This is a genomic window from Bartonella sp. AA9NXGY (genome assembly GCF_042196845.1).
In the GTDB taxonomy this organism is placed as follows: Bacteria; Pseudomonadota; Alphaproteobacteria; order Rhizobiales; family Rhizobiaceae; genus Bartonella.
In genome coordinates, this window is record NZ_JBHIRB010000001.1 from 115,343 (window position 1) to 173,013 (window position 57,671).

The window sequence follows — 57,671 nt, forward strand, 5'->3', positions numbered from 1 at the left end:
GCCAAAATAATCCTTTTCTTCAAGATTTTAATATATGAGAAAACAAAAAAACGCTTTGAAGCGTTTTTTTTGCCATTTAAAACTTTTTTAGTAGGACGCAACAGAAGTTAATTTATTGGGGCATAACAAATGTGTTCCAAACCATTACGGTCTCGAAAGGTCCCTGTTTTAGGGTTAAAGGAACGGTATTTTTTCTTGCAATAGTTAAGCCAATCAGATTCTAATGATTGCTGGAATGGCTCATATGCCACCGTTTGCTGCACTTGATAAACCCCTTGATTTTGCGGAACTTTTTGATAAATTACCTGACTTTGTGGTACTATTTGATAAACCACTTGTGGCTGTTCTGGTTTTTTTAAAATTGTACCAAGAATTGTACCTGTTGCAAGACCAAGAATGCCCACCGCTAAAGCATCTCCTGAGTTGTCTATATGAATATTACTGTGTTTTGTCTTTTTGCGCTCGACGTAATGATATGTTTTGTTTTCAACATGATGATAATGGTGGTGGTGGTGATGATGGTGTTGTTGTTGTTGTTGTTCCGTCTTACTATGTTTGGCTACAGACCTTTCATGTTTGGCTTTAAATCTTCTCTTGTTGTCATCAGAACTCTTGTGGAAATCATCAACAAACTTTTGGAAATCATCAGAAAAAAAACCACGTTTTTTATCAGAACAATGGGAGTGAGAAAAACCGCAAGGCAGAATATCAGCTCTCTTCCTTATTTCCCTTATCGCATCATCTCTTTCTTTACGCATCTTCCTCATCATATCATCTATTTCTCTCGAGATAGAGTCACTACGATTCCATGCCATATCCGCAAGCGTTGCATTTAGCGGCATCAAAATGGTCACAGTTGACATTGCTGATAATACCGCTAACCTGATCACTTTTTTCATAATGATGCTCCTTGTGTTAATTCGTATTTTTCACATCCTACACGTTTCAAACTGAATAGAGCCTGAACAATTTGGGACTTTATTGTGACAAAACAAATAAATAAGCCATTTAGTAAAAGCTATCATAGATACTGACAAAATTTTGATTTCAATTTAATGTATTTAATTGATAAGATTGTATTGGTAGTAGATGATTTTTACTATGTTGTATAAAGTATTTATTTGGGAATAATTTGTTCCTATCAATTAATTTAATGTAATTTAATAACTATTTTATAAATAAAGCCTATAGTTTTATCACTATATAATTATGATTAATATTAAATTATATATTGTAGTATAATTGTATAAATATAATATATTTGTAGTAATATTTTGTTTCATGGGAGATATTTTTTAAAATTTGTCTGCATTTATTTATATTTTAGAAGTTTTTACAGTTTTAAAGATTTTTATAATAAAGTTGAACAAGAAAGATTTTTTAAAAAGTCAATAAGTTTAGGCATTTTTTGTAAAATATCCTCTCTTATGTTGTCTTAGAAAAATTGGAATATTTTTAATATTTGCTGTTATCTATTTTTAGGGCAATACTGTTTGCTCTTCATCGATAGTCAGTTTTTTAGAAGAGCTAAAGATTAGTTTTGGCGGTGTGAAATTTCTTGCTCCTTCATTGATTGCGTTTTTTTCGTTTTATCGTTGCTTGATTAGGGGTGTTTTTACGAGATTTTTCTTTTTGATTTTCCAAAATACCAGTGTCCATGGTTGGTCCCATGTGTGCAAGGTCTGGTTTGGAGAAAAGACTTGGTTGTAACACGGGCTTTTGGGGGGATTGTTCTCTATGATGTGTTAAGGGATTCTCCGCGAGTTCTAGTTCTATCTTTTGTAATTGTTTGATTTCATCGCGAAGGCGTGCTGCTTCTTCAAAATTAAGATCAGCAGCTGCTTCATGCATTAATTTTTCGAGGTGTTTAATATGAGATGCTAAATTGTTGCCAACCATATTTTTTTTCTCGATGACATCAGGGATATTTGTACGAATATGGTTGTTTTCATAACCTGAATTGAGAATATCTCCGATATTTTTTTTGATACTTTTCGGTGTGATATGGTGTTCTTCATTATAGGCTATTTGTTTTTGTCGACGTCTTTGTGTCTCCTGTAAGGCTCGTTTTATGGAACCAGTGATCGTATCTGCATAGAGGATAACACGGCCATCTACGTTACGTGCAGCACGTCCGATTGTTTGTATGAGGGAAGTTTCAGAGCGCAAAAAGCCCTCTTTATCGGCATCTAGAATGGCAACAAAACCACATTCTGGAATATCTAAGCCTTCTCGGAGCAAGTTGATACCGATGAGGACATCAAAGGTGCCAAGCCGAAGATCGCGTAGAATCTCAATGCGTTCTAATGTATCAATGTCGGAATGCATATAGCGTACACGAATACCTTGTTCGTGCAGATATTCCGTTAAATCTTCGGCCATACGCTTTGTGAGAACTGTCACCAATGTACGGTAGCCCTTTTGAATTGTTTTCCGAATTTCATTCACAACATCATCGACTTGAGTGCGTGCTGGACGAATTTCTGTTTCTGGATCGACAAGCCCTGTTGGGCGAATGATTTGTTCAGCAAAAATACCATGGGATTGTTCTATTTCCCAGCGTCCAGGTGTTGCGGAGACAGCAATTGTTTGTGGGCGCATGGCATCCCATTCTTCAAAGCGCAAAGGACGGTTGTCCATACAGGAAGGGAGGCGAAAACCATATTCTGCTAAAGTTGCTTTTCTGCGAAAATCACCTCGGTACATACCACCAATTTGGGGAATGGTTACATGGCTTTCATCGATAAAAACAAGAGAATTGAGTGGAATATATTCGAATAAAGTTGGGGGTGGTTCACCGGGATTTCGTCCTGTTAAATAACGTGAATAATTTTCAATTCCCGGACATGAACCGGTGGTTTCCAACATTTCCAAATCAAAAACTGTACGTTGTTCTAAACGTTGTGCTTCTAAAAGACGTCCAGCTTCGTTCAACTCATCGAGGCGTTGAACGAGTTCCATTTTGATAGATTTCATCGCTTGGTTAAGTGTTGGGCGTGGTATTACGTAGTGTGAGTTGGCATAAATTTTAATTGATTGAAGATCGCCTGTTTTTTGTCCGGTGAGAGGATCAAATTCCGTAATTGTTTCCACTTCATCGCCAAAGAGCGAAATACGCCAAGCACGATCTTCGAGGTGGGCAGGGAAAATTTCGATTGTATCCCCTCGTACACGAAAGGAACCACGAACGAAGTTGATATCTTGTCGATAATACTGTTGAGAGACTAAATCAGCCAAGAGTTTTCGTTGATTGAGTTTGTCCCCTTTTTCTATTTCGAAGGTCATGGCCGTATAGGTTTCTACGGAACCAATTCCGTAGATGCAGGAGACAGATGCGACGATAATAACATCATCACGCTCTAAGACAGCGCGTGTTGCAGCATGACGCATCCGGTCGATTTGTTCATTAATTGAGGATTCCTTTTCAATATAAGTGTCTGAGCGTGCAACATAGGCTTCTGGTTGATAATAGTCATAATAGGAAACAAAATATTCGACGGCATTATGGGGAAAAAAACTTTTAAATTCCCCATAAAGCTGCGCTGCTAGAGTTTTATTGGGAGCTAATATTAAAGCTGGACGCTGTGTTTTTTCAATGATATTGGCCATTGTATAGGTTTTCCCTGAGCCGGTAACACCCAAAAGCACTTGTGTACGTTCATTTTTTTGAATTCCCTCGACCAGAGTTTTAATGGCTTGAGGTTGATCTCCCGCTGGTTTAAAAGATGTTTCGAGTTGAAATGGAATACCACCTTCAGATTTTTCAGGACGAATGGGGCGGTGAGGTGTCCATAATGCACCATTCTTAAAAAGAGGATTACCTGAAGCAATAAGAGCAGAAAGAGCTTCTACTGTTGCAGTAACACCATTTTTCATTGTTGTATCCTTTGATAGAAAAGTGCTGGTGATTTTAAAGAAAATACTAATTTTTACAAATTTATTACGACAACAGCAAAACGTTATTGAACAGATTTATTTTGGTTTATTAGAGCTTTCATTAGGATATTGATCAAGTTTTTTATGAGACAAATTCTTCGAAGTATTTCTTTGGAAGGAGCATATTTGTGGTTGTTCGTGAACACTATTGCATTTTTGCCATGATGATATTCAAGAGGGCATAAGTTATTATAGCTGTTATGGAGAATAATCGGTACGTTTGGGCATTAAAGACATTGTATATGTGTGATAAAGATCATTTCCATCTTTAAATGAAAGATAACGAGATGACACCCAACCTATTTGAGTGTTATATCGGATATGGCACCAATTTCCTTCACAGTTTTTAACAAAAACTAATTTTCCAGCAGAGATTAAGCCGCAAAGTGCATATTGAGTGCTGGGACCTGTTCTAAAATTAAGATTTCTCGTAACAAAAGCATCTGCTGCCTCTGATATTGTTGTGGCTAAAAAGAAAGAGCCAAACATAAAAAAAATGACGATTTTTTTCATTTTTCTGTAAAGAATTTCTTTAGAGATTTTCTATCCTTCTCTCTTCATATTCTATATAATTTCTTTTACTAGATTATGATAAAACAGAAAAAAATACAATTCTTTCTTCTTTAGGACACTTTAAAGAGAAGAGTGAAGTTTAACGTTTTAAACACCAAAATGAGATGTTTTAATCACTATTTGTGCATGTTTTGTTTCCTTTATTTATTTTTATATGGAAAACAGCGATACTGTACTATATAATAAAAAAGATCGTAGTTTTCGGATTCCAAAAGTAATTTTGGAAGCCGTTTTTTGTATTTTTATTAAACCTTCCGTGTAATAGAAAGGGACGGATTATGGAAAAAGTTCCGATGACTACAGCTGGTTTTGAGAGTCTTAAAGAAGAGTTGCGTTGGCGTCAACAACAGGAGCGTCCGCGAATTATTGAAGCAATTTCTGAGGCGCGTGCGCATGGTGATTTATCTGAAAATGCTGAGTATCATGCAGCTAAAGAAGCACAAAGTCATAATGAGGGGCGTATAAATGAGCTTGAAGATTATATCGCACGAGCAGAAGTGATAGATGTCTCGCGTCTTTCAGGTGACAAAATAAAATTTGGCGCAACCATTAAACTCTTGGATGAGGATACTGAAGAAAAAAAAGTGTATCAGATCGTAGGAGATCAAGAAGCTGATGTAAAGGTTGGTAAAATCTCTATTTCTTCGCCTATCGCACGTGCACTTATTGGCAAGCAAGAAGGTGATGTGATTGAGGTGAATGCACCAGGTGGTGCGCATAATTACGAGATCATTAAGGTTCAGTACATCTAAATAACATATGGATTATTATGCGTGTATCTTTGGACGAAACTGAAATTATTGCGCCTCACTTTAAAAGGCGTTTGTCGGGAGTAACATCTACGATTATTCAGCTTATTCCACTGCAACGCGAACAGGGTGTGCGTATATCCACTTTGGGGTTTGGTTTACCACGAACTTTGCCAACTCTTGCCTTTAGGGACCTTTTCGGACTTTGGAAAAGTCCGAAAGGGAAGCCGTTTCGTATTTGGCATGCGCGACGCAATATTGAGATGCTTTGCGGGGTGTTTTTACGCGATGTTTTGCGAATGAAGCTTAAACTCATCTTTACTTCGGCATCTCGACGCGAACACAAGCCTTTTACCAAATGGTTGCTTCGTCGTATGGATAAAGTTATCGCTACTAGTGTATGTACGGGAACCTATCTAGAAGTGCCTCATAAGGTTATTATGCATGGAGTGGATATTAGGCGTTTTTCACCCCCAAAAATTCCTGATGATTACTTTCCAGCAACTGGGGTACCAGGAAAATATGCGGTAGGATGTTTTGGGCGCGTGCGCTATTTAAAGGGTACTGATTTGTTTGTGGACGCGATGATAGCATTATTGCCTGACTATCCCGAATGGACAGCACTTATCGCTGGTCGGACTACAGAACAGCATTATGGTTTTGAAAAGAAATTACGACAGAAGATTGCTGAAGCTGGTTTAAACGACCGCATTATTTTTCTTGGTGAAAGGCTTGATATACCTGTGTGGTATCGCCGTTTATCACTTTATGTAACTCCTTCTCGTTTGGAAGGTTTTGGTCTGACACCATTGGAGGCAATGGCATCACAGACGGCTGTAGTGGCGAGTGATGTAGGAATTTTTAAAGAATTGGTGGTCGAGGGAACAGGAACGGTTGTTCAAGCAGGAGATGGAGCGGCTTTAACAGCAGCAATTGAACCTTATTTTGCTGATGTAGAAAAAACATTGGCAGCCGGAAAGAAAGCTTTAACCCATGTTCGTACGCACTTTCCTTTGGAAAAAGAGGCAAGCAAGATTGAAAGTGTTTACAAAGAACTGTTTGCAGAAAAAACACTTTGATTATTATATCAAAAATCTTTTTGAGGAATGATAAAAGTATTTTTCTTAAAGGTTTTTCATAGTCATTAAGAAAACAGCTCAATGATATAAATGTTATTTTACAAAATTTATATTGTCTTTAGTAGCACGCTATAAAAAGTTCTCAAAATTTTGGATAAAATATTAAAAATGTATACGCTTGAGAGCGATATGTAGTTTATGATAAAGCATACTAGGAGAGAAGAAAGCTACTTTTATTCATTGATATTTTAGAATAAGAAAATAATGCTTTAACTCAAGTCTGGGGATTTATGCACTATCTTATACGGGGTCGTGCTGATATTGTTCGTTTTGTAAGACTTAAATAGATAGCAAAAAAAAAAACGTTTTCTTGTCTTAAAAAGATAATGATGGTATCTCCATGGATAAAATAGTCGTACATATTTTCAATAAATTCATAATAAGATGGATTTAAGATCAATATATATATATATATATATATATGATTTTTATAGATAATTTACCTTTTCAATTTGAATAAGAGCTTTGAGTACCGTAAGATTTTCTCATGTAAAATCTGTTGATATTAACAATGAGAGCTATCTTCTTGCACGTCACAATTGGAAGAGAGCATGTGGCGGATAAAAACTATTTAAGAAAGGTGTAAAGAGATTTCTTATAAATTGTCTGAAATGCAGTCTGTTGCAACATTAACAGCAGAAAAATAATATGATGGTGCTAATTGTATCTTATGTTGTGGTTTCGGTATGCACTTTATTATTTAAGTAAAAATGATGGGACCAATTATATCTTATACCTTTCATAAGAATTGTTGTGAAATGAATAAGATGAGTATTGTGAGATGTTTTTTAACAAGCTTGTAAATTTGTAATAGAATGCATTCTATTTTCCATAAAGATGTTGTTCTATTAAAGAGAAAAAACATTTTTATTAGCAAATATTCATATTTTTTGCATTAGAAATTATTCATAAAAAAAAGAATGTTTTATGTGTCCATTTTTAACGATAAAAGGGCTTAATAGAGTAAAGAGTTATATGTTATGAATGTGAAAGCTCTTGGTACTTGATTGTTCTTGCCGAATTATTTTTATGTTAACTTGTATAATCATCTATATGATAATTTGATTGAAATTTCAGAAAATTTTCGGTCGATTGAGTGAAGGTTGAATATTATTACGCATATTGTTCATACCTTTTATTTTGGTAAAATAAAGTGTTATGCATTAAAATTGTTCACGCCAGAAAGCGGGAATAAAAAGGACGAATATTGTTATGATTTCAAGGCGTCCAGCTAACATTAGAAAACTTAAAATCCATAAAGCATTATCATTGATTGTAGAGAAATTACCTGCAGGGCCAATGATATCTCCAAAGCCTGGACCAACATTTGAAAGTGCGGTTAAGACACCTGTAAAGGCAGAGGTAAAGTCAAGACCGGTTGTAAGCAAAAGTGCAGTGCCGATAACAAGGCAGAACATATAAAGACATACAAAAAATAAAACGGCTTGAGCAACATCGTTTGATATATTTGAGTGATCATAGCGAGCTTTTACGACAACATTAGGAGAAAGAAGTTTTTGTATATTTGTTTGTGTAATACGCCAAAGAATAATAAGGCGATTGATTTTCATGCCACCAGAAGTAGAACCAGCACATCCGCCTGTAAAAGAAACAATAAAGAAAATTCCAAGCGCAAACGGTCCCCAAAGTTGATAATCTTCAGCGCTGTAACCGGTGGTGCTAATAATGGATGAAAGGTGAAAAATGACATCAAGGAAAATCAAGTGGAACGCGCGATGATCATAAAACCGTAGCCATGCCGCTAAAGCAAAGCTGAAAAGGAGAACGATATGGAGAAAAACAATCACTTGTGGGTCAAGGAAGCGTTTGGAGTGTCCAGGAAGGACTAATTTAACATAAAGTACGAAAGGTAAAGCAGAAAGCAACATGAAGATTGTTGAAATAATTAAGATGGCTGGTGTATCAGAAAAATAGCCAAAAGAAGCATCATGCGTTGAAAAACCAGCTGTTGCTACTGTACTCATTGCATGGTTAATGGCATCAAATAAATTCATGCCTGCAGCAAAATAAGAAAGCATACAAGCCAATGTTAACCCAACATAAGCGATGATAATTCCGTTAGCAATTTGGTTGATGCGAGGCAATATTTTTTCAGATTTATCAGATGATTCCATATGAAAAAGTCGCACGCCACCCACACGCAGTGAAGGCAAAATTAAGAGGGCTAAACCGATAAAACCAATGCCCCCAATCCAGCATATAAGAGAACGCCATAATAAAATACTTCGCGATAAATTATCAAGATCAGAAAGGACTGTGGAGCCTGTTGTTGTAATTCCAGAAACAGATTCAAAAATGGCTCCTGCTAGAGAAATGGGAAGAGGAGAAAGATAAAGAGGTAAGGCACCTACGATGCTTCCTGTAAGCCAAAGACAAACAGTGAGCATAAAGCCAAGCCGTGCTGAAAAGCGACAAGTAGCTCCCTTAGTTGCTAAAAGAATCAGCGTTGCTAACATGGTGGTTATGGCACAAGAATAGAGAAAGCTTATCCAATTACGATTGTTGTCGTGCAAATCCACAAAAATTGGCAAAAGCATTGCTCCTCCCATGATTAAGGCAAAACGTGCACAGACATTGATAATAAATTGAAAAATGATCGTTCCCTATCTTTGTATCTCTTTTTATTATGGTTTTGTGCTCATAAGAAGTTACATTTTTCTCTTTATAGGATAAGGATTAATTCTTAACATTAGCGTGCCTTGATGAATTAGTAATCAGACCTTTTCATAAAACTTGAAAAGAAGTATACATAACATAATTAGGGCTCTTGAAAAATATTTTTTTAAAAGGCTGCATTCCGTTATCATTTATAGAATAATTAATTTATAATAAAGTGAAGGGGATTTAATGGTACAATCGCATATTCGTCTGCTAATTATTGGCTCAGGTCCGGCTGGTTATACAGCGGCGGTCTATGCAGCAAGAGCAATGCTTAAGCCGGTTTTGGTGACGGGCTTGCAGCAGGGTGGACAATTAACAATTACAACTGATGTTGAGAATTATCCAGGTTTTGCAGATCCCATTCAAGGACCATGGTTGATGGAACAAATGGCAAAACAAGCTGAGAATATGGGGACAAAAATTGTCTATGATACAATTATAAAGGCTGATTTGTTGAAGTATCCTTTTGTCTTATATGGGGATTCAGGAACACAATATTCTTGTGATGCACTGATTATTGCAACAGGAGCTCAAGCGCGCTGGCTTGGTTTAGAAAGTGAACAGACCTTTATGGGCGGAGGTGTTTCCGCTTGTGCTACATGTGATGGCTTTTTTTATCGTGATAAGGACGTTATTGTCGTGGGAGGAGGAAATACGGCTGTTGAAGAAGCACTTTATTTATCGCATTTGGCTAAAAGTGTAAGCGTGGTTCACAGGCGGGGGCAGTTTCGGGCAGAAAAAATTTTACAAGATAGGTTGCTGGCTTGTAATAATGTGCGTGTTCTTTGGGATCATGTGGTTGAAGAAATTGTGGGGCTGCCAGCTCAAGATTCAATGGGCGCTGTTGTAACAGGGGCACGTCTGAAAAATGTTAAGACAGGTCACGAGATGAAAGTGAATGCAGAGGGCATATTTATTGCCATTGGGCATGATCCTGCTGTTTCTCTGTTTGAAGGACAGCTGAAACAAAAACGAGGCGGCTATTTATGGACAGCACCCGACTCAACAGCAACAAGCATTGCTGGTGTTTTTGCTGCTGGGGATGTGACAGATGAAACATTCCGCCAAGCTGTAACAGCTGCGGGAAGAGGATGTATGGCAGCGTTGGAAGCAGAACGGTTTTTGGATATACCCAAGCGTTAGTCACTCATTGAGAACATAGAGAATATAGAGGTAGAATTAATTGTGGCGCCACCGTTGGATTGGGATAAGTTAAGGGTTTTTCACGCTGCAGCAGAAGCGGGATCTTTTACGCATGCTGCTCAAAAACTTCATTTATCTCAATCAGCCGTTTCACGACAGGTTTCGGCTTTAGAACAAGAGGTTGGGGTATCCTTATTTCAACGTCATGCGCGTGGTTTGATTCTTACAGAACAGGGAGAAACTCTTTATCGTACAGCTCATGATGTTTTGATGAAGCTTGAAAGTGTGCGTTTGCAATTAAGTGAAAGCTATGCAAAACCAACGGGGCACTTGCGTGTGACCTCGACCTTTGGAATGGGGGCAGGGTGGATTGCAGAGCGTATGCCAGAATTTCTTAGTCTTTATCCTGATATGCAGGTTCAGCTTTTGCTTTCCGATGAAGAGCTTGATTTGACAATGTGTCATGCGGATTGTGCTGTTCGCTTACATCAACCCAAACAACCTGATCTTATACAAAGAAAACTCTTTACAATTCATATGCATGTCTATGCTTCGGAAAAGTATATTGCAAATTATGGAAAGCCGGAAAAATTGTCTGATCTCGATGAGCATCGTATTATTTCGTTCGGTGAACCTGTTCCACCTTATTTGTCTGGTTTAAATTGGTTGGAAAAGGCTGGTAGAAGTGATGGATCATTGCGCGTTTCAGTTTTACAAATCAACAATATCATCTCAATAAAGAATGCGCTTATGCGTGATCTTGGGATTGCTGTGCTTCCTGATTATATCGTCAATAATGATGAGCATTTAGTGCGTCTTTTTCCTGATATGGTTGATATTCCTTCTTTTGATACTTTTTTTTGTTATCCTTATAATTTAAAGAATTTGGCAAGGTTAAATGCTTTTCGAGATTATATTTTTTTAAAAGCTCGCCAGTGGTCTTTTTAATATTAATATCTTAATTTATAAGGAATAATTAGCTATTTTGCAACTTGAGACTCCCGTAATATTCTTTCGTTTCAAATTTGCCTATATTGAATCAATTAAAATTATTTGTTGCACATTAAAAGTGGAGGGAGTCCGTACGGGTAAATATTTTTGAAAAGAGGGATAAATGTTTTTTTACAAATGCTAGCAAACGTGAGAGCTATTATATATTGAAAAATGGACAATCGTGTGATGGTGTAGTTAACATTTTTACTATTTAATTAAAGAGAGTGGTACATGATGGAGACAAATTTAAAGCTATGTGTTTATTGCATAGCAGATACGCTTAAGTCTTTATTGTGCTTTTCCTTATAAAATGACATAGAATACTATCTCTTGATTATGTTGCCTCCCAGTTTCGTTTTCTTGAGTGTTCCCTTACGAAGATCTATCAGATTGATTTTATCTCTGAGGATCTTCCAAATTTGCCGGACATATGTCCGGCTTTTTTTTAATTTTTGAAAGAGTCCCTAGAAATTGCAATATATGGGAAGATGATAAAGAAAAAATTTCGAAACTGGTGGATATCCAACAATTTTTTTAAGAATACTAAAATTCAATGAGGAGTTTGAGAGGGGATATTCTATTGTACTGTAAAAGTCTGTCTTTTAGGGGTGTGATATAAAATATTTAAAACCTTATACATGAAGTGCTTTTTATTAGAATGTGAGGTGAATATTTAAGGCAGGTCTTGTTCATAAAGCCTATGAAGTAAATCAAGTAGTTATTAAATAGAACTTAAAGGAAACTGGATTGCTTACACAACGATGGGAGGTGGCTTCTTCTTCGTTTTAGGACGAAGAAGAAGCTGAGAAATAGAAGAGATTTTATTGTAAGGGCCTTTGATTATAAGGGCAATTGTGTTTAAAAGTGCTCGGTCTTTTTTAGAGTTATAAATTGAATGGAGAAAGTAGAATAGGCTTGTCATCTCTTATGATAATAGACCGATTCATTTATTTGATAGCTAAATTTTTTTGATCTTTATCTACAGCATCTATTTTTGTGTTTATTCATAGATATTTTTGCTGAATCGATAGATTTAGTGACACAGTTTCAGATATTTTCTCGGATATACTAACATTCGGCAAAAAACAATCACAAGAGATGATATTAAAAATTTTAAATTAAACTGTTGCAAAAACGCTGTATACGTATACAAGCTTTTTCAAGTAATTCTTCTGATGTTGCATAAGAAATACGAAAAGTTGATCCAAGTCCAAAAGCAGATCCTTGGACGACAGCAACAGCTTCTGTTTCTAGAAGCGCTATGGCAAAGTCTTCATCATTCGTAATACGTTGACCATTGGGTATTTTCTTTCCAATAAGTCCGGTGCAAGAAGGATAAACATAAAAAGCACCCTCAGGCGTTGGACAGTAAATGCCAGGAGCTTGATTTAGCATGGAGACAACGAGATCACGGCGTGCTTGAAAAATACTTTTATTTTTAGCAATAAAGTCTTGTGGTCCGTTAAGTGCTTCAACCGCAGCCCATTGTGAAATGACACTTGTTCCAGATGTTTGCTGTCCTTGAATGGTATCCATGGCTTTAATTAATTCTTGTGGTCCGCCTGCATATCCGATTCTCCATCCCGTCATTGCATAGGCTTTAGAAACACCATTCATTGTGAGTGTACGCTCATAAAGCGCTGGTTCTACTTGAGCTGGAGTCACAAAGGTAAAACCCTCATATGTGAGATGTTCATATATATCATCGGAAAGGATATAAACATGAGGATATTTTACTAAAACATCTGTAAGTTTTTTCAATTCATTATGTGTATAAGCGGCACCTGATGGATTTGAAGGAGAGTTAAAGATGAACCATTTGGTTTTGGGGGTAATGGCAGCTTCTAGCTCTTGTGGTTGGAGTTTATAAGAAAATTCGGCTTTTGTTTCTAAAAAGACAGGCGTACCATCGTTGAGTGCGACCATTTCTGGATAACTAACCCAATAAGGGGATGGAATGATAACCTCATCTCCTTTATTCAAAGTTGCCATGAATGCATTAAAGAGAATTTGTTTTCCACCAGTACCAACAATAATTTGTTCTGGTTGGTAAAGAAGGTTATTTTCTCTTTTAAACTTTGCAGAAATTGCTTGGCGCAATTCTGGAATTCCAGATATGGGAGGGTATTTTGTTTCTCCCCTTCGAATAGCTTCAATAGCCGCGTTTTTGATGTTGTCTGGGGTATCAAAGTCTGGCTCTCCAGCACTTAAAGCAATAACATTTCGCCCTAATGCTTTTAAATGACGGGCCTTTTGAGAAGCAGCAATTGTTGCAGAAGGTTTGATACGAGACAGTTTGTCGGCAATAAAAGCCATAATTTTAAATCCTTATATTATATCAACAAATGGTTATTGCTTTAAGGATATTCTATAAGAGATTATATTGTATGCAATAAAAAACTTCCAAAATACTCTTACACGGGCTTTATATTCTTCTTTTTTGAGATCTTTTACAAGATAATCTCTTCGTAGATTTTATGAAAGTTTTTGAGGAAGTATAAGAGAGGTTTGATAAATTGTGCAAAGGAGATAAGCAGTCTTTTATTTTAACAAGGTAAAATAATGCTTTATACAAAATAAAAAAATCTTCGTCTTTACAGACGAAGATTTCTAAATAAAATATTGCAGCATTTAAACTTTAAAGTGCTGCAAGGTTACCAGCGGCAAATTTTCCTGAACGACGATCTTGAAGAACATCATAAGAGATTTTTTGCCCTTCATTAAGACTGTTTAGACCTGAACGCTCGACGGCAGAAATGTGTACAAATACATCTGCACTACCATCGCTAGGCTGAATGAATCCGAAACCTTTTGTTGTATTAAACCACTTAACTGTTCCTGTAGACATAGGAAACTCCTTAGAATATATAATTATATTGAGCATTGAAGCTTTCATTTCTTCAATACGGTTGTAGATCGAAATTAGGTGGGAGAAGTTTCGCCGAAAGTGCAGATTGCACAGGAAAGAAAGTCACGTAACCGAAAATTCGATGAAACCTCTATAAAAGTTTTTAGAACAAAAAGCAAGTCTTAATCAATTTTTATATAAAGAAAAAATAAGAAAACAGTGTACATTTTGCTAAGTAGAAAAAAATTCAACTAAAATAACTTTGTAGTGAACGTACCTCAAGGTGCCTTTTTTTGAGTGCTTTGATCGCTTCTACGACGGCTTCGGCTCCAGCTATTGTTGTATAATAGGGAACATTTTGCATGAGTGCTGCATAACGTAATGATTTTGAGTCTGAGATGGCACTGGCAGTGCTAGTTGTATTAAAAATTAATTGAATTTGGCGATTACGAATAGCGTCTTCAATATGGGGATGTCCCTCTAGAACTTTGTTGATTTTTTTTGCTTCAACGTGGTGTTCGGTGAGAAATTTTTGTGTTCCACTTGTGGCGACAACAGAAAAGCCAAGCTCAGTTAAACGTTTTACAGGATTTAAGATGCGTTTTTTATCTTCATCCCTTACAGAAACGAACAAAGTTCCCTCTTTAGGGAGTTTTACACCAGCTCCAAGTTGGGCTTTAGCAAAAGCAAGCGAAAATTCATAGTCAAGACCCATAACTTCACCGGTTGAGCGCATTTCTGGACCAAGAAGTGTATCAACACCTGAAAAACGAGCAAAAGGAAATACTGCTTCCTTGACGGCAATATGTTGTTTTTTTTGCAAAGAAGGTAATCCACCATAAGCTTGAAGAGCATCATGAAGCGTTTCTCCTGCCATAATACGTGCAGCCATTTTAGCAATAGGGCGACCAATCGTTTTTGCAACAAATGGGACAGTACGTGAAGCACGGGGATTGACTTCTAAGACATAAATGGTGTCATCTTTTATAGCATATTGTACATTCATTAAGCCGCGAACATGAAGTGCTTGTGCTAATGCTTTGGTTTGGCGCTCTAATTCAGTAACTATTTTATTTGAGAGCGTATGGACTGGTAGAGAACATGCTGAATCACCAGAGTGGATACCAGCTTCTTCAATATGTTCCATAATACCAACGATTAGTGTTTCTTTGCCATCACATAGACAATCAACATCTACTTCAATTGCTTCTGTTAAATAGGTATCAAAGAGAAGCGGATTTTTACCAAGCAATATATTGATTTGTCCTGTTGTGTCGTTAGGATAACGGACTTTGATATCTTCTGAAATTAATTCGGGGACACTCTCAAGTAAATAATTTTGTAAGCTACGTTCATCACGGATAATTTGCATAGCACGTCCTCCTAAAACATAAGAGGGACGTACAACCAAGGGGAAGCCTAGTTCGTGAGCAATGAGGCGTGCTTGTTCAATGGAGTGGGCAATACCATTTTGAGGTTGTGTTAAATTAAGTTTAAATAACAGTTTTTGAAAGCGGTCTCTATCTTCTGCTAAGTCGATAGCGTCAGGTGAAGTACCTAGGATGGGGATATTGTGTTTTTCTAGAGCGCTTGCCAATTTCAAGGGTGTTTGTCCGCCAAATTGGACGATGACTCCAACCAAATCTCCTTTTTCCTGTTCTGCTTCTAAAATAGCGATAACGTCTTCTGTTGTTAAAGATTCAAAGTAAAGGCGATCAGAGGTATCATAGTCGGTTGAAACTGTTTCAGGATTACAGTTAATCATAATCGCTTCAAATCCTGCATCACGCAGTGCAAAAGCAGCGTGGCAGCAACAGTAATCAAATTCAATACCTTGCCCAATGCGGTTTGGTCCACCGCCTAAAATAGCAATTTTTTTGCGTTCAGAAACGTGTGCTTCCGAGTGCTCTACACCTGCAAAGGGAACTTCATATGTTGAATACATATAGGCTGTAGGAGAAGAAAATTCAGCGGCACAAGTATCAATCCGTTTGAAGACGTGTTTAACATTCAGTGATTTACGTAAAGCTGCGATATAATCGGGTTCTTTCCCTGTAAGGGAGGCTAATCGCGCATCTGAAAAGCCCATAGCTTTTAACATACGTAAATTATCTGCGTCTTGGGGTAATCCATGAATGCGGATACGCTGCTCCATTTCAATGATGGAGGCTATTTGTTCTAAAAACCACGGATCAATTTTGCTAATTTGGTGAATCTCATTTAAGGGTAAGCCTGTGCGCATGGCTTGAGCAATATAGCGTAGACGATCAGGGCTTGGTATGGCAATGGCTGAGCGTATAGAACTTTTTTCATCACCTTCAGCATGCTCTGGAATCACAATTTCATCAAGACCCGTAAGCCCTGTTTCAAGTCCACGGAGTGCTTTTTGTAACGATTCTTGAAAAGTGCGTCCAATTGCCATGACTTCTCCTACAGATTTCATCGCAGTTGTGAGGACAGGTGATGAACCGGGAAATTTTTCGAACGCAAAACGAGGAATTTTTGTCACAATATAGTCAATAGAAGGTTCAAATGATGCTGGTGTTGCACCACCCGTGATATCATTTTTTAATTCATCAAGTGTATAACCAACAGCCAGTTTAGCCGCTACTTTGGCAATGGGAAACCCCGTTGCTTTTGAGGCAAGCGCTGAAGAGCGAGAAACACGCGGATTCATTTCAATAACAATGAGGCGCCCATTTTCAGGATTGACAGCAAACTGTACATTGGATCCCCCCGTTTCAACACCAATTTCTCGCAAAACAGCAATCGAAGCATTACGCATACATTGATATTCTTTATCGGTTAAGGTGAGAGCAGGTGCTACAGTGATCGAATCACCGGTATGAATCCCCATTGGATCAATGTTTTCAATAGAACAAACGATGATACAGTTGTCGTTCTTATCACGAACAACTTCCATCTCATATTCTTTCCACCCTAAAACACTTTCTTCAATTAATACTTCTGTTGTTGGTGAAGCTTCAAGCCCACGTTCAATAATTTCATAGAATTCAGAGCGGTTATAAGCGATTCCACCACCAGTTCCACCAAGGGTGAATGAAGGACGAATAATAGCTGGAAGCCCAACAACATCAAGAGCTTGAACTGCTTTTGCTGTTGCATGAGCGATATAATGTTGTTTGCGATCAGCTTCGGTATGTCGCCAGTTGCGCTCAAGTTCTTCGAGTGCTTTGTCAAGCGCAGCACCAGAAAGTTTTGCTTTAAGTTCAGCACACGTTTTTGCGTGTTGTTGGCGATTTTCTTCTTTCAGTTCTGTTGCATTGGCTAACATAGAGCGTGGCGTTTCCAAACCGATTTTTGCCATCGCTTGGCGGAATAAAGCACGATCTTCAGCTTTATCAATAGCATCAGCATTGGCTCCTATCATTTCAACATGATAGCGGTCTAGAATACCCATACGCTTTAATGATAAAGCAGTATTGAGGGCTGTTTGTCCTCCCATAGTGGGCAAAAGGGCATCGGGACGCTCGTGAGCAATAATTTTGGCAACTATTTCAGGAGTAATGGGCTCTATATAAGTTGCATCAGCTAGATCTGGATCTGTCATAATCGTGGCAGGATTAGAATTTACCAAAATAATTCGGTAACCTTCTTCTTTTAATGCTTTACAGGCTTGAGTGCCTGAATAATCAAATTCACATGCCTGACCAATGATAATAGGTCCTGCTCCGATGATAAGAATAGATTTTATATCTGTGCGTTTGGGCATGACTTTTTCCTATGACAAATATCTGTGTGTGATTGTTGCGGGCAAAATATTTTAGTTCTGAGGCTACCGTCATTTTATAAGTTAAGTGAAAAAGAAAGTAAGCATTAAAATACCTTTTCCATGCTTTTTTTCATAAAATTGAAGATAAATTTCTTTTTTGAGTTGAGTCATCTCGTCAGTTTATCAAAAGTATGACCTTTGATAAAAAATAATAACAGTGCTCCAACAAATTAGAATATTCAAGCATACTGTGGAGCATAAAAAGCCGGAACATCTTTCCAATCCATTGCCGGCATACTTTCTTTGTGTTTTATGACGTTTTTTGCTTAAGAGAGCACGCGCTTTTTCTGTTGCTTGTAAAACATAAGCTATTATTTATGGTTCGATGGGATTTCGTAAAATAAAATGGGAAGCTTATCGTGTTGTTCCGTAAAATACTGCCGTTTAGAGTTGTGATATAAGGTATGAAAATTTACCACATTAAGGTGTTTTTGTTAGAGTGTATGATAGAATTCAGAGCAGGATTTGTCTGTAGAGAGCTTATGAAATAAACCATATCAAATGGGTTCAGTTGGAATCTGTTATATAAAAAGCAAGATTGTTGATAGATCAGCTCTGGTCGAAGTTTCCGTCTTAGGGTAGGAAGAAAGTCAATCTATGTATCTTTCCATTTCATAAAAAGGTGAGAGTGTATTTAATACAATGGCTAAGGAGATAATTTCAGAATGATTTTGTTTGTTTTTAAAAGATAGTGAATACTCTCCCTTTACTTTATGGATGATGTTCAAAACTTTTTAAAATATAAAGAAGGCTAAAATGCTGAATATTTCCCAAACGAGAGTATTCTGTCTGAAAGATGTATCAATAGGAAAGCTTTTGGTGGCTAGGTCTCAAAAAGGGATTTGTCATATAGCGTTAGGAGACACTATAGAGCAATTATTACAGGAGTTTACGATACGCTTTGGTGATGTACAACAAGTTGTAGGTGACAATACATTTAAGAGAGAAGTTGCCCATATTATAGCCATGATAGAAACACCTAAGCTGGTAAAAAAATATAATTTTCCCTTAGATATAAATGGTACAGTTTTTCAACGACAAGTATGGGCAGTATTATGTGATATACCATGTGGTGAAACAATTTCATATGAGATCTTAGCATGCCGTATTGGTATGCCGAAAGCTTTTCGTGCCGTTGCTCATGCCTGTGCACGTAACGAATTGGCTATTATCATTCCGTGTCATCGTGTTGTGCGTAAAAATGGTTTTATTTCAGGGTATCGTTGGGGGGAAAAACGGAAACAGATTTTACTACAACGGGAACAAAATGGAAAAATTTAACTTTGTGTGATGGGCATTATAATCGTTACAGTTGTTCCTTTCATTTCTTTTGAAGTAATTTCAAGTTTTCCTTTGTGGAGTTCTAGCAAGGAGCGTGAAATGGCTAATCCAAGACCTGAGCCCGTATGAGATTTAGTGAGCTGATTTTCGACTTGTTCAAAAGGTTGCCCAAGTTTTTTAATTGCTGATTGGGGAATACCAACGCCTGTATCTGTAATTTTAAAAATAAGGTTATTTTTTTTCTTGAAAGCGCAGACATCAATATTTCCGCCAGAAGGCGTAAATTTAACGGCATTAGAGATGAGATTAAGGAAAATCTGTTTCATTGCACGACCATCAACTTCAGCATGAAGTTCTGGGGTAATGTTTGTTGTAACAACAATATTTTTTTCTTGAGCTTGAGGTGTTAGTGTTCGTACTGCTTCACTAATGATGGGCTCAAGATCGGTATTTTTACAATCAAGCGTAAATCTTCCTGCTTCGATTTTTGACATATCAAGGATGTCATTGATAAGGGTTAGAAGATGGGTTCCTGAATTGTAAATATCATGCATATATTCCTTATAGCGTTGTGAACCAAGAGGACCAAAAGTCGATTGCAACATGATATCTGAAAAACCAAGAATAGCATTCAGAGGCGTGCGCAATTCATGAGACATATTGGCTAAAAATTCTGATTTAGCCTTATTAGCACTTTCGGCGCGTTCTTTTTCTGCTTTCAGACTTTTATTAAGTTTTTCAACTTCTGTTGCGCGTTGTTGAGCACTCCCTCGCGCGCGCTTGAGTTCTTGAATGAAAGAAAAAAGACGCCTTTCACTGTCTTCAAATTTTTCCTGTTGTTGTTTAAGCTCAGAAATGTCAGTACCAATACAAACCAATCCTCCATCTTGGGTTCGTCGTTCGTTAATTTTGAGCCAACAACCATCTGCCGTTTGGCGAATACTGGTTAAGTTACCAGTACCATCATCTTTAAGGGGATATTCACTGAGTGCAGGGCGTGCCATGGCTTCGACGGTTGCACGTTGGATACCTGATTGGAGAATTTGTTTAGGAATAGCGGCATATTCGCAAAATTTGCTGTTGGACATGACTAAACGTCCTTCAGCATCCCACAAGACGAAAGATTCTGAAATGTTTTCAATCGCATCACGGATACGAAGGTCGGCTTGCGCTGTTTGTTCAGCCAATTGTTGCTGTTCACTAATATCGAAGGAAATACCAACCAAATGGGGTTCTTCTTCTTCAGTAACTTCGGCACGAATGCGCATCCATACATAATGACCATCAGCATGACGCATAGGAACGTTAATATCGATATGCTTTTTTTTACCGCTCATTAATTCCTGAGCAAGGTCAAAAAAATTCGCATCATTTGGATTGATAATGGCGCTAATTTGGGAAATTGAGAGCAATGCATCTTGAGGGACATAGCCGAGCATTTCGTACATTGCTCGTGACCAGTAGACGCGTCCACTTGCCATATTCCAATCCCATAGTCCACAGCGTCCACGCATCATTGCCATATCAATACGGTTTTGAATTTTTTCTGAAACAAGATCTGTTTTGCGTGCTCGTACAATTTGGTTGTAATAAGCATAAAGAAGAGCAAGGATAACGCCACTAGTTCCAATGAATATGGTTATATTTAACGAGAGAGCTTTCCGCCATTCCATGTAAATATGTTGCATTTTTTCACTGATGAATACCCCATATTGTCCATTTTCTGTTTGCTGAAAGGAAGCGAGAGCAGGAATATCTTTTCCTATTGTAATTTTCATGATTCCAGCATGTTTTCCTAGAGCTTGTAAAGTAATGCTTTCAGAGGTAAAATTCTGTAAGGGTTTTCCTAAGACAATCTCGGAACTTGATGAAGCTAGGACATTGCCTTTTTGATCGACAATAGCAATAACAGCGCTGGTTTTTATAAAACCTTTGTTACGAAAATTAGTCAGGATATTTTGTAAATGATTATGAGAAAGAGCAGCAGCTTTTCCTTGTCGAGTGGCGGCAAGTAAGTCACGGTCGATTGTATTGGTAATATGAGAAGCTAAGAGAGCGATGGTAGAATGCGTGTTTTTATCAATTGTGTTGCGCCAATCATAGATTGATAGGAAACGGATTGCTGCTAGTATAACAAGAAATGCAAGAATTACAAATGGGAGTGAACGTCGCAGCCAAGGTTCAATAAAAAGAAGTTTTTTATAGGCAGAACCAGAATACAGATTGGTACGCTCTGTCCGCTCCTTGCGACTTTGAGCGCTTGATTTTGAATCAGCATACACCTCCCTTGGCGCATTATATGCGTCCAATTTAGCCATTTCGCGTTCCTTTAATTCTGGAATAATGTGATTTAAAAACTGCTTCGATATTCATAGTAACCCCATCGAGTGCAATGAATCAAAACAGGAGTCTTCTGTCCAGTCTTTTTTTTAAAAAAATAATTTTACTTTTATGATTTTGGAATATGAAAAGAAAAAAGTACTTTAAACGTGATCTATAAACAGGCTTAGATTGCCTGTTTATAGGTTTAATGATGATCGAATAGTTTATAGAATTTATTTTAAAAAATATTATAGCATATTGATTTAAAATAATTTTTTGTTTCAAGTAAGCAGACGGTTGATGATATCAGCAACATCGCTTGATAATTTTGGCGCAGCAGCAATCATTTTTAATTCAGTTTCAAGTTTTTGTTGTCGAATAGGTTCTAATTGTCGCCAAGAGCGCAAAGTTGTTAATAATCGTGAAGCAAGCTGTGGATTTTTTTTGTCAATTTCTAAAATGATTTGGCAAAGAAAATCATAGGAGGCACCATCAACTCTGTTAAAGCCTGTTAGGTTGTTAGAGGCAAAGACACCGATCAGAGATCGTACACGATTAGGATTATCCTTTGAAAATAGCGGGTGTTGCATGAGCTTTTGAACATTTTCGAGTGTTGATGTGCCAGCAACCATTGCTTGAATAGAAAACCATTTATCCATAACCAAAGGGTCATGTCGATAGCGGTTTTCAAAATCATTTAAGGCATTTTGTGCCTGCTCATTTTCATTAAAACGCTTCACGAGAACAGCGATACTGGCCATACGGTCAGTCATATTATCAGCTGTTGCATATTGTATAGCAGCACGATTTGGATTGGCTTCAGCAATGGAAAGATAATCCAGTATGATATTCTTTAATGCTCGCTTTCCAGCTTGTGCAGTGTTTGGTGAATAGGGCTCTTGGGTTTGCATTTGTTCATAGAATTTTGTTAAGAGCTCTTGATGGGTTTGTGCAAGTGAAACTAAAAACTGATTGCGGACACAATGAATACGATCTGGGTCAATATTTTTACCGATTGTATGAGCAAGCTCAACTTCACTAGGTAAATTTAAACAGAAGGCACGAAATTCAGGCTCTAAGGTTTCATCTATTATGATCGTTTCAATCAGCTTTAGCAAAGCAGAAGGGAATGTTGCTTTTTCTTGTGTTTTATCTTGAATGCTTTGAATCAAAGCTTGCGTCATTAAATGATTAAGAGATTGCCAGCGATTGATGTGATTGTCATCATGTTGTGCAAGAAAAATAAGTTCTCTTTCATTGAATGGCGTGTGTAGAATGATTGGAGCTGAAAAGTCTCGCAGCAGTGATAAAACGGGTTTTTCACGCAGTCCCTTTAATGTAAAGGTTTGGCTTTCCTTGGATAAAAGCATAACATCTGATTGAATATCTGTATCTGCTTCATAGGTGAGGTTTTCTCCGTTAGGTCCTAACAAGCCAAATACGATAGGGATAAGCATGGGCTTTTTTGTATTTTGTTGTGGGGTTGCGGGAATATGTTGCTTTGCATGAATTGTTAAAACACCATCGCTATAATGACTATCGATTTCTACATTGGGTGTTCCTGCCTGTTCATACCATAGCATGAATTGGGAGAAGTCTTGACCAGACACTTCAGCAAAACAGGTAATAAAATCTTCAATTGTACAAGCTTGTCCATCATGACGTTGAAAATAAAGATCAGTGCCTTTACGAAAAAGAGTAGGACCTAAAATAGTCCGTATCATGCGAACAACTTCAGCACCTTTTTCATAAACAGTTGTTGTGTAAAAATTATTAATTTGGCTATATTGACGAGGACGCACAGGATGCGCAAGAGGTCCTGCATCTTCTGCAAATTGCGTCGCTTTTAATGCTTTTACATTTTCAATTCGCTGTAGGCTGCGTACATTTTGATCTGATGAAAATTCCTGATCACGATAAACAGTGAATCCTTCTTTTAAACAGAGTTGAAACCAATCGCGACAGGTAACACGATTACCGCTCCAATTATGAAAATATTCATGTGCAATGACACGTTCAACATTTCTATAATCCTGATCGGTTGCTGTTTCAGGATCGACAAGAACATATTTATCATTAAAAACGTTAAGGCCTTTGTTTTCCATTGCTCCCATATTAAAGTCGGAAACAGCAACAATATTGAAAACATCAAGATCATATTCGCGTCCGAAACATTGTTCATCCCAACGCATGGAACGTTTAAGAGCATCCATTGCATAGGTTGCGCGTTCGGTTTTTCCTTTTTCTACATAGATACCAAGCTCGATACGTCGTCCAGATACAGTTGTAAAATGGTCTTCTAACTTATCAAGATCTCCACCTACTAAAGCAAAGAGATAAGATGGTTTGGGATAAGGATCTTCCCAAATGGCAAAATGGCGATTATTCTCTAAAATTCCTGTTTCCACCAGATTACCATTGGAAAGCAAGATTGGGATTGTTTGAGAATCTGCTTCAATTTTCACTCTATAGGTAGAAAGAACATCTGGGCGGTCGTAAAAATAAGTAATACGACGAAAACCTTCCGATTCGCATTGTGAGCAATAAACACCATTTGAAAGATAAAGCCCCATAAGTTGGCGGTTGCTTTCAGGATTCAGTTCCGTAACCAATTTCAATGTAAAAGGAACCGTTGGTGGCGTTGTAATTTCTAAACGTGAAGGCGTCACTTTATAAGTGTTTGGGGCTAATATCTCATCATTAATAGAAACGGAAATTAAAGTAAGATCATCACCAGAAAGAACAAGAGGTGTTAATTCTTTTGTATCGTGACGGGATTCAATAGACAATATGGCTGTAACATAGGTTTTTGTCGGTGCTAATTGGAAAGAAAGTTGTGTTTTAGGGATAACGTAAGGGGTTGGTTGGTAGTCTTCCAAACGATAAATAGATGTTATTGGCTGTTTCATAGTTTTTTCCCATTTGTATTTTAAGAGTTAAAGAAGGGTGTGTTAATTTTAGAAGCAATATAGGATTAAAGAATTACAAAAGGCTGTCGAGGCGATTTTTTACTTCTAAGAAGTCTATCCATGTAAGCTTCTTTTGACTAGGGGTTCTAAGAAGGTAAGCTGGGTGGAAAGTTGGCATAACAGGTATTTTTATATTATCCTCGCTTTCATAAATATGCCATTTACCTCTTGTTCGGATAATCCCATTTTGAGATCCGGTAAGAAACTGTGCAGCAACGCCTCCCAGTGCTATAAGAACACGAGGACGCGCTAAATAAATGTGCCGTTCAATAAAAGGGCGGCACAAGGCAACTTCTCTTGGTGTTGGTGTACGATTTCCTGGCGGACGCCAAGGAATAGTGTTGGCAATGTAAACATTATTTCTTGTTAAGCCAATTGATGCGAGGATTTTATTAAGCAACATCCCAGCTTTTCCCACAAAAGGAATTCCTTGTATATCCTCGTCTCGTCCTGGTGCTTCGCCTATAAGCATCAGGGGGCTTCCTGCTGTTCCATCTGAAAAACAGGTATTTTTTGCTGTCAATTTTAATGAACAGCCATTAAATGCAAGGAGAGCAGATTTTAATTCATCAAGTGTCTTGGCACTTTTTGCACTCTCTATAGCTGTGGATTCATTTTGTATAGTCCTAGAGTTATGCAGCTGATGATGATCTAATTTTACGGTTGGAGATGTTTTGGGAGATGCTTGTTGATTATGAGAAATGTTCACGACAGATATTAATTTTCTCTCTGAACAAGCAGACTGCTTAAAACGATCAATAGGAAAATCTGTCAGAACGGCATCCGCACCACTTTCTTTATAAAAGTTTAAGAGTTCTTCATAGGAAATTGAGCATGGTGTTTGATTTAACATTTTATTTTTTCTAATGATCTAGCGATTATAGATCAAACAAAATTATCCTTCAAGTTTTATTAAATGTATTCGCTAGCCATTAATGTATAAGAACGCTGATAGGATTCTCTCTTTTCACAAAAAAGGCAAATCGTAAAATGCGAATGTTCGCGATTATATGCATCTTTAAATGTATAATTTGTTTAAATTGCGTTATTTCAACTTTTTAAACAGACTAAACTCACTCATACTAAAAGAATTTTTTACTGAATGCAAGTGGTGTGATAATATTTTTTATCATTATATTCTATATTTAATACTTAATGAAAGTGAATTTTGTATTATTTTATTTATAAGATTAATTATAAATTTTATATTATTATATTTTTTAATAACTTTTATTAAAAAAATTAAATATATTAATTGAAATATATAAATATTACTTTTATATGAGAAAATACTAAGACGTTATAAACTATTTTTACAATGGGTTAAAAGCAATGTGTGGATATATGCTTTTGCTTTTTTTACAGCTGAAATGAGAGGTTCATTTAATGCTAAATGCGCTGCAATAGCGCTTGAGAGAATGCAACCTGTTCCTCGCATTGTTCCTTTTAAACGTGGAGTAGAGATATTTATGACTTCAGTTTTGTCAATGAAGCTATCAATTGCAAGAGGCCCCTCTGCATGTCCCCCTTTTACTAAAATAGAGCGAGCTCCCAATGACAAAAGTTTTTTTGCTTGTTGTATTGCTTGCTTATCATGAGATGCCAATGGACTTTTGCTAAGAAGAGCGAGTTCTTCTCTATTCGGTGTTAAAAGATCAACATGAGGAAGCAGTTTATCGATCATCGTGTCGATGATTGTTTCCGTTATTAGTTTTCCTCCTGATGAAGCGACAAGTACAGGGTCCAAAATAACTGGAACATGGGGATAGTCTTTGAGTACGTTACAGATTGCTGCTATAATTGCTTTTGTCCCCGTCATACCGATTTTTATTGCGCTTATTGGATTTGCTTCTAGGGCAGCACGCATTTGCGCAGCGACGAGGTCCCCACGCATTGGAATGATTTCGACAACGCGATTATCATCTTGTACGTTAACACAAGTAATTGCTAAATTTGCTTTTATTTGAAAATGTGCAGAGGTTTCTATATCACGAACAATACCAGCACCTCCTGTTGGATCAGTGCCCGCAACAATAAGAATAGAAGGTATCAACGCCATGTTTGTGTCACTTTTATCCACTGCTGTACACGCTCTTCTGGTTTTTTATGGAGGATAATATCAGTCACAACAGCAGCACTATTTGCTCCTGCTTTTAAAACACCCACTGCGCGTTCTGGTGTTAAACCACCAATACCCACCAAAGGTAAAGCACCAATCCGCTTTCTCCATTGTTTGATTTTTTCTAGTCCTTGCGGCATCCATTTCATTTTTTTTAAGATTGTCGGATAAATAGGACCAAGTGCAATATACTCAGGATTAGCAGAGAGTGCGATATCCAATTCATGTTCATCATGTGTACTAAGACCAACTTTTATACCACTTTTACGAATTGCATGAAGATCAGCATTGCTTAGGTCTTCTTGTCCCAGATGAATAAAATTACACTTTTCATCAATTGCTATTTCCCAATGATCATTAATAATTAATTGTGCTCCCAATTTATTGCATATGTTTTTTGCACGCTTAATATGTTGACGGATTATTTGTTGATTTTCATGTTTCATACGCAATTGTACGAGCTTGATACCAAGAGGAAGCAAACGTTCAATCCAATCAGCGTTATCAACGATGAGGTAAAATGGATCCAGTTTCATGAAAATACCGCTTTTCCAATGATTGGTGTTGAAGGGACTGCTACATTGCGTGCTTCGATCATGCCAGCTTTATATCCCATACGTCCTGCTTGAACAGCTTTAGAAAATGCTTCAGCCATCAAAACAGGATCAGCTGCTTTAGCAACTGCGGTATTAAGAAGGACCGCATCATAACCCAGTTCCATCGCAATGGCGGCATGTGATGGGCGTCCAATGCCGGCATCAATAACAAGAGTAGCATCAGGAAGGTAAGCACGGATAGAACGCAATCCATCAGTATTATGAGGTCCTTTGGCAGAACCAATAGGAGCACACCAAGGCATAATAACACGGCAACCAATGTCGAAAAGTTTTTCAGCAACAATGAGATCATCCGTTGTATAGGCAAAAATTTTGAAACCTTCATTGTTTAAAATTTGAGCAGCTTCGATTAAGGAAAAAATATTTGGCTGTAAGGTGTCTGAATTACCGATAATTTCGAGTTTAATCCAAGCTGTTTTAAAAAGATCTCTTGCTAATTGCGCTGTGGTTACGGCCTCTTTAACAGTATAACAACCAGCAGTATTAGGAAGCACTGTTACCCCAAGTTCTTGAAGAAATTTCCAAAATTGTCCACCTTGTTTTCCACCTGCAGTTTCACGGCGCAAGGAAACAGTTACAATTTCCGTATTCGATTTATGAATAGCATCACGAAGGATTGCTGGTGAAGGATATTGCGCTGTACCTAATAGAAGACGGGAAGAGAATTGTCGTCCATAAAGATTCAGCATAATTTTAGCCTCCTTGCATTGGGCTTAAAATTTCAATTTTATCTCCTTCATGCAAGACAAATTGGCTTCGTGCATCTATGGGAACAACTTCAGCGTTAACAGCAGTTGCAAGCCAATTTCCTTCATACCCCAATTCTTCAAGCAAGAGACCGAGAGTCATAACTTCTGTTTGGACTGTTTCACCATTAACAAATATTTGCATGTTTTATTCCAATGCCAATTCCATTGCTCGTTTTGCCATTTCTGGAGACAACAGAAAACCATGTCTATAAAATCCATTAATAGAAATAAAGTTACCATCTTTATGCACAGAAGGGAAGTTATTAGGATAACATGGACGAACACCAACGCCAGATTCAATAATTTCTGCTTCAGCAAAAGCAGGATGTAAAGTATAAGCCGCGTTGAGCAGTTCCATCATTGATCTTACAGAGATTGCACCATCAAAGTCACTTTCAATCATCGTTGCACCAATCATAAAAATATTATCTTGTCGAGGTACAATGTAGAGAGGAAACCGTGGATGAAGAAGACGAATTGGACGCGAAATTTTAATATCGGTGCAGCGCACGAGAAGCATTTCACCGCGTACGCCCCGTATATTTTTATCTTTTCCTAAACGTGCTATTCCTGTCGCATCAATAACAATATCAAATTTTTTTTCAGCCTTCTCTACATCAACAAAACAGGCTCCATTGTTGAGCAGCTTTTCTTTTAAAGCCATAAGTGCTTTGCGAGGATCAATATGGGCTTCATTTTCATAAAAGAGTGCACAGTTAAAACGTTCAGCAAGATCTGGTTCAAGATGAGCTATTTCTGTATTATCTACGGTTTTGTGATTATGCGTACGTACAGAAAATCGTTCGAGCTCTCCTCTATCTCGTGTAGGTGCAACCACTAAAGTGCCTTTTTGTATGACAAGGTTGGGGAGCGTTTTACGCCACCATTGTATAGCTTGTACACCAAGATCTTCAACAATTTGTTCTGCACTTTCCCTTTCACAGTAAGGTGCGAGCATTCCTCCTGCATACCAACTAGCACTTCCTATAGGTGAATGAGGGGGGGCTGATACAGTAACAGAAGCACCTTTTTGCTGTAACATAAAGGCAGCTGTTAAGCCGCCTACACCTGCACCTTTGATAAGAATGTTCTTCAACTATTTACTTTCTTTTTTTGAGGAGGAACAATTTCCATATAAAGGTCACCATTTTTCTGATATTTTTCGGCCATGGCGATCATACCTTCCCCTTTTGTTTTTCTTATTGCAGCTGCCTCACGAATATCATGGGAAATACGCATAGAACAGAATTTTGGTCCACACATGGAACAAAAATGCACTAATTTATGGGCTTCTTTAGGCATTGTCTCATCATGAAAGGCACAGGCTGTTTCTGGATCAAGAGAAAGGTTAAATTGATCGTGCCATCTAAAATCAAATCGTGCACGCGAAAGAGCATTATCGCGCAATTGTGCTCTAGGTAAACCTTTAGCAAGGTCAGCGGCATGAGCAGCAATTTTATAAGTGATCACACCAGTTTTTACGTCATTCCTATCGGGCAGTCCTAGATGTTCTTTAGGTGTTACATAACACAACATAGCAGTTCCAAACCATCCAATCATAGCGGCACCAATTGCTGATGTAATATGGTCATAACCAGGAGCAATATCCGTTGTAAGAGGTCCCAAAGTATAAAAAGGCGCCTCATGACAAAGATCTAATTGTTGCTCCATATTTTCTTTAATTTTGTGCATTGGGACATGCCCAGGACCTTCAATCATAACCTGTATATCTTTTTTCCAAGCAATTTTTGTCAATTCTCCCAAAGTTTTAAGCTCTGCAAATTGGGCTTCATCATTGGCATCGGCAATAGAGCCAGGGCGTAATCCATCCCCCAATGAAAGAGAGATGTCATACGTGCGTGCAATATCACAAATTTCATCAAAATGTTCATAGAGAAAGCTTTCTTTATGATGATGGAGACACCATTTTGCCATAATAGAACCGCCTCGTGAAACAATACCTGTTACACGATCAATGGTCATAGGAATAAATGGTAATCTTAATCCTGCATGAATGGTAAAATAATCGACACCTTGTTCTGCTTGCTCAATAAGGGTATCACGGAAAATATCCCATGTTAAGTTTTCGGCAATACCCTGTACTTTTTCGAGTGCTTGATAAAGAGGAACTGTTCCGATGGGCACAGGAGAATTTCGAATAATCCACTCACGAATATTATGAATATTTCGACCTGTTGAGAGATCCATAACTGTATCTGCTCCCCAGCGAATGGCCCAAACCATTTTATCAACTTCTTCTTCCATAGATGAAGTTACTGCTGAATTGCCAATATTAGCATTAATTTTAACACGAAAATTACGCCCAATAATCATGGGTTCGCACTCTGGATGATTAATGTTTTGTGGAATAATGGCGCGTCCACAAGCAATTTCATTGCGCACAAATTCCGCAGTATAAATTTCTGGTATTGATCCAGCAAATGTTTCATTTGATGGTACATTCTGCCGTTCTTCTACTGCTAATCCTTCATTTTCTCGTATAGCCACATATTCCATTTCTTCGGTAATAATGCCTGCGCGTGCGTAAGCCATTTGTGTAATTGCTTTGCCATTTTTTGCTCGTAAAATAGAACGTTTTTGCTTAAAGGCTGGTGTAAGGTTTTTATCAGAAGTCAATCCATTATCTTCAGGTTTAACTAATCGTGCAGGATAAGTTTCAGTATCATCCCGCTTAGAGAGCCAAGGCAAGCTAATTGCTGGCAGGCCTTTTGTAATATCAATGATCATATCTTTATCTGTGTAGGGGCCAGAAGTATCGTAGACGTTTAAAGGTTTTTCACCACTGCCATCAGCCAGTGAAATTTCACGCAATGGTACGCGCACATCAGAAAAGAGAAGGCTCTGTTGATAAATTTTGCGTGAAGCGGGAAAGGGGCTACAACTGATTGATGGAGTATTTTTCTGCACAAACTTTTTCCTTATAGACACGGAGTTCAAAAATAGGTTGCGATGTTAATGGAGTTACGATGTTAATGGAGATGTATTCAAATTATCAATCACGAGCATTCAGATGAATAGGGATAGTATTGCTTTGTAGCAAAGAAAACCCAATACAGCTCAAGAAAAGTTATTTTGAAAAACTGATACAATATCTATTCTAATATTTGCATGCCTCCTCCCACTTGAAGTATTTTTGTTAATACGAATATGGTTGGCTTAAATATCTATATTGTCAATCATAAAAATATATTTTAAACGATTTTGGTGTGTTTTTAAGAGTGAAAATAGATATTATGAAGTGATAAACTATGATATTGAAGCTTTTATAAACCAGAATAAAGTTAAAAACGGATTATCAGGGAAAAGTAGATAGTTTATGGCTTTGATTGAGATTTTTTTCATATTAAAATAATAACTCAGAATACCATAAGATCCTCTCATCATATATCTTTTCGTATAAAAACACTTCCTTGCACGTCATAAGTGGGAGCGTATGGGGCAAAGCACTTGAAGAAAGGAAGCCAAATGTCATTTAATGAACATTCTAAGAGTGAGGCTGTCAAAACGTGGGAGCCAACAAAATGTATGATGGATTCCACTTGTATCTTCAAAAGCTTAAAGCTGATGATCTATAATGGCTTGCTATTGTATCATTGACGTGCGCTGTCGTAAAATGAAAGGAGTATATTTTGAACAATATTTCTTAAAAAGTGCGTAATATGCAATATCATTATATTTTGTTTGGGGCATTCTATTCTTCATGAGGGGGATGTTCCCATTAAGAATGCGATAAATAAAAGCGAGAAACAATACCTAATCTTTATTATAAAAATAATATTGCCTTGAATTAAGAAGAACACCAATAATTGCAAGATGTTGTTTAGAATGATTTATTGTTCTTGCAAAAAAAATATACATATAATAATATATAGAGGAGGATGTGCTAAGTGTGGGAGGGGAAAAGTTGGTTATGGGGCGTTTAATAAACAAGGATATTGTTCATAAAAATTGGGGGAGGGGCTGGGTTATGCTTTTTAATTTTTTCCGGATCGGATACAACCTTCAAATTTTGTGAAGGTGTGTGATATTTAATATTTCAAAGTATTTTATTTCCAGTTTAATGAAAGTGTGGAGCAAATGTCCATATTGAATATATTCTCTGTGATACATTTAGATTGAACAAAAGCTTATTCAAAAAAACATTGGTGCTAATCTTGTGACACAATTTCAGAAATCAATTGAATAAAATAGAACAAAGTATTTGCATGTGAATAAAAACATAATGAAGCATGCAAAAAATTTGAAGCTAATTTTTAAAGTTTTAATACAAATGATAGCCAAAAGATAGAATTTCTTTGTTTAAAATATATGGTATAAAATATCGACGAGATAGATTTAAACTATTGAAAAAAAATAAAAAAAGATAATGTTTAAGTCAGAAACTTTCTATGTGGATGATAAGTTATTACATTCAGTAATGGTTATATGAAATCCATAATAAGAAAAATTTTGGAAGTATTTATAAATTTTGCAACAAGATGCAAGATTGAAAAAATAATTATATAACAACAGCAAAGCAACAAAACAAGATATTAAGTAACATCAGATGAGGTGGTTACATTATACATTAGAAGAGAAAGCATTAATACTAATGTTATGAAAAGCGTCTGGTGAATTTAGGTTATAAAATTGGAAGGAGTGAAGAGAGATAAAATGCGTAAATAAGGATGGTGCAGTGGTTATGATGTACCAATAAACAGCGGCAGCACATTTTAGTGCACAGAACGAGAAGTTGTTAGAAAAACTATGAAAATAATGGGGGATTTAAAATGTCTAATATCTATGATTGGTCTCTAAAGGCTGATGAAAATGCTTATTCAGATAGTATCATTAATTGGGCAGAAGGACAGCCGCCTAGTTCTGTTAATGATAGTGCAAGGGCGATGATGCAGCGCGTGCGCGAATATCTTGCAGATAATGGTGGATCTATTAATTCAAGCTTTATAGTAAATTTGGAAGATAAAACAACATTAATTACCTTAAAGACAGTTTCGCCTATAAAGAAATACAACAATGATATCGTCATACGTTTTAAAGCTTGTGGTGTAAATATTGGCGTGACAACAATAACTGTTAATAATATAGGAGAAAAGCTTATCTATAAAGCCACTGATACGGGGGTTATACCATTAGAAGGTGGAGAATTTCAAACAGATGGCATTTATGAAATGGTATACAATAATGGTGTTTTAATAAAAGAGCATGAGGGTTGGTATTTATTAAACCCTACACCACCAAAGATAGAAAGTTTCCCCTCTGGATTTATTGCAACATTTGCTATGCAAAATGTGCCAAATGGTTGGCTTTTATGTGATGGTAAGGCCTATAAGCGTGAAGATTATCCGCAGTTATTCGAGGCAATAGGTGATAAATGGGGAAAAGACAGCAATAAAACTTTTAAAGTTCCTGATTTTAGAGGCATGTTTTTACGCGGCTTTGATAATGGTCGGGGTTTAGATGGTGGTAGAAAGTTTGCAGATGAACAACAAGATAGCATAAAATCACATACGCATATTGGGAGTATTGAAAACGCAGGCGAGCATGCGCATAATTTTGAGTATCAAGGGGTAGGATGGCCCGTTGGTGATATTGGGAGACTCCCGAATCATTATACTTATAATGCAACCCTGAAAGGGAGAACAGCTTCTGCTGGTGCACATACACACAAGGTAACTCTTTCCCATACGGGTGAGGCAGAAACGCGCCCTGTTAATACAACCGTTGTCTATGCTATAAAATCATGAGTATGTTTAAGTAATAATAATCTATACACCTTGATAATTTTGTTAACGCGGAGCAATTCCGCGTTATTTTCTATACATATGAAAAGGAAATCTATATTGTTAATAGAATACTTGAGAGCGTCAAAAAACAAATTTAAAATGATTGAAAGAAAGAGTTAAGGATATAATTTATTTTATAATTATATGATAACATAGGGAAAATGTTTAAAAATCATTTAAACTGTGCCGTGAAGAGATCTGGAGATATATTTTTTCATAAGGTGTTTTGATAGGGGAAGGTAATAAAATTATTCAACCTGAGGCATAAAAAAGTACAATATTTTTAGCGTTTTTTGTGCAAAAATAGCATACCCCTGTATGAGTTAATTCATCTTATAAATATATTTCTCACCTTGTTGTCGATTTCATTTCTTTGCATTGCCATGGTAGGAGGCTTTATCTGTAAATGATAGTTCCCCTTTGAGTGGAATCATCATTATGCTTATGAAGCAGAAGACAAACGCTATTTCTATACTCTCTCCTCATCCCTATATTCCGCATTGTTTTTGCATTAGGGGGCTTACAAAAAGCGTTATTGAGTTTATTTTAAAGTTTTTATTCAATAGGTTAATTCTTTGTGATATGCCAATAAACAATTTTTTAATAGAGAGAGAAAAGTAAAAATATCATTGTAAATCAATATTTATTTATACAAATAAGCTAAAGTATATGTATTATAAAGAAAACATTACCATTAAAGCTACAAATAAATCTTTTATGCAGGGGAGAAAGGTACTTGATTTCTATATGGTCCTTAGAAGATATAATAATACATCCGTTATTATAACAAAGGCATTTGTACGCATTTCTTGAATCATTTTTATAAAGATAAAAGTGATAGAAAGAGTAGGAAAACGCATATTTATGTTGTATAAATTCGTATTATCTAACAGTTTGATAGCAAAACAAAACTTCACATGTTTTTAGTTACGTAAAATCTTGAAAGATTTTAAACTGGTAGTTTTTTCCAAAAATATCTTTAGGGTGCTTGGTCTTCTTTTTTAATGATAGATGACAAAAAGGAGTTCATATAAAAATAAAAAAGATTCTTGAATATTTGCGTGTTTTATTTTGCTATGGACTTTAGTTTTTAGATTGAAGCCGATAGCCTAGAGATCTAATTTCATAGGAGGATGTCGTTTGAGGGAGTATAAAAGGGATATCTTCTTTAGGTAATTCAGAAACGTTTAAAGAACAATGATAAACATCGCGGAGATTTTGTGTTGTCAACACATTAGTTGCATTTCCTTCGCAATAAATCTCACCTTCCTTGAGCAAGATCATGTTATCTGCATAATGTGCCGCGAGATTGAGGTCATGAAGAACAGCAAGAACGCCGCCACCAGAATGAGCAAATTGTTTAGCAATATCCATAACGATGATTTGATGTTGAATATCGAGGCTAGCAATAGGTTCATCTAATATCATCCAGCGAGGAATCCCATTATGAACAGGTTTCCAGACTTGGCAAAGTACACGGGCAAGTTGTACTCTAGCTTGTTCTCCACCTGATAATTGGTGATAATACAGGTTGCCATAATCAGAAAGGTCAACGCACTCTAAAGCTTTCTGGATAAGATTTTGCAATTCGGCTTTGGCAATGCTAAATTGGTTTACAGAAAGGCCAAGCCCTACAACTTCATGGACTAAGAATGGAAATACGAGCGTTGTTGATTGTGGTAGTACAGCCCGCATTTTTGCCATTACATGAGTTTTTGTTTGGCATACATTATAACCATTTAAGGTTATTTTTCCACTATAAGGAATTTCACCACTCAGAGCTTTGATAAAAGTACTTTTTCCTGATCCATTAGGACCAATAATAATGGTAAAAGCACCACTTTTAGCTTGAAGATTAATGTGTTTAAGAATCTGCTTCTTTCCGCGCTGAACACAAATATTTGTCGCTTCAATCATGAAAAGTCTGTTCCTCGTTTGCATATAAGGATCCATAGAAAGAAAGGTGCACCAAAAAGCGCTGTTACAATCCCAATCGGCAATTCTGCGGGGGCAACAATTAAGCGTGCAAACATATCAGCAAAAATAAGTAATGCTGCTCCCAAGAGAGCAGAGCAAGGAATGAGATAGCGATGATCAGGACCTATGAGTTGACGTAAAATATGAGGAACAATAATACCAATAAAACCAATACCACCACTGACAGCAACAGCACTACCGCACATAAGAGCAACAAGGGGAATAGCAATATTTTTGACGCGTTGAATATGGAAACCAATATGGCCAGCAACAGCTTCTCCAAGAGCAAGGGCATTAAGTGCTCGTGATAAAAAGGGAGAGAAAAGAAGACCAATAACGATAAAAGGGAGAACAAGCCATACTTTCAACCATGTAGCGCCCGCAAGAGAGCCCAGACTCCAAAAAGTGATATCACGCAGTTGTTGGTCATTTGCGACAAAAATCAATGTTCCTACAACAGCACTGCTTAATGCACCAAGAGCAATACCAGCAAGCAGCATGGTTGCAATAGAGGTAAAGCTGTTATGCGTTGCTATTATGTAGAGAATAATCGTTGATAAAAGTCCACCAAAAAAAGCACCTATGATAACTTTATAAGGCTCTAGAAAAGGTGCAAAAGAAACAGGAAAAGCAATGCCGACAACAATTGCTAAGACTGCTCCAAGTCCAGCACCTGCTGATACACCTACAATTCCGGGATCTGCAAGAGGATTACGAAAAAGCCCTTGCATAAGAACACCGGAGACAGCTAAGGCTGCTCCAATCAATAATCCCAAGATAACACGGGGAAGCCTTATGTCGATGAGCACGAGGTAATCACGCGTTTTACTACTTACCGAAAAATCTTGTGTAAGTATCACATGGAGGAGATCAACGAAAGAAACCTTTGCTGCACCATTCAAGAGCCCACCAAAAATACTGAAAATAAGGAATATTATTAAGCTTAATAATAAATTTTTTCCCTGCTTTGAACGGTTTATTTTTTTACCTTCTTTTTCTTTAGGTAAATGCATCTTGGATGTACCGTCTACCATTTTTATCAGCTCTTACCGTTTTGATGTGCACCATAAAGTATCTCAATAAGCTCTCTTGATGCGTCTGCAGTACGTGGACCAAATCCCAAAAAATACATAGCATCCATCTGTTTTATGGCATGATTTTTCGCTGCAGTTGTTGCTTGAACTGCCGGTATGGCTAAAATCTTATCAATGCTGGTTGATCTTGCACCATGTTTTACAAGCAAAATAACATCAGGATCTGATTTCAATAATGCTTCGCCATTGAGAAGTTTATATCCTTTATAATCGGTGATAGCATTGATAGCACCTGAAAGTTTGATCATACTATCAGCTGCAGTACCTGTTCCAGATGCCATGACGCGTCCATTTTGCACAGAGAAAACAAAAAGGACACGCTTTGGTGTTGTTACTTTCGCCAAAAGCGCATCGTTGTCTAAAAAATTACGCTTCAATTTCTCAATTAACGCCGCGGCTTGCACTTCCCGATGAATGGCTTGACCAACGAGGCGAATCTTTTCTATCACATTTTCACGGGAGTAGTCTTCTGGTATGATCACCAGAGGTATTGATGTTTTTTTGAGAATATCAATTGTTGAAGCGGGACCACTTCCTTCAACAAGCAATATACCCTCTGGAGCAAGTGATAAAACCCCCTCAGGTGAAAGAGCACGCATATATCCAAGCACAGGAAGCTTGAGCGCTTCTTGTGGGTAGACGCTTGTACTATCACGGGCGACAAGTTGATCTTGGGCTCCCAATGCATAGACAATTTCTGTAAGTGCTCCGCCGATAGAAACAATTCGAGCATTTTCAGGAAAACGCGTTGCAGGTTCAGCAATTACTTGTTTAGAAAAACAAGTAAGAGAGAGCAGTAAACACGTAAGAAAAAGGTTTGATAACCTATGTAAAAGAGATATGAACATGTCTAACCTTATCTTAGTTACTGCTGTTTTCTTGGCATGATGGCAAACTATTCAATAAAGAACGCCAATCTTCACGTTCTTTTTGACCCTCCTTGCGTACGCCAAAAAATTGAATAACCATCTCATCATCTTTATCGAAAACTTCAAGTGAACTGACATAACCATCACGGGTAGGTTTGCGAACATGCCATACTCTAGCAATCCCAGACGTGAGTAAATGAAGGTCAAATCTTGGATCAAGAACATTAAGCCAAGGTCCCATTTGCTTAATATTTTTTACAGTCCCACTAAAAATTTGAATACACCCTTTATTCCCAACAAAACACATGATTGGCAGTTCTTGTTGTGCGACTTGGTTAAGCATTATTTCAACAGCATTTACCTGCAATTCATCGGCAAATTCATTACCAACATATTTTACAGCATGATGTCGATTAATTTTAAATTCGGAAATAATTTTGTGAAGTTGGTGTACATCTGTCATTTTCCGCCAACGATCCCGAAAACTCTCAATATCCAATTCTGTTATGTCACATTGGGCTGGGAGAGAAACGGGAAGAATGTTAAGAACAGGAGACTGATCTTCAAGAAGGAGCTTTTCAACAAGTTTATTCCACTCTTCCATATTTGTCATATCTTTAGAATAGACCTTTAAAATAGCAACGCCATGTTGATCAAAGAATTGCAGACTTTTTGTAGGTTTTCCAAGAATAACGACATCATATTCAAAACCGAACTTCCATTGTTTTGTAAAAATACGCAAATCAATTTCACCAAGTGTGATAGGAATATGTTCGTTTTGAACAATTTTTTCAAAGCGTCCCGTTATTTCGTGAACAGCATATTCATTGCGAGTTAAGACCATGACGGTTCCAAGTCGAGGTGCATTTTCCAAGAGAGTAGCAACATCAGTTTGTAGCCTTTTTGCTTTTCCAATGGTACAATAAGCCGCAATAAGCTCCGCTTCAGATATACCAATCGAAACCGCAAAATCGCGGTTTCGCATTTCTTTTTTTTCTTCACGCAAACGAAGAATCATTTCAGCTGTATGTGCCATGAATTTACCTTATGTTACTTAACTCAAAAACTAACTTTCAAATTTTACAATTCCAAGGCAATAAATTAAATTCTTTTAAGAGTTCAATCTATCACAAAATAACACTCTATCGCCAACAGCTGAGCAATCAAAAAACGATAAAACAGAAAGAATTAAAACTTTTCTACCAAATCTTTGTAATTTTAAAGATGTTGAAAATAGAAACACAATAATTAATCCTTTTATCAATACGATTTTATTGACCGAATAATTAACAGAAGTGACTAAAACTTTTGTACAAACGACACCTTAAAGTTACGACCAGGCTGGCTATAATAATCTTTTGGTGTTGAACTTTTACCTGAAGGAAGTTCAGATACATTCCAATATTTTGTATTGAAAAGATTATAAACACCGGCTCTTAGAATAGGTCCCGTTTCACCGAATGGTTTCCACCACCCTGTCATATCAACGACATGATATCCTGGAATTTTTTGGTAATCAGATTCTCCGGCTACTTTGTCACGTTTAGCTGCCAAAGTAAGGATAATATCGCTTCCCCAAACCTCTTTTGCATATCCTAATCCGATAACTGCTTTCAAAGGAGGAATTGAGTTAAGATACTCCTTTTTATCAAGATCTTTTCCTTGTGAATAAGCAAGAGCAACATTGCTATGAAAACCATTTTTAAGAACTAAATGGGCTTTTGTCTCAACACCAAAAATTTGCACGTGAAAACGATTCATGTAATGCCGACGCGCAAATCTAAATTCCTCTGATGGCCCTCTATCCTCAGTATCTATGAAATTCTTATATTTATTGAAAAAGGCATTGAAGGAACCACCGAAATTTACATTTCCATACCGTAGACCAACATCATACCCATTGCTTGTTTCTGGTTGAAGATCAGGATTCCCTTTCACGTAATAAGCAGAAGGTTTGATATAAGAGACGTAAAGTTCTGAAATACGTGGTGCACGAAAAGCCTGTGCCCACTGAGCATAGAGCGTTACTTGATTACGAACATCCCACTCCACGCGTAATTTAGGAGAAAAGCGTGAACCATTTCTTTCTGGAGGGAATTTATCAGAAATCAGTGCTTTCTCATAAGAAGGTGTTTTCTGAGGAACATATTTGTACCAATCATACCGGATTCCCGGTGTTATACGAAAACGATCATCAACCAACCCAATTTCATCTTCAAAAACAAAACCTAAATTGTAACCATTTGTGTCTGGTGAATCTGATCGATTAGCAGGAACAAAAAGACATCCCCGAGCGTATTCTTTTATATGACAATTGTCTTTACCTAACAAATAGTGATGAAATTTAGATGACGAAACATTCATTACAAACTTTAACGTATGGTTTATAGTGCCAAAATCCACTTTTTTAAGGGCATCAGCATTGAAACCATAATTGATATTACGCAAGAAATTATCTCTCAAATAATCCCCTTTGGGAGCTGAAACACGAACGCCTGTCATAACGTAACGACTTGATTGCCTTTGCCAATAAAGCTGCCCATTAAACGCATCAAGAACTGCATCACCATTACCATTATAATTATAAGAAAGAGAAAAGCGCTCACGAAGTTTATTATCCTGCTCATAAACGGAACCTGGAGCGTATCTTTTAGACGAATTTAATTCATGTGTGTTACTATTATGACCAAAACGCTCTGCGGTAAAACCAAGGCGGTGATTATCACTCAAATATTGATGAATTTTAAAAAGCAAGTTATTTTTATCAAAGTGAGAAGGGTTTTTGCGCGTGCGTTCCTCATACCCTTCTACTGTTCCCATATTTTTGCGCTCATGACCTTCTACATAAGATCCTTGAAAAAGTAAAAATGTCCGGTAATTACGCACAGCAAAAGCTTGATCGATGCGCCAGCTGTTATCAACAGAATTATAACCACCTTTTATAAGGCTTCCCCAATTCTTTTCTTCCACGATCAGGTCTTCAGGATCAAGGGTACGCAACGCAATGATTCCCCCTAAGGCGCCAGAACCATAAAGACTAGAATCTGATCCTTGAATAGTATCAAACGTAGAAAGAGCATTGAAATCAAAAGTTGTGTTTCCACCTCCACCACGGAATATATCATTAAACCATGGAAGAGAAATACCATCCATTGTCGTAAGAACACGGTTTGCATCTAAACCTCGAATAACGAAACTGTTATTTTCTGAGTTATAGGATACGGAAGGATTAAGACGACTCACATCATAAACATCAGTTATTTGTCTTTCATCAATATTCTTGTTGGTCTTACGATCAGTCAGAATGGTTATTGAATTTGAAGCATCTTCTATTTTTTTTCCTTTAATAAGGATTGGTTTGAGTTCAGTGACAGCACTTCCATCTTTATTTTGTGCAAAAACAAATGAAGGTATACAGACCGATAATGCACTTAAAATTACACAGCTTTTATAGATATTTTTTCGTCTTATTTGCATAACACATCATAACCCTTTTAAACATCCCCTCTCTGTTTTGAAATTTTTTAATACAAAAAGGCTGGACTCACTGATTAAAACTTGCCAGCCAAGTAGGAATGATTTTGACAACGTCACAAAATCATTAGAAGACCATATTAAACATGACAAAATCAGTCAAGAAAAAAGTTGCAATTTCAAAATAGCCTGTTTTAATGAGATTGAACACCAATATTAAGCTTAAAATAGTGGCAGAAGAAACGATGATTTTTGCAAATACGAAACAATTATTAACTCTTTGGATTGGTGCATTTATTGGGGCTTTCTTTTTGCATGTATTATTGGCAGCACAGTTTTATTTTCAAAGTACTGGTATAAGTAATGGTTTGCTCTCGTCGGAGATTATGCTGACTTTTATGCAAGAAACTGTATATCCGGATGTTGATACAGACTTGCCAGATATTCATAGAGAGTCGGATATTAATACAGAGCAAGAAGTATTACAGTCTGATCTCCTAGAGCAGGAGTCAGAAGGATTGGAATCCGTGGATGAAGTTCAATCGGAAGAACCTCAGCATATAGTAGAACAAGATGACTTAAAGCCTTTGGAAGAACCCCTACCTCAAAAAGTGGAGCATAAAGCGTTTATCAAAAAAACAATACCGATGCCAAAGGCTGTAGTAAAGCGCTCCAATGCAAAGGCGGTACGTTCTTCTTCCATCAACAAGGGCGGCGGTACAGCAGGGCTTGAAGATATGTTGTTAATGGAGTGGTTAGCAAAGGTACAGTCACAATTAGAAAGGCAAAAAAATTATATTGTGGGACAGCGCACCAATCGTACAAAAGGAACGGTGAAGTTAGAATTTATGGTGCATGAGCAGGGGAGTATTTTTTCTAGTCGTGTAGTAGTCTCTGCTGGTGACCCGGAACTTGATCGATTAGCGATGGCAGCCCTTCGACGCGTTGGTTCTTTTCCACCACCACCACCATCAAAAGTGAATAAAACAATTAGAGTATCCCTAATATTTAGCTGATTTTTTATGCGGGGCGTTTTCTTATAATATATTGATTTATAATGATTGTTTATAATTTTAATGAAAGTTAAAATATAATTTATTCGAATTTTTTTGATGTTGAATCAATCAAAACCATCCGCTTACTTATGATACAAGTTGAGGAGGAGCATGGATAAAAAACTTCTAAAAAGCAGTGAATATACTTCTTATGAGTGCTCTAAATGAAAGGGCTTTTGCAACATTGGGAGTTAAGGGATGATAGAGCTATAGCTTTTATTAATTAAAGGTCTAATCGATTTTTATACCATTCGTGAGAGGATTTTCGTAAGTACTTTTCAGATACACCGTTGTGAAATGGACTTAGAAACATTAAAATAAAACAATAATATAAATAAGAAAAACATACTATTTGGGGATACTCTGTTTTGTGTGAAGGATGTGAGCTTATATGTAAAGCTTATATGTAAAAATGAGAAAAACAAAAAGCAAAGTTTCATCTTCATTATTAAAAGATATTGACATATTTAAAAGTCGTAAAACCGAATGAAAAGGGAAGATGCAGAAGAAAATTGTTTGTCTTTAAAGGCTTTCTAACTCAATGTGTCTATCTTTCTGTTATCAGAAATAATCCAAACGATATATATATATATAATAACGTGCTCTTATTTGGTATAGAAATGTTATAAGCAGAAAAAATAGTTTTAAAAAATGCTGTTTCACAAGATTTGAATATTGTCTAATAAGCAGTAGTAAAAGGATGAGCTATTTGTTTCACTCTTTTCTTATATTTGTAATCTCTATGATATTGTCGTTTATGTTGAGAAGAAATGAACTATTTGTACGACATGTTTATTTATAATGATAATTCATCATTTTGTATTTGGAATAAAAGACCAAAATAGCGGAGGGTTTTCTCATTTCGAATTTATTAATACTGAATTAATTAAAATTACTTTTTATATATCCTAAGAAGGTTGGTATGTGGGTACTATTTAAAAAGGAATAAAAACACTTCTTGTGAACGCATTTCAAATGCTATTTGGGAAGTTAAGGCATATTATTTCCGTCGACCAGAAAGCAAGTCGGTTTTTATATCTATTTTCCCAGTGAGTCTTGCTTTGTAGACACCATAATTTTCCATGACACGCATCACGTAATTACGTGTTTCTGTATAAGGAATACGTTCAATCCAATCAATGACGTTATCGAGAGGTTGTCCTCGAGGATCGCCATAACGTTTTATCCATTCATTGACTCGACGGGGACCCGCATTATAGCCAATAAGAGTTAGTATATAGGATCCATTAAAACGTTCTAATTGTTCATTGAGAAAATGTGCACCTAATGTTGCATTATAATGAGCATCACTGCTAAATTTTTTAGGAGACCATGCGATTGAGTATTTTTTTGCCAGTGCTTTTGCTGTTGTAGGAAGCAATTGGAGTATACCTTGTGCACCTGCTTTTGATATGGCTGTTGGATTAAATTCGCTTTCTTGGCGTGCAATGGCATAGATAAGCGATTTTTCTTCTACAGAAATATTAGCAGAAGCTGGTATAGCTCCCAGAGGATGAGAGAGTGCACCGACATTTTTCCCCTGAAAAACAGCCATTTTTCCAATTTTGAGGCTGGTATAATAGTCTCCATTTTTTTCTGCCATAACAGCCAGAAGAGCTAATTCACCGGGGCTTTCTATTTTTTTTCCGAGCTCTCTATAAAAAAATTTAGCAAAATCAGCATAGCCGGCTGCTTCAAGACGTTGAATTGCTTTGATCGCTTTTCGTGCACTAAAATGTTGTCGCTCAGCGGTTGTTGGTTTGGGAAAGAAAACTTTAAGCTTTTTTTGGTTGAGTCGTGCAGCGGCTAATTGACCATAGTAAGTTGCACCAAAATGAGCTGCGCGATGAAAGTATTGCTGGGCATTTTGATGTTCTTTTAGCGCTTCTGCTGTTCGTCCCATCCAGTAATATCCACGTGATGCATAAAAAGGTAAAGAAGAGAGTTGAGGAATACGTGAAAAATGCTGCATTGCTAATTTAGGGTTATGAAGAAACCGTAGTGCATACCATCCTGCATGAAACTCAGCATCGACGGCTAATGCAGATGTTATACCAGTGTGCATTGCAACGAGTTGATAAGCAATTTTGGGTTTGTTTAAATCGAGCATTTCACGAGAAAGGGCGCGTTGTTCTTTCCACAATGAATGAGGGTTCATAAGGCGGAATGCATCTTTTGATATTTTCATCATGAGTGCTGCGGCCGCATCATATTGCTCTGTTCGTCGAAGATGGCGTATTCGAGCAAACTGAAAAAGAGGATCTTTTTGCCATGATCTCTCTACAGCTTTTAATTTTTGTGTAGCTCTAGGATCATTTTTTTCAACGGCTACAAAAGCATTAAAAAGAGATTGAGCATGGGCTAATTTTGCAACGCGTGCTGCTGAATCAAAACGATGTGCATACAGCATAAACTGCATGCGTTTCAAATAATCAATAGGTTTTAATGCAGCGCTTGCATTTTTAAGAACAAATACTTCTTCTTTTGCACTGAGCTGTGTTTTATGCCACCATGGCGCAATAACGTGTTGAGCACGAGTGGTTTGTCCCGTTGCGATAAGTGCTTTAGCGAAGAGAGCCATCCCTTGTGCTGTTTGGGGCGGGTGATGAGAAAATTTTTGGATGATTGCGCGTGTGACGTTGGTTTCGTTAAGAAAAGCACGTTCAGCATTGCGTTGCATCGTTTCTATACCTGGCCATCCTTTTAGCATGTTGATTGCATTAAATATTTCAGAACTGGGTATATTAGCTTGGTTTGACACCCCCAGCGCCCATGTCAAAATATGACGATCAAGGCTATGTTTTTCCATTGAATTACGAAGATTTATTGTTTTTGCAATATTGTTGTTTGCTAGTGCATCTAGCCCAGTTTTCAGTTGCTGAAGTGTAGCAGTATTGTGTGATGTCGTGTGTATCTGTTGAAGAGATTCTTGAGCTTCTTTTGCGGTAAAGGGAGTAGGGCGAACCAAAGGGATTGGTACTTTCCCTTGCAAAAGGGGTGTTTGCGCGTATGCACTTGAAAATAAAATTCTTATTGCCAGTATAAGTGCAGTAAAGGTTGATACGAAAAGAGAGGTGGAAAATACACGCATAGAGAAAAGACCTTGAGACCTTGCTTTTTGTAAAAACTTAAGGATTTATAGAACACAAGCATGAAAAACGCGTTAATATAGACGGCTTATTTTAAAGAAATGTTCAACATTTAAGGAGGGACATTTTCATTTTATGGGGGCTTTTTTTGAAATTCATCTTGCTTCAATGATAGAGCAAGATTATGCTCTATTTAAAATTTATAAAAGGCGATTATAAAAAAATAAAAGCAAACATTATAGGGAGTTTATCATGCTCAAGGGAGCTATAACTGCGCTTATCACACCGTTTGATAACAAGGGCGCGATTGATGAGAAGGCGTTTTGTGATTTTGTTGAATGGCAGATCACACAAGGGATTAACGGTGTAAGCCCTGTTGGGACAACAGGTGAATCAGCAACGTTAAGTCATGAAGAACATAAGCGGATTATAGAATTGTGTGTTGAGCAGGTTGCAAAGCGTGTTCCTGTTGTTGCTGGAGCGGGATCAAATAGCACAAGCGAGGCTGTAGAGCTTGCACAATACGCGCAAAAAGCTGGTGCAGATGCAGTTTTGGTTGTCACTCCCTATTATAATAGACCAAATCAATCTGGTTTATACAAGCATTTTTCTTCCATTGCCAAAGCTGTTTCTATTCCGATTATAATTTATAATATTCCTGGTCGTTCTATTATCGATATGGCTGTAGAAACGATGAAAGACCTTTATCAAGATTTTAACAATATCATTGGTGTTAAGGATGCAACGAGCAGAATTGAGCGCGTTAGTGAACAAGGTGAAAAGTGTGGAAAAGATTTTGTGCAGCTTTCCGGTGATGATTGTACGGCGTTAGGTTTTAATGCACATGGAGGTATGGGGTGTATTTCAGTTTCTTCTAATGTTGCTCCAAAGCTTTGTGCAGAGCTTCAAGCCGCTTGTTTTCGTGGTGATTATAAAACAGCACGAGAATTAAATGATCGCTTGATGCCTCTTAATCGTGCTCTGTTTATTGAACCTAGTCCAGCAGGTATTAAATATGCTGCTGCAAAATTAGGATTTTGTGGTGATACTGTGCGTTCTCCTATTGTTCCATTAACAGAAAGAACAAAGAAGATTATTGATGCAGCCCTCAGTCATGCTGGTCTTTTAAAAGCATAAAATGATATTGACAAAGCCATGAATAAAAAAAAGAACGCGCCCGTACGGAAAATAATTGCTGACAATCGTAAAGCACGTTTTAATTTTGAAATCCTTAATAATCTCGAGGCTGGTCTTGTCCTTCAGGGAGCGGAAGTGAAGTCCTTACGTTCTAATCATGCCAATATTGCTGAAAGCTATGCGAGTTTTGAGAATGGGGAATTATGGTTAGTAAACAGCTATATTCCTGAATATACGCAGGCTAATCGTTTTAATCATGAACCACGACGTTTGCGCAAATTATTACTTTCAAAACGTGAGATGGCACGTTTTTTTAATGCAACGTCTCGTGAAGGAATGACACTTGTTCCTCTCAAACTTTATTTTAATGAACGAGGGCGCGTTAAGTTGGAGATCGCTCTAGCGCGGGGGAAAAAGCTTCATGATAAGCGCGAAACGGAAAAAAAACGTGATTGGGGACGTGAAAAAGCAAGACTTTTAAAAAGATATGGATGATGGATGCAATTTCGATATTCTTTATCGAAATTTATAGCACTTTTTAAAACAGTTTTAGCATTGATCTAAGTATGTTTTTGCTGCTTGAAAGATTTGGTGAAACATGGCGTCTGTCAAGCGCCCAGTATTTGTATTATAACGAGAACAGTGATAGCTCGAAAAGATGCGTAATCTGCCGATATTATTGATTTCACCGTGTCCAAAAGGGTGAGATAAAACTTTTGCATTAAGGGCACGTATCGTTGAATGGTGCGCAATGGTGCCTAAGGTAATAACGGCTTTAAGTTTCGGAAGATTTGTTAAAAGAGGTGAGAAGAAATAGCGGCACGTGTTAATTTCTGCACCGGTGGGTTTATTTTCTGGTGGAACACAACGAACAGAGTTAACAATTGCTGCATCAATAAGTTCAAGAGTATCGTCTGCTCTTTCTTCAAAGGTTCCTTGGGCAAAACCAAACTTTTTTAAAGTTGAATAAAGTAAGTGCCCAGCATAATCACCAGTAAATGGACGTCCAGTTCGATTTGCTCCGCGTAATCCAGGAGCAAGCCCAACAATAAGAAGGCGTGTTGTATCTGGCCCTTTATAAGGAAAGAATGGGTGCACCGGTGCGTTATACCAACTTGGTTCTTTTACACGCCAGCCAGCGATAAATTGATGAAGCCTAGGACATAAATTGCAATTTTGGGGTGGTTCTGGGCAAAGTGATGTTAATTGGCTATTCATGGTGTTAGGCATCAATCGTTTTTCTATTTTTTTGAGTCTTTATATAGCGTATATGACGGGTTATGTTTTGATAAACAATCTATAATGAATATAAATAAACTTTTTTAGAAGAAAGTTTAATATAAACTTATTGCTCATTATTGTGTAAAGAGAGATCATCTTTCAGTAATTTATTCGATGAATAAGAGTGCGATACACATGATGTTCAAAGAAAAAAGTTTATCTCTTTAGATAAAGATATTATCATAAAAAGTATGTATAAGGCTGCTGTTATTGCAAAGGGTTTAAACAGCAGGTATTCCTTTTAAAAGGATAAGGACTCCAGACAAGTATTTTGTCAAGAAAGACCTCCCTTTGTTTGAAGTCAATCTATTGGAATGCTTTTAAAAGAAATTTTGATAACAAGCATGAATAGGTTATACATTTTTATAAATTTTCCAAGAATTTTTTTAAATAAGTTCTTTAATCAAAAAATATAAAAGTTTGTGTTGTTTTTCTTGTGTTTTATTTTGATTATTGTATATACTCCTCTATCCGCTATTAAATTTTTTATTTGAGAAAGAGGCATAAATGGCCCGCGTAACGGTAGAAGATTGTATTGATAAAGTTGACAACCGCTTTGAATTGGTACTTTTAGCAGGTCATCGGGCGCGTCAGATTTCACAAGGAGCGCAGATTACGGTTGATCGTGATAATGATAAAAATCCAGTTGTTGCTTTGCGTGAAATAGCAGAAGAAACATTGTCGCCTGCTGATTTAAAGGAAGACCTTATTCATTCGTTGCAAAAGCATGTGGAAGTAGATGAGCCAGAAATGGCAAGTGAATTTATTACCCATTCAGGTGAAGCTGAAAGTGTTTTTAATACGTCGTCGCAAGAAGAAGGTACTTCATTTGATCATATGTCAGAAGAAGAGCTTTTAGCGGGTATTGAAGGTTTGGTTGTTCCAGAAAAAAGTGACGATTATTAATTGCAGCAATTTATGTTACAGGAGTAAAGATACCTTGTCATGTAAGGAGCAATTATTTTTCTTGTCTTTTATTGATAGGACATGTTCAATAAAGATTAGAGGTGTGAAAAGATAAAGGATATGCTCGTATGATGCGTCAGTGTGAGCTTGTTGGACGTGTTCAACGTTACAAGTCTGACGTAGATGAGGCTCTTTTAAACAGGGCCTATGATTATGCAATGAAAAAGCATGCACATCAAAAGCGTGCGTCAGGTGATCTTTATTTTTCTCATCCTTTAGAAGTTGCTGCTATTTTGACAGATATGCGGTTGGACGAGGCAACGATTGCTGTTGCTCTTTTGCATGATACAATTGAAGATACAAGCGCTACACGAGCAGAAATTGATCAGCTTTTTGGTTCTGAAATTGGGAAGTTGGTTGAAGGGCTTACAAAGCTTAATAAGCTTGATCTTGTATCAAAGAAAGCCGTACAAGCAGAAAATCTTCGTAAACTTCTTATTGCTATTTCTGATGATGTTCGTGTTCTTTTAGTCAAACTTGCTGATCGTCTTCATAATATGCGTACCCTTGGTGTTATGCGTGATGATAAACGTCGGCGAATTGCTGAGGAGACGATGGATATCTATGCGCCACTTGCAGGTCGTATGGGTATGCAGGATATGCGTGAGGAATTAGAGGATCTCTCTTTCTTTTATTTAAATCCAGAAGGTTATCGTACGATTACCAATCGACTTTCTGAATTATTGAAACACAACCGTGATTTGCTTTCCACAATTGAAAATGAATTGACAAAACTTTTTTTGGAAAATGGCATTAAAGCAGATGTTAAAAGCCGTCAGAAAAAATCTTATTCAGTTTTTCGCAAAATGGAAAGTAAAGCATTATCTTTTGAACAATTATCGGATATTTTTGGATTTCGTGTGATTGTTGAGTCCGTGAATGATTGTTATCGTGCTCTTGGTGTCATTCATACGACATGGCCAATGGTTCCTGGTCGTTTTAAAGATTATATCTCTATACCAAAGCAAAATGATTATCGTTCTATTCATACAACAATTGTTGGTCCTTCAAGACAACGTGTTGAGTTGCAAATTAGAACGGCTGCTATGGATGAAGTTGCTGAATATGGGGTTGCTGCTCATTCCATATATAAAGAGCACGGTTCCAATTATTCGACTGTGAAGTTATCAAGTGAAACGAATGCCTATGCATGGTTGCGTCAAACGATACAATCTTTGTCTGATGGAGATAATCCAGAAGAGTTTTTAGAACATACAAAACTTGAGCTTTTTCAAGACCAAGTTTTTTGTTTTACGCCGAAAGGTCGATTAATTGCTTTTCCTAAAGGAGCTACGCCTATTGATTTTGCTTATGCCGTCCATACAGACATCGGTGATTCTTGTGTTGGTGTAAAAATCAATGGTCGTATTATGCCTTTAATGACCAAATTAAAAAATGGTGATGAGGTTGATATTATTCGCTCACACGCTCAAATTCCGCCAGCAGCATGGGAATTTCTTGTTGTCACGGGTAAAGCACGTTCAGCTATTCGACGAGCAAGTCGTGCAGCGGTACGTAAACAATATTCGGGTTTAGGATATCGTATTCTCGAGCGTTCATTTGAATATATGGGAAAGCAATTTTCAAAAGACCTTTTGAAGAAAGTTTTGCCACGTTTAGCACGTAAAGATGTAGAGGATGTATTGGCTGCTGTTGGGCGTGGAGAGCTGTTTTCCGCTGATGTGATTAAAGCGGTTTATCCTGATTATCAAGATCACCGTGTGGTACAAAAGTCATCTTTTAAGCCTGGGGAAGAAGGTTGGTTTAATATTGAAAATGCTCAAGGTATGATTTTTAAAGTTCCAGAAAATGAAAAGAATGCAATGGTCGAGAATCATCAATCTAAAGCCTTGCCTATTAGAGGAACCCGTGGAGATATACCCGTACGTTTTTCACCGGAAGGAGCAGTACCTGGAGATCGGATTGTTGGTATTATGCAGCCAGGAGCTGGGATTGTTATTTATCCAATACAGTCTTCAGCTTTGATGGCATATGATGATCAGCCAGAACGATGGATTGATGTCCGCTGGGATATTGATGCCCAAATGAATGAACGTTTTCCTGCACGGATGAATATTTTAGTTGTAAATAGTCCTGGTTCTCTGGCTGAAATTACACAAATAATTTCTGCTAACGATGCCAATATCCAAAATTTATCTTTTATCCGTACAGCACCAGATTTTACAGAAATTATGATTGATTTGGAAGTGTGGGATTTAAAACATTTGAATCGTATTTTTTCTCAGTTAAAAAAGGCAGGTTCAGTAAGTACAGTACGGCGGGTTCATGGATAAAAAGAAAGATTTTGCAATGAAGACACAAGATGTCATTGATATTTTTAAACAAGCAGATGCTATTCTAGAAGGGCATTTTATTTTAACATCGGGGCGCCATAGTGCGACTTATATGCAAAAAGCGAAAGTATTCATGCATGCTGACTTGACGGAAAAGTTATGTCGTGGATTGGCTGAAAAAATCAAAAAATCTATCGAGGGAAAAATTGACTATGTTGTTGGTCCCGCAATTGGCGGTCTTATTCCTTCCTATGAAACTTCACGTCACCTTGGTGTTCCTTCTCTTTGGGTAGAGCGTGTAAATGGCATCTTTGAATTGCGTCGTTTTGAAATCAAGAAGAGTGCACGGGTTGTTATTGTTGAAGATATTGTAACAACGGGTCTTTCCATTCGTGAGACTGTTGAAGCGCTTGTTGCAGCAGGAGCAGAGGTATTGGCTAGTGCATGTATCCTTGATCGTTCTGGTGGTAAGGTCAATGTTGGAGTTCCATTGATTGCGCTTGCTGAATACGAGATAACCTCTTATGCTAGTGATGCACTTCCTGCAGAGCTTTCTGTTCTTCCCGCGATTAAACCAGGCAGTCGAAATATTTAATTGTCGTTATATTTTTTTTGTGCAAAAGCTTAAAAAGATTAATTTGGATGATATAGATTATTTCATCATCAAAAGATGTATATTGAGAGTCATATGCTTTTTCGTCGTCGAGAACCAATAGATTTTGTAACGCGTATTCGACTTTGGTTATGGCCACGTCGTTCATTTTCTCGCTCATTTTGCTACATACATAAACGTATTTTGCGTATATCAGCAACACCGCATGAAGTAGCATTAGGGGTTGCTGTTGGCGTTTTTTTAGCTTGTTCCCCTTTCTTTGGGCTGCATATTATTTTGGCAATATTTTTTTCTTGGCTTTTGCGTGCAAACTTTGCTGCCGCAATCATTGGGACAATTTTTTCTAATCCACTCACATTTTTATTGATTGTCATGGCTGATTATAAAGTAGGGTATTTTTGTTTATCACTTTTTAGCGATGTCAAAGAGATTTCTCTTTCGCAAATTCGTGCTCTATTTAATGGTTTGACATTGTCAAATCTCTCTCTCCTCTTTAAAGGCGCATGGGACACAATTATGAGTCCTATGATTTTAGGGGGAACTCTTTTAGGTATTGTTTTTGGTGGTTTATCTTATATAGGTGTTTACAGAGCAACGGTTCGTTTTAAACAAAAGCGATATCAAAAGATTATAAAAAAAAGGCGTTTAAAGAAGCGCTCATCGCCTGTATTAAAACAGAAATAAATTTAAGAAAGATCGGGTAATATCTTATGATTATTGGTCTTGGAAATGATCTGGTTGATATACGACGTATTGAGAAAATGTTGGTTCGTTATGGTGAGCGTTTTATTGAACGTATTTTTACGGATATTGAAAGAAATAGATCTGAAAATCTCAAAAAAAGCTCCTCTTCTTATGCAAAAAGATTTGCTGCTAAAGAAGCATGTGCTAAAGCCTTAGGAACGGGAATCGCTTGTGGTATCAATTGGAAAGACATGGAGGTAGTTAATTTGCCGTCTGGTAAACCAATAATGCAATTAACAAATCGTGCGCAAATACAACTTCAAAAGTTATTACCTCCTCATCATGATGCAGTTATTCATCTTAGTATAACAGATGATTTTCCTTGGGCACAGGCATTTATTATTATCGAAGCACTTCCACGTGGATAGATGGCATGAGAGATTGTGCTTTTGTTATTTGAATATTATGATGAAAAAAATTATATCTGTGATGAGAAGGCAGTTGGTGATGATCCAAAAAGATAAAGTGCATAAAAAAGAAAAAAAAGGTGGGCTTCGTGAATTTATTTCTGTTTTAATACAGGCTTTGCTTTTAGCAGCGTTTATTCGGACACTTTTTTTCCAGCCGTTTAGTATTCCTTCCGGTTCAATGCGTCCTACTTTGTTGGTGGGAGATTATCTGTTTGTTTCTAAGTATGCATATGGGTATTCTCGTTTTTCCATCCCCTTTTCTCCTCCTCTTTTTTCTGGACGGATTTGGGCATCTCAACCTCAACGTGGAGATGTGGTCGTTTTTCGCTTACCAAGTAATCCGAAGATTGATTATATAAAACGCGTTGTTGGGCTACCAGGTGATCGTATACAAGTCCGTCAAAGTGTCCTTTATATTAATGATGAGGCTGTTTCACGTCACTTTATGGGGGAGATTGATAATTCTGATATAACAGAGGTTAACTATCCTGTTGAGGTTTATCGCGAGACAATGCCTAACGGTGTCAGTTATGATACACTTGATTTAGCTTTCATCCCGAAAGTTGATGATACAGAAGTCTTTGAAGTTCCTCAAGGACATTACTTTATGATGGGAGATAACCGCGACAATTCAGATGATAGTCGTTTAGATGTAGGCTATGTTCCAGAAGAAAATCTTATTGGTCGCGCGAGCGTGATTTTCTTTTCTATCAGTAATGGTTCAAGTGCTTGGCAGATTTGGCGCTGGCCATTTGATGTGCGTTGGAAACGTTTGTTTTCTTTCATAAATACGGTTCATGATTTGCCGCTTATCAAGCAAGGAAACAACGATGAAACGTCTCATGATTGATCAGCTTTTCAAGCTGACGGGGCATCGTTTTAAAGATGAAGAGAGGTTAAAGAAGGCATTAACACACTCGAGTGTACAAGATTCGGAACAGGGGAATTATGAACGACTAGAGTTTCTAGGGGATCGGGTTTTAGGGCTTTTGATTGCAGAGATGCTGTATCAACTTTTTCCTCAGGCAAGTGAAGGTGAATTATCAGTCCGTTTAAATCATCTGGTCAATGCACAGACATGTGCTGATATTGCGCGTGAAATGAGACTTCCTGATATGATCCGTGTTGGTTTTGAGATGAAAAATTTTGAGGGACGTCGACTTATCAACATGCATGCAGATGTCGTGGAAGCTTTGATTGCAGTAATATATCTCGATGGAGGATTGGAAAGCGTTCGCCCTTTTATTCAAAAATATTGGCAAAGTCGGGCAAAGAAAATGGATGCTGGTCGACGTGATGCCAAGACAGAATTACAGGAATGGGCGCATATCCAAGGCAATGCACAACCACATTATCAGGTTATAAAACGTTCAGGTCCAGATCACGATCCTGTTTTTATGGTAGAGGTCAGTATTTCTGGGTTTGCTTCAGAGATTGGGCAGGGAAGCTCCAAAAGATATGCTGAAAGAATGGCAGCTGAAAAAATTTTGCGACGAGAGGGTGTATGGAAAACAGTAGGAAAAAATGATTATGAGTGACGTTATGAAAACGCGTTCTGGGTTTGTTGTGCTTATTGGGATGCCTAATGCCGGTAAATCGACATTGGTTAATCAATTGGTTGGAACAAAGGTTTCAATTGTAACACATAAGGTACAAACAACACGAACTTTAATCCGCGGTATTGTCATTCATGATGATGTGCAAATTGTGTTGGTCGATACACCGGGTGTTTTTCGTCCCCATAAGCGCTTAGAACGAGCCATGGTCTCTGCTGCTTGGGGAGGGGCTAAGAGCGCTGATGTTCTACTTGTTTTAATTGACGCTCAAAGTGGTCTTTCGGATGAAGTTGATATGATGTTAGATATTGTAAACAATATGAAACAAGAAAAAGTTCTTGTTCTTAATAAGGTTGATACAGTTGTTAAATCATCTCTTCTAGCGTTAACCACTAAAATAAATGAACGTGTAAAGTTTGCGCAAACATTTATGATTTCTGCTCTAAACGGTTCTGGTTGCAAGGATTTACTTCATGCGTTGAGTAACATGATGCAGGAAGGGCCATGGTATTATCCGGAAGATCAAATTTCTGATATGCCTATGCGTCATCTTGCTGCTGAAATTACGCGTGAAAAACTTTTTCTTCGTCTTCATGATGAACTTCCTTATTCCTCAACGGTTGAAACAGAAAACTGGGAAGAGCGTTCAGATGGTTCCGTTAAAATTAATCAAGTTATTTATGTCGAGCGTGAGAGTCAGAAAAAAATTGTCTTAGGAGCAAAAGGCGATACAATTAAAGCGATTGGTCAAGCAGCACGTAAAGAACTCATGGAAATTATGGATCAAAAGGTGCATCTTTTTCTCTTTGTGAAAGTGCGCGATAATTGGGATACCGATCCAGAACGTTATCGTGAAATGGGATTGGATTTTTTTAATAAGATTTTTAAAAATAATTAAAGTAAAATGAAGTGGAAAGAACAAGCCGTTATACTTGGTACACGCCAATATGGTGAAACAAGTGTTATTCTTGAGATTATGACACGTGAACATGGTCGTTATATGGGAGTGGTAAAAGGGGGGCGCTCGCGTCGCATGGCAGCTCTTCTTCAACCTGGAAATTTTGTGGAGGCTGAATGGTGGGCTCGTTTAGACGAACATTTGGGACTTTTTCGGCTTGAAGCTCTTGATTTACATGCGGCACGATTAATCTGTCTACCAGAAGCACTTTATGCTTTGCAATTGATAGCTTTTCATTTACGGCTTCTTCCCGAACGTGATCCGCACCCCATTTTATATGATATTTTACACCTTTTTATGCAGAATTTTGATGAACCATTTGTAAATGCAGAATTGCTTGTACGTTTTGAAATGCGGCTTCTTGAAGAACTTGGTTTTGGTCTTGATTTATCTTGTTGTGCTGCAACAGGTCGTCAGGAAAGGCTTCATTACGTATCACCAAAATCTGGTCGGGCTGTCTGTGAAGAAGCAGGAGAACCTTGGAAAAAAAAGCTTCTCATTCTACCACAGTTTCTTGTACAAAGAACGACTCGTCCTGCTGATTTTAGTGATATAATAAATGGTTTTATACTGACGGGTTTTTTTCTTATGCGTCATGTCTGGGAGCCACGAGATATAAAGCAGCCGTCAGTGCGCATGAATTTGATACAATTGTTTGAGCGCCAATTTGGTGTACAGGCATTAATTTGTTGATCTGATGATAATTGAATGGGAAAATGAGAATTTTAAAGACAATTGCTGAAGTTCGCCAATATACTTCAGAGGAACGACGTTTAGGTTTTTCGATTGGTTTTGTTCCAACAATGGGGGCATTGCATGATGGTCATCTTGCATTAGTACAGTATGCAAGAGCAATGTGTGATCGCGTAGTGGTTTCTATTTTTGTCAATCCAAAGCAATTTGGACCTCATGAAGATTTTTCTCAATATCCAAGAGATTTGAAGGGCGATTGTGCTTTGTTAAAAGAAGCAGGTGTTGAATGTGTTTTTGCTCCTTCTGTCGATGAAATGTGGCCACTAGGAAATGATACAATTGTGCAAGTGAAAAAATTATCACGTATTTTGATGGGAAAATTACGTCCAGGGCATTTTTGTGGTGTAACAAGCGTTGTTGCTAAACTTTTTAACATTGTCCAACCAGATAAGGCTTTTTTTGGGGAAAAGGATTTTCAACAAATTTTAATTATTCGGCGTATGGTTGAAGATTTGGCTTTTCCTATTGAAATCGTTGGAGTTCCTATTCTACGGGAGTCAGATGGTGTAGCGTGTTCTTCACGCAATCAGCTTTTAACATTAGAAGATCGTAAAGCTGCCAAAATTATTCCTGAAAGTGGAAAAGCTGCTGAAAAGCTTTATCATGAAGGTGAACGGTCGGTTGATAAATTATGCAAAACTGTTCGTGATATTTTACAACAAGAAACGCGTGCAATCATTGAAGCGATAGATTTACGGGATATGGAAACTTTATGCGTGGTTAAAGGAACATTGAATAAACCGGCGGTTTTACTCCTTACTGTCCGCTTTGGTGAGGTAAGGCTGATTGATCAATATATATTGCAAGAGAAGAGTGGAAAATGAGTGTACATAAAACCGTAAAGCGTATAACATCTTCCGAAATACGTGCAAGAAAGGGACAACAGCCAATTGTTTCTTTAACAGCTTATCAAGCTTATACTGCGCGGATTGCTGATCCATATTGCGATATCCTTTTGGTTGGTGATAGCGTTGGGATGGTTGTGTATGGGTTTGAGACAACGCTTCCTGTTAATTTAGATATGATGATTTCACACGGGAAAGCCGTGGTGCGTGGATCTCAAAAAGCTCTTGTTGTTATTGATATGCCTTTTGGTTCTTATGAGGAAAGTCCAGAGCAAGCTTTTTTAAATGCATCGCGCATTCTTGCACAAACGGGGTGTGGTGCAGTTAAGCTTGAAGGGGGTGTTTATATAGCCCAAACAATAGATTTTTTGTGTAAACGTGGCATTCCAGTGATGGGGCATATCGGTCTTACACCCCAAGCAATGAATCGTTTTGGTGGTTTTAAAACACAAGGACGCAAGGAGAATGATTGGCAAAGAATTGAAGCAGATGGAGCAGCGATTGAAGAGGCAGGTGCTTTTGCTGTTGTTTTAGAAGCAATGGTCGAACCTTTAGCGGTGAAACTGACAGATAAGCTTTCTATCCCTACGATCGGTATAGGGGCGTCCAATCAATGTGATGGGCAAGTATTGGTTATGGAAGATATGTTGGGCTATGGTTCTCATGTGCCAAAATTTGTACGCCGTTATGGAGACCTTGAACAAGCGATGGAAACTGCAATAAAGAATTATGCAGAGGATGTCACATCTCGCGCTTTCCCAGCGGATAATGAAGTTTATAAACTAAAATAAACTTCAGTTTAAGATGAAAGGTTTGACAAGAGAACATTTGTTATTTTG

At 37.3% G+C, this 57,671-nt stretch carries 43 protein-coding genes and 1 pseudogene (1 of these 44 cut by a window edge); 21 read left to right on the forward strand and 23 right to left on the reverse strand.

Annotated elements, in window-relative coordinates; translation table 11 throughout:
• Positions 1-38, forward strand: a pseudogene (locus ACFIM6_RS00500) (MBL fold metallo-hydrolase) (its annotated part extends 274 nt beyond the left edge of the window); the annotation flags it as partial.
• A 69-nt stretch (positions 39-107) separates the two neighbouring features.
• Here the strand turns inward: ACFIM6_RS00500 and ACFIM6_RS00505 are convergent.
• The 3 genes from ACFIM6_RS00505 to ACFIM6_RS00515 all read right to left on the reverse strand — a co-directional run bounded on the left by ACFIM6_RS00505 (position 108) and on the right by ACFIM6_RS00515 (position 4,449).
• Positions 108-899: a BA14K family protein gene (locus ACFIM6_RS00505; protein WP_375611188.1), complete on the reverse strand. Its 792-nt coding sequence runs from the start codon at positions 897-899 to the stop codon at positions 108-110.
• Between the two features lie 667 nt (positions 900-1,566).
• Positions 1,567-3,876 carry an excinuclease ABC subunit UvrB gene (gene uvrB, locus ACFIM6_RS00510; RefSeq protein ID WP_375611189.1) on the reverse strand — a complete coding sequence of 770 codons (2,310 nt, stop codon included), beginning with the start codon at positions 3,874-3,876 and terminating at the stop codon, positions 1,567-1,569.
• Positions 3,877-4,134: 258 nt separating this feature from the next.
• Positions 4,135-4,449 carry an SH3 domain-containing protein gene (locus ACFIM6_RS00515; protein ID WP_375611190.1) on the reverse strand — a complete coding sequence of 105 codons (315 nt, stop codon included), beginning with the start codon at positions 4,447-4,449 and terminating at the stop codon, positions 4,135-4,137.
• Positions 4,450-4,787: 338 nt separating this feature from the next.
• Between ACFIM6_RS00515 and greA the strand changes: the two genes are divergently transcribed.
• Both greA and ACFIM6_RS00525 read left to right on the forward strand, forming a co-directional pair.
• Entirely contained in the window at positions 4,788-5,261 is a 474-nt protein-coding gene (gene greA / locus ACFIM6_RS00520) for a transcription elongation factor GreA (protein WP_007347010.1), read from the forward strand.
• A 17-nt stretch (positions 5,262-5,278) separates the two neighbouring features.
• Positions 5,279-6,337, forward strand: coding sequence for a glycosyltransferase family 4 protein (locus ACFIM6_RS00525; protein ID WP_375611191.1), 1,059 nt, complete (start codon positions 5,279-5,281; stop codon positions 6,335-6,337).
• Between the two features lie 1,223 nt (positions 6,338-7,560).
• Here ACFIM6_RS00525 and ACFIM6_RS00530 read toward each other — a convergent pair.
• The gene (locus ACFIM6_RS00530; protein ID WP_375611192.1) at positions 7,561-8,955 is read right to left on the reverse strand and encodes a TrkH family potassium uptake protein; all 1,395 of its coding nucleotides are present in this window, start codon (positions 8,953-8,955) and stop codon (positions 7,561-7,563) included.
• 310 nt (positions 8,956-9,265) lie between these two features.
• Between ACFIM6_RS00530 and trxB the strand changes: the two genes are divergently transcribed.
• Together trxB and ACFIM6_RS00540 are read left to right on the forward strand one after the other, a co-directional pair.
• Complete coding sequence (trxB, locus tag ACFIM6_RS00535) at positions 9,266-10,222, forward strand: thioredoxin-disulfide reductase (RefSeq protein ID WP_375611193.1); 957 nt, start codon at positions 9,266-9,268, stop codon at positions 10,220-10,222.
• Between the two features lie 42 nt (positions 10,223-10,264).
• On the forward strand, positions 10,265-11,170 hold the full coding sequence (locus ACFIM6_RS00540; RefSeq protein ID WP_273791217.1) for a LysR family transcriptional regulator: 906 nt from the start codon (positions 10,265-10,267) through the stop codon (positions 11,168-11,170).
• Between the two features lie 1,158 nt (positions 11,171-12,328).
• On the opposite strand, the gene ACFIM6_RS00545 is transcribed toward ACFIM6_RS00540, so the two are convergent.
• The 3 genes from ACFIM6_RS00545 to carB form a co-directional block, all read right to left on the reverse strand.
• Complete coding sequence (locus ACFIM6_RS00545; RefSeq protein ID WP_375611194.1) at positions 12,329-13,531, reverse strand: pyridoxal phosphate-dependent aminotransferase; 1,203 nt, start codon at positions 13,529-13,531, stop codon at positions 12,329-12,331.
• A 322-nt stretch (positions 13,532-13,853) separates the two neighbouring features.
• Positions 13,854-14,063 (reverse strand): cold-shock protein, encoded by a 210-nt coding sequence (locus tag ACFIM6_RS00550; RefSeq protein WP_012754908.1) that lies wholly within the window; start codon positions 14,061-14,063, stop codon positions 13,854-13,856.
• 247 nt (positions 14,064-14,310) lie between these two features.
• Entirely contained in the window at positions 14,311-17,796 is a 3,486-nt protein-coding gene (carB, locus tag ACFIM6_RS00555; protein ID WP_375611195.1) for a carbamoyl-phosphate synthase large subunit, read from the reverse strand.
• An 816-nt stretch (positions 17,797-18,612) separates the two neighbouring features.
• On the opposite strand from carB, the gene ACFIM6_RS00560 reads away from it, so the two are divergent.
• Positions 18,613-19,137 (forward strand): methylated-DNA--[protein]-cysteine S-methyltransferase, encoded by a 525-nt coding sequence (locus tag ACFIM6_RS00560; protein WP_375611196.1) that lies wholly within the window; start codon positions 18,613-18,615, stop codon positions 19,135-19,137.
• On the opposite strand, the gene ACFIM6_RS00565 is transcribed toward ACFIM6_RS00560, so the two are convergent.
• The 9 genes from ACFIM6_RS00565 to thiC form a co-directional block, all read right to left on the reverse strand.
• Complete coding sequence (locus tag ACFIM6_RS00565) at positions 19,134-21,455, reverse strand: ATP-binding protein (protein WP_375611197.1); 2,322 nt, start codon at positions 21,453-21,455, stop codon at positions 19,134-19,136. The genes ACFIM6_RS00560 and ACFIM6_RS00565 overlap by 4 nt on opposite strands.
• A gap of 285 nt (positions 21,456-21,740) precedes the next feature.
• On the reverse strand, positions 21,741-24,368 hold the full coding sequence (pepN, locus tag ACFIM6_RS00570; protein WP_375611198.1) for an aminopeptidase N: 2,628 nt from the start codon (positions 24,366-24,368) through the stop codon (positions 21,741-21,743).
• Between the two features lie 73 nt (positions 24,369-24,441).
• Positions 24,442-25,281: a uracil-DNA glycosylase family protein gene (locus ACFIM6_RS00575; RefSeq protein WP_273791211.1), complete on the reverse strand. Its 840-nt coding sequence runs from the start codon at positions 25,279-25,281 to the stop codon at positions 24,442-24,444.
• Between the two features lie 447 nt (positions 25,282-25,728).
• A complete protein-coding gene (locus tag ACFIM6_RS00580; RefSeq protein ID WP_375611294.1) occupies positions 25,729-26,487 on the reverse strand; it encodes a hydroxymethylpyrimidine/phosphomethylpyrimidine kinase in 759 nt (252 codons plus the stop codon).
• Positions 26,478-27,083, reverse strand: coding sequence for a thiamine phosphate synthase (locus ACFIM6_RS00585; RefSeq protein WP_375611199.1), 606 nt, complete (start codon positions 27,081-27,083; stop codon positions 26,478-26,480). Before ACFIM6_RS00585 ends, ACFIM6_RS00580 begins: the two co-directional genes overlap by 10 nt.
• The gene (locus tag ACFIM6_RS00590; RefSeq protein ID WP_375611200.1) at positions 27,080-27,853 is read right to left on the reverse strand and encodes a thiazole synthase; all 774 of its coding nucleotides are present in this window, start codon (positions 27,851-27,853) and stop codon (positions 27,080-27,082) included. Before ACFIM6_RS00590 ends, ACFIM6_RS00585 begins: the two co-directional genes overlap by 4 nt.
• Before the next feature lie 4 nt (positions 27,854-27,857).
• Positions 27,858-28,055: a sulfur carrier protein ThiS gene (thiS, locus tag ACFIM6_RS00595; RefSeq protein WP_273791115.1), complete on the reverse strand. Its 198-nt coding sequence runs from the start codon at positions 28,053-28,055 to the stop codon at positions 27,858-27,860.
• Between the two features lie 3 nt (positions 28,056-28,058).
• Positions 28,059-29,009: an FAD-dependent oxidoreductase gene (locus tag ACFIM6_RS00600; protein WP_375611201.1), complete on the reverse strand. Its 951-nt coding sequence runs from the start codon at positions 29,007-29,009 to the stop codon at positions 28,059-28,061.
• Positions 29,006-30,841 carry a phosphomethylpyrimidine synthase ThiC gene (gene thiC / locus ACFIM6_RS00605; RefSeq protein ID WP_375611202.1) on the reverse strand — a complete coding sequence of 612 codons (1,836 nt, stop codon included), beginning with the start codon at positions 30,839-30,841 and terminating at the stop codon, positions 29,006-29,008. The genes ACFIM6_RS00600 and thiC overlap by 4 nt, the downstream gene beginning before the upstream one ends.
• A gap of 1,862 nt (positions 30,842-32,703) precedes the next feature.
• Here thiC and ACFIM6_RS00610 point away from each other — a divergent pair.
• Positions 32,704-33,678: a tail fiber protein gene (locus ACFIM6_RS00610; protein WP_375611203.1), complete on the forward strand. Its 975-nt coding sequence runs from the start codon at positions 32,704-32,706 to the stop codon at positions 33,676-33,678.
• Between the two features lie 1,122 nt (positions 33,679-34,800).
• Here ACFIM6_RS00610 and ACFIM6_RS00615 read toward each other — a convergent pair.
• From ACFIM6_RS00615 to ACFIM6_RS00635, 5 genes are all read right to left on the reverse strand, one after another.
• Positions 34,801-35,634 (reverse strand): heme ABC transporter ATP-binding protein, encoded by an 834-nt coding sequence (locus ACFIM6_RS00615; protein ID WP_375611204.1) that lies wholly within the window; start codon positions 35,632-35,634, stop codon positions 34,801-34,803.
• Positions 35,631-36,728: a FecCD family ABC transporter permease gene (locus tag ACFIM6_RS00620; RefSeq protein WP_375611205.1), complete on the reverse strand. Its 1,098-nt coding sequence runs from the start codon at positions 36,726-36,728 to the stop codon at positions 35,631-35,633. Before ACFIM6_RS00620 ends, ACFIM6_RS00615 begins: the two co-directional genes overlap by 4 nt.
• A gap of 5 nt (positions 36,729-36,733) precedes the next feature.
• Positions 36,734-37,636 (reverse strand): hemin ABC transporter substrate-binding protein, encoded by a 903-nt coding sequence (locus ACFIM6_RS00625; protein ID WP_375611206.1) that lies wholly within the window; start codon positions 37,634-37,636, stop codon positions 36,734-36,736.
• 13 nt (positions 37,637-37,649) lie between these two features.
• Positions 37,650-38,693 carry a hemin-degrading factor gene (locus ACFIM6_RS00630; protein ID WP_375611207.1) on the reverse strand — a complete coding sequence of 348 codons (1,044 nt, stop codon included), beginning with the start codon at positions 38,691-38,693 and terminating at the stop codon, positions 37,650-37,652.
• Between the two features lie 263 nt (positions 38,694-38,956).
• The gene (locus ACFIM6_RS00635; protein WP_375611208.1) at positions 38,957-41,134 is read right to left on the reverse strand and encodes a TonB-dependent hemoglobin/transferrin/lactoferrin family receptor; all 2,178 of its coding nucleotides are present in this window, start codon (positions 41,132-41,134) and stop codon (positions 38,957-38,959) included.
• Positions 41,135-41,376: 242 nt separating this feature from the next.
• Between ACFIM6_RS00635 and ACFIM6_RS00640 the strand changes: the two genes are divergently transcribed.
• Positions 41,377-42,147: an energy transducer TonB gene (locus ACFIM6_RS00640; RefSeq protein WP_375611295.1), complete on the forward strand. Its 771-nt coding sequence runs from the start codon at positions 41,377-41,379 to the stop codon at positions 42,145-42,147.
• Between the two features lie 1,039 nt (positions 42,148-43,186).
• Here the strand turns inward: ACFIM6_RS00640 and ACFIM6_RS00645 are convergent.
• Positions 43,187-45,277 (reverse strand): lytic transglycosylase domain-containing protein, encoded by a 2,091-nt coding sequence (locus ACFIM6_RS00645; RefSeq protein WP_375611209.1) that lies wholly within the window; start codon positions 45,275-45,277, stop codon positions 43,187-43,189.
• A gap of 250 nt (positions 45,278-45,527) precedes the next feature.
• On the opposite strand from ACFIM6_RS00645, the gene dapA reads away from it, so the two are divergent.
• Positions 45,528-46,412: a 4-hydroxy-tetrahydrodipicolinate synthase gene (gene dapA / locus ACFIM6_RS00650; protein WP_375611210.1), complete on the forward strand. Its 885-nt coding sequence runs from the start codon at positions 45,528-45,530 to the stop codon at positions 46,410-46,412.
• A gap of 18 nt (positions 46,413-46,430) precedes the next feature.
• A complete protein-coding gene (gene smpB / locus ACFIM6_RS00655; RefSeq protein ID WP_012231306.1) occupies positions 46,431-46,907 on the forward strand; it encodes an SsrA-binding protein SmpB in 477 nt (158 codons plus the stop codon).
• A 54-nt stretch (positions 46,908-46,961) separates the two neighbouring features.
• Here the strand turns inward: smpB and ACFIM6_RS00660 are convergent, their stop codons facing one another.
• Complete coding sequence (locus tag ACFIM6_RS00660) at positions 46,962-47,630, reverse strand: uracil-DNA glycosylase (RefSeq protein ID WP_375611296.1); 669 nt, start codon at positions 47,628-47,630, stop codon at positions 46,962-46,964.
• 570 nt (positions 47,631-48,200) lie between these two features.
• Between ACFIM6_RS00660 and rpoZ the strand changes: the two genes are divergently transcribed.
• The 11 genes from rpoZ (at position 48,201) to panB (ending at position 57,623) form a co-directional block, all read left to right on the forward strand.
• Positions 48,201-48,599, forward strand: coding sequence for a DNA-directed RNA polymerase subunit omega (rpoZ, locus tag ACFIM6_RS00665; protein WP_273791104.1), 399 nt, complete (start codon positions 48,201-48,203; stop codon positions 48,597-48,599).
• 128 nt (positions 48,600-48,727) lie between these two features.
• Positions 48,728-50,953, forward strand: a complete 2,226-nt coding sequence (locus ACFIM6_RS00670; RefSeq protein WP_375611211.1) for a RelA/SpoT family protein — start codon at positions 48,728-48,730, stop codon at positions 50,951-50,953.
• Positions 50,954-50,969: 16 nt separating this feature from the next.
• Positions 50,970-51,548: an orotate phosphoribosyltransferase gene (gene pyrE / locus ACFIM6_RS00675; protein WP_375611297.1), complete on the forward strand. Its 579-nt coding sequence runs from the start codon at positions 50,970-50,972 to the stop codon at positions 51,546-51,548.
• Between the two features lie 93 nt (positions 51,549-51,641).
• Complete coding sequence (locus tag ACFIM6_RS00680) at positions 51,642-52,250, forward strand: DUF2062 domain-containing protein (protein WP_375610146.1); 609 nt, start codon at positions 51,642-51,644, stop codon at positions 52,248-52,250.
• Between the two features lie 26 nt (positions 52,251-52,276).
• Entirely contained in the window at positions 52,277-52,678 is a 402-nt protein-coding gene (gene acpS, locus ACFIM6_RS00685) for a holo-ACP synthase (protein WP_375611212.1), read from the forward strand.
• 79 nt (positions 52,679-52,757) lie between these two features.
• Entirely contained in the window at positions 52,758-53,570 is an 813-nt protein-coding gene (lepB, locus tag ACFIM6_RS00690; protein ID WP_375611213.1) for a signal peptidase I, read from the forward strand.
• Entirely contained in the window at positions 53,551-54,258 is a 708-nt protein-coding gene (rnc, locus tag ACFIM6_RS00695; protein WP_375611214.1) for a ribonuclease III, read from the forward strand. Before lepB ends, rnc begins: the two co-directional genes overlap by 20 nt.
• Positions 54,251-55,174, forward strand: coding sequence for a GTPase Era (gene era / locus ACFIM6_RS00700; protein WP_375611215.1), 924 nt, complete (start codon positions 54,251-54,253; stop codon positions 55,172-55,174). Before rnc ends, era begins: the two co-directional genes overlap by 8 nt.
• A 6-nt stretch (positions 55,175-55,180) precedes the next feature.
• Entirely contained in the window at positions 55,181-55,927 is a 747-nt protein-coding gene (gene recO / locus ACFIM6_RS00705; RefSeq protein ID WP_375611216.1) for a DNA repair protein RecO, read from the forward strand.
• Between the two features lie 23 nt (positions 55,928-55,950).
• The gene (gene panC, locus ACFIM6_RS00710; protein ID WP_375611217.1) at positions 55,951-56,811 is read left to right on the forward strand and encodes a pantoate--beta-alanine ligase; all 861 of its coding nucleotides are present in this window, start codon (positions 55,951-55,953) and stop codon (positions 56,809-56,811) included.
• Positions 56,808-57,623 (forward strand): 3-methyl-2-oxobutanoate hydroxymethyltransferase, encoded by an 816-nt coding sequence (panB, locus tag ACFIM6_RS00715; RefSeq protein ID WP_375611218.1) that lies wholly within the window; start codon positions 56,808-56,810, stop codon positions 57,621-57,623. The genes panC and panB overlap by 4 nt, the downstream gene beginning before the upstream one ends.
• Positions 57,624-57,671: the final 48 nt, after the last annotated feature.

Bases quoted from the DNA above. Each gene is read 5' to 3' on its own strand.
- ACFIM6_RS00505 (WP_375611188.1), bottom strand. From the start codon at position 899: ATGAAAAAAGTGATCAGGTTAGCGGTATTATCAGCAATGTCAACTGTG.
- uvrB (WP_375611189.1), bottom strand. From the start codon at position 3,876: ATGAAAAATGGTGTTACTGCAACAGTAGAAGCTCTTTCTGCTCTTATT.
- ACFIM6_RS00515 (WP_375611190.1), bottom strand. From the start codon at position 4,449: ATGAAAAAAATCGTCATTTTTTTTATGTTTGGCTCTTTCTTTTTAGCC.
- greA (WP_007347010.1), top strand. From the start codon at position 4,788: ATGGAAAAAGTTCCGATGACTACAGCTGGTTTTGAGAGTCTTAAAGAA.
- ACFIM6_RS00525 (WP_375611191.1), top strand. From the start codon at position 5,279: ATGCGTGTATCTTTGGACGAAACTGAAATTATTGCGCCTCACTTTAAA.
- ACFIM6_RS00530 (WP_375611192.1), bottom strand. From the start codon at position 8,955: ATGCTTTTGCCAATTTTTGTGGATTTGCACGACAACAATCGTAATTGG.
- trxB (WP_375611193.1), top strand. From the start codon at position 9,266: ATGGTACAATCGCATATTCGTCTGCTAATTATTGGCTCAGGTCCGGCT.
- ACFIM6_RS00545 (WP_375611194.1), bottom strand. From the start codon at position 13,531: ATGGCTTTTATTGCCGACAAACTGTCTCGTATCAAACCTTCTGCAACA.
- ACFIM6_RS00550 (WP_012754908.1), bottom strand. From the start codon at position 14,063: ATGTCTACAGGAACAGTTAAGTGGTTTAATACAACAAAAGGTTTCGGA.
- carB (WP_375611195.1), bottom strand. From the start codon at position 17,796: ATGCCCAAACGCACAGATATAAAATCTATTCTTATCATCGGAGCAGGA.
- ACFIM6_RS00560 (WP_375611196.1), top strand. From the start codon at position 18,613: ATGCTGAATATTTCCCAAACGAGAGTATTCTGTCTGAAAGATGTATCA.
- ACFIM6_RS00565 (WP_375611197.1), bottom strand. From the start codon at position 21,455: ATGGCTAAATTGGACGCATATAATGCGCCAAGGGAGGTGTATGCTGAT.
- pepN (WP_375611198.1), bottom strand. From the start codon at position 24,368: ATGAAACAGCCAATAACATCTATTTATCGTTTGGAAGACTACCAACCA.
- ACFIM6_RS00575 (WP_273791211.1), bottom strand. From the start codon at position 25,281: ATGTTAAATCAAACACCATGCTCAATTTCCTATGAAGAACTCTTAAAC.
- ACFIM6_RS00580 (WP_375611294.1), bottom strand. From the start codon at position 26,487: ATGGCGTTGATACCTTCTATTCTTATTGTTGCGGGCACTGATCCAACA.
- ACFIM6_RS00585 (WP_375611199.1), bottom strand. From the start codon at position 27,083: ATGAAACTGGATCCATTTTACCTCATCGTTGATAACGCTGATTGGATT.
- ACFIM6_RS00590 (WP_375611200.1), bottom strand. From the start codon at position 27,853: ATGCTGAATCTTTATGGACGACAATTCTCTTCCCGTCTTCTATTAGGT.
- thiS (WP_273791115.1), bottom strand. From the start codon at position 28,055: ATGCAAATATTTGTTAATGGTGAAACAGTCCAAACAGAAGTTATGACT.
- ACFIM6_RS00610 (WP_375611203.1), top strand. From the start codon at position 32,704: ATGTCTAATATCTATGATTGGTCTCTAAAGGCTGATGAAAATGCTTAT.
- ACFIM6_RS00615 (WP_375611204.1), bottom strand. From the start codon at position 35,634: ATGATTGAAGCGACAAATATTTGTGTTCAGCGCGGAAAGAAGCAGATT.
- ACFIM6_RS00620 (WP_375611205.1), bottom strand. From the start codon at position 36,728: ATGGTAGACGGTACATCCAAGATGCATTTACCTAAAGAAAAAGAAGGT.
- ACFIM6_RS00625 (WP_375611206.1), bottom strand. From the start codon at position 37,636: ATGTTCATATCTCTTTTACATAGGTTATCAAACCTTTTTCTTACGTGT.
- ACFIM6_RS00630 (WP_375611207.1), bottom strand. From the start codon at position 38,693: ATGGCACATACAGCTGAAATGATTCTTCGTTTGCGTGAAGAAAAAAAA.
- ACFIM6_RS00635 (WP_375611208.1), bottom strand. From the start codon at position 41,134: ATGCAAATAAGACGAAAAAATATCTATAAAAGCTGTGTAATTTTAAGT.
- ACFIM6_RS00640 (WP_375611295.1), top strand. From the start codon at position 41,377: ATGATTTTTGCAAATACGAAACAATTATTAACTCTTTGGATTGGTGCA.
- ACFIM6_RS00645 (WP_375611209.1), bottom strand. From the start codon at position 45,277: ATGCGTGTATTTTCCACCTCTCTTTTCGTATCAACCTTTACTGCACTT.
- dapA (WP_375611210.1), top strand. From the start codon at position 45,528: ATGCTCAAGGGAGCTATAACTGCGCTTATCACACCGTTTGATAACAAG.
- smpB (WP_012231306.1), top strand. From the start codon at position 46,431: ATGAATAAAAAAAAGAACGCGCCCGTACGGAAAATAATTGCTGACAAT.
- ACFIM6_RS00660 (WP_375611296.1), bottom strand. From the start codon at position 47,630: ATGAATAGCCAATTAACATCACTTTGCCCAGAACCACCCCAAAATTGC.
- rpoZ (WP_273791104.1), top strand. From the start codon at position 48,201: ATGGCCCGCGTAACGGTAGAAGATTGTATTGATAAAGTTGACAACCGC.
- ACFIM6_RS00670 (WP_375611211.1), top strand. From the start codon at position 48,728: ATGATGCGTCAGTGTGAGCTTGTTGGACGTGTTCAACGTTACAAGTCT.
- pyrE (WP_375611297.1), top strand. From the start codon at position 50,970: ATGAAGACACAAGATGTCATTGATATTTTTAAACAAGCAGATGCTATT.
- ACFIM6_RS00680 (WP_375610146.1), top strand. From the start codon at position 51,642: ATGCTTTTTCGTCGTCGAGAACCAATAGATTTTGTAACGCGTATTCGA.
- acpS (WP_375611212.1), top strand. From the start codon at position 52,277: ATGATTATTGGTCTTGGAAATGATCTGGTTGATATACGACGTATTGAG.
- lepB (WP_375611213.1), top strand. From the start codon at position 52,758: ATGATCCAAAAAGATAAAGTGCATAAAAAAGAAAAAAAAGGTGGGCTT.
- rnc (WP_375611214.1), top strand. From the start codon at position 53,551: ATGAAACGTCTCATGATTGATCAGCTTTTCAAGCTGACGGGGCATCGT.
- era (WP_375611215.1), top strand. From the start codon at position 54,251: ATGAGTGACGTTATGAAAACGCGTTCTGGGTTTGTTGTGCTTATTGGG.
- recO (WP_375611216.1), top strand. From the start codon at position 55,181: ATGAAGTGGAAAGAACAAGCCGTTATACTTGGTACACGCCAATATGGT.
- panC (WP_375611217.1), top strand. From the start codon at position 55,951: ATGAGAATTTTAAAGACAATTGCTGAAGTTCGCCAATATACTTCAGAG.
- panB (WP_375611218.1), top strand. From the start codon at position 56,808: ATGAGTGTACATAAAACCGTAAAGCGTATAACATCTTCCGAAATACGT.